Source organism: Longispora sp. NPDC051575 (genome assembly GCF_040681875.1).
Taxonomy (GTDB): Bacteria; Actinomycetota; Actinomycetes; order Mycobacteriales; family Micromonosporaceae; genus Longispora.
This window is the reverse complement of the sequence record NZ_JBFAZP010000016.1, coordinates 1-55,947: the sequence shown is the minus strand read 5'-3', so window position 1 is coordinate 55,947 and position 55,947 is coordinate 1. Positions and strand designations below refer to the sequence as shown.

General features: G+C 69.3%; 59 protein-coding genes (1 of these 59 only partly in view). 32 read left to right on the top strand and 27 right to left on the bottom strand.

The annotated features are described in order from the left end of the window. The 9 genes from fxlM to AB0M43_RS36415 form a co-directional block, all read right to left on the bottom strand. A protein-coding gene (gene fxlM, locus AB0M43_RS36455; protein WP_363731687.1) for a methyltransferase, FxLD system crosses the window boundary here: on the bottom strand, positions 1-126 show its 5' portion. The gene continues 1,968 nt to the left of window position 1, outside the view; only the first 126 of its 2,094 coding nucleotides appear in the window; its start codon is at positions 124-126; its stop codon lies beyond the left edge, outside the window. Positions 127-139: 13 nt separating this feature from the next. Further along, positions 140-1,405, bottom strand: coding sequence for a lanthionine synthetase C family protein (locus tag AB0M43_RS36450; protein WP_363731685.1), 1,266 nt, complete (start codon positions 1,403-1,405; stop codon positions 140-142). After that, entirely contained in the window at positions 1,402-4,437 is a 3,036-nt protein-coding gene (locus tag AB0M43_RS36445; protein ID WP_363731683.1) for a lantibiotic dehydratase, read from the bottom strand. Before AB0M43_RS36445 ends, AB0M43_RS36450 begins: the two co-directional genes overlap by 4 nt. A 69-nt stretch (positions 4,438-4,506) precedes the next feature. After that, complete coding sequence (locus AB0M43_RS36440) at positions 4,507-4,644, bottom strand: FxLD family lanthipeptide (RefSeq protein WP_363731681.1); 138 nt, start codon at positions 4,642-4,644, stop codon at positions 4,507-4,509. A 339-nt stretch (positions 4,645-4,983) separates the two neighbouring features. Then, positions 4,984-5,364: a hypothetical protein gene (locus tag AB0M43_RS36435; protein WP_363731677.1), complete on the bottom strand. Its 381-nt coding sequence runs from the start codon at positions 5,362-5,364 to the stop codon at positions 4,984-4,986. Then, complete coding sequence (locus AB0M43_RS36430; RefSeq protein WP_363731676.1) at positions 5,361-5,690, bottom strand: hypothetical protein; 330 nt, start codon at positions 5,688-5,690, stop codon at positions 5,361-5,363. Before AB0M43_RS36430 ends, AB0M43_RS36435 begins: the two co-directional genes overlap by 4 nt. A gap of 110 nt (positions 5,691-5,800) precedes the next feature. Further along, positions 5,801-5,995, bottom strand: a complete 195-nt coding sequence (locus AB0M43_RS36425; RefSeq protein ID WP_363731673.1) for a hypothetical protein — start codon at positions 5,993-5,995, stop codon at positions 5,801-5,803. 3 nt (positions 5,996-5,998) lie between these two features. Continuing rightward, on the bottom strand, positions 5,999-6,937 hold the full coding sequence (locus tag AB0M43_RS36420) for a threonine/serine dehydratase (RefSeq protein WP_363731671.1): 939 nt from the start codon (positions 6,935-6,937) through the stop codon (positions 5,999-6,001). 26 nt (positions 6,938-6,963) lie between these two features. Further along, positions 6,964-7,713: a 2OG-Fe(II) oxygenase gene (locus AB0M43_RS36415; RefSeq protein WP_363731670.1), complete on the bottom strand. Its 750-nt coding sequence runs from the start codon at positions 7,711-7,713 to the stop codon at positions 6,964-6,966. A 122-nt stretch (positions 7,714-7,835) separates the two neighbouring features. On the opposite strand from AB0M43_RS36415, the gene AB0M43_RS36410 reads away from it, so the two are divergent. From AB0M43_RS36410 to AB0M43_RS36390, 5 genes are all read left to right on the top strand, one after another. Then, positions 7,836-8,471: a TetR/AcrR family transcriptional regulator C-terminal domain-containing protein gene (locus tag AB0M43_RS36410; RefSeq protein ID WP_363731669.1), complete on the top strand. Its 636-nt coding sequence runs from the start codon at positions 7,836-7,838 to the stop codon at positions 8,469-8,471. Positions 8,472-9,166: 695 nt separating this feature from the next. Continuing rightward, positions 9,167-10,462 (top strand): helix-turn-helix transcriptional regulator, encoded by a 1,296-nt coding sequence (locus tag AB0M43_RS36405; RefSeq protein ID WP_363731667.1) that lies wholly within the window; start codon positions 9,167-9,169, stop codon positions 10,460-10,462. Positions 10,463-10,481: 19 nt separating this feature from the next. Then, the gene (locus AB0M43_RS36400) at positions 10,482-10,958 is read left to right on the top strand and encodes a hypothetical protein (protein WP_363731665.1); all 477 of its coding nucleotides are present in this window, start codon (positions 10,482-10,484) and stop codon (positions 10,956-10,958) included. Between the two features lie 195 nt (positions 10,959-11,153). After that, a complete protein-coding gene (locus AB0M43_RS36395) occupies positions 11,154-12,500 on the top strand; it encodes a hypothetical protein (RefSeq protein WP_363731664.1) in 1,347 nt (448 codons plus the stop codon). After that, a complete protein-coding gene (locus tag AB0M43_RS36390) occupies positions 12,497-13,039 on the top strand; it encodes an NUDIX hydrolase (protein ID WP_363731661.1) in 543 nt (180 codons plus the stop codon). Before AB0M43_RS36395 ends, AB0M43_RS36390 begins: the two co-directional genes overlap by 4 nt. 53 nt (positions 13,040-13,092) lie before the next feature. Here AB0M43_RS36390 and AB0M43_RS36385 read toward each other — a convergent pair whose 3' ends face one another. Beyond that, entirely contained in the window at positions 13,093-13,848 is a 756-nt protein-coding gene (locus AB0M43_RS36385; protein ID WP_363731657.1) for a hypothetical protein, read from the bottom strand. A gap of 301 nt (positions 13,849-14,149) precedes the next feature. On the opposite strand from AB0M43_RS36385, the gene AB0M43_RS36380 reads away from it, so the two are divergent. After that, on the top strand, positions 14,150-14,470 hold the full coding sequence (locus AB0M43_RS36380) for a hypothetical protein (RefSeq protein WP_363731766.1): 321 nt from the start codon (positions 14,150-14,152) through the stop codon (positions 14,468-14,470). 44 nt (positions 14,471-14,514) lie between these two features. On the opposite strand, the gene AB0M43_RS36375 is transcribed toward AB0M43_RS36380, so the two are convergent. Both AB0M43_RS36375 and AB0M43_RS36370 read right to left on the bottom strand, forming a co-directional pair. After that, a complete protein-coding gene (locus AB0M43_RS36375; protein WP_363731654.1) occupies positions 14,515-15,528 on the bottom strand; it encodes a hypothetical protein in 1,014 nt (337 codons plus the stop codon). A gap of 380 nt (positions 15,529-15,908) precedes the next feature. Continuing rightward, the gene (locus AB0M43_RS36370; RefSeq protein WP_363731764.1) at positions 15,909-16,229 is read right to left on the bottom strand and encodes a hypothetical protein; all 321 of its coding nucleotides are present in this window, start codon (positions 16,227-16,229) and stop codon (positions 15,909-15,911) included. A gap of 595 nt (positions 16,230-16,824) precedes the next feature. Between AB0M43_RS36370 and AB0M43_RS36365 the strand changes: the two genes are divergently transcribed. Further along, complete coding sequence (locus AB0M43_RS36365) at positions 16,825-18,576, top strand: hypothetical protein (RefSeq protein ID WP_363731651.1); 1,752 nt, start codon at positions 16,825-16,827, stop codon at positions 18,574-18,576. 625 nt (positions 18,577-19,201) lie between these two features. On the opposite strand, the gene AB0M43_RS36360 is transcribed toward AB0M43_RS36365, so the two are convergent. Beyond that, entirely contained in the window at positions 19,202-19,246 is a 45-nt protein-coding gene (locus tag AB0M43_RS36360; RefSeq protein ID WP_363731761.1) for a hypothetical protein, read from the bottom strand. A 245-nt stretch (positions 19,247-19,491) separates the two neighbouring features. Beyond that, positions 19,492-19,842 carry a peptidase inhibitor family I36 protein gene (locus tag AB0M43_RS36355; RefSeq protein ID WP_363731649.1) on the bottom strand — a complete coding sequence of 117 codons (351 nt, stop codon included), beginning with the start codon at positions 19,840-19,842 and terminating at the stop codon, positions 19,492-19,494. Between the two features lie 395 nt (positions 19,843-20,237). Here AB0M43_RS36355 and AB0M43_RS36350 point away from each other — a divergent pair, with 395 nt between their 5' ends. Further along, entirely contained in the window at positions 20,238-20,552 is a 315-nt protein-coding gene (locus tag AB0M43_RS36350) for a DUF1573 domain-containing protein (RefSeq protein WP_363731646.1), read from the top strand. Positions 20,553-20,708: 156 nt separating this feature from the next. Here the strand turns inward: AB0M43_RS36350 and AB0M43_RS36345 are convergent, their stop codons facing one another. Next, positions 20,709-20,990: a hypothetical protein gene (locus AB0M43_RS36345; RefSeq protein WP_363731644.1), complete on the bottom strand. Its 282-nt coding sequence runs from the start codon at positions 20,988-20,990 to the stop codon at positions 20,709-20,711. Positions 20,991-21,680: 690 nt separating this feature from the next. Here AB0M43_RS36345 and AB0M43_RS36340 point away from each other — a divergent pair. Continuing rightward, positions 21,681-21,914: a hypothetical protein gene (locus AB0M43_RS36340; protein WP_363731641.1), complete on the top strand. Its 234-nt coding sequence runs from the start codon at positions 21,681-21,683 to the stop codon at positions 21,912-21,914. Between the two features lie 48 nt (positions 21,915-21,962). Here the strand turns inward: AB0M43_RS36340 and AB0M43_RS36335 are convergent, their stop codons facing one another. The 3 genes from AB0M43_RS36335 to AB0M43_RS36325 all read right to left on the bottom strand — a co-directional run bounded on the left by AB0M43_RS36335 (position 21,963) and on the right by AB0M43_RS36325 (position 27,224). Next, the gene (locus AB0M43_RS36335; RefSeq protein WP_363731638.1) at positions 21,963-22,145 is read right to left on the bottom strand and encodes a hypothetical protein; all 183 of its coding nucleotides are present in this window, start codon (positions 22,143-22,145) and stop codon (positions 21,963-21,965) included. Positions 22,146-22,588: 443 nt separating this feature from the next. Continuing rightward, entirely contained in the window at positions 22,589-22,822 is a 234-nt protein-coding gene (locus AB0M43_RS36330) for a hypothetical protein (protein WP_363731637.1), read from the bottom strand. A gap of 10 nt (positions 22,823-22,832) precedes the next feature. Then, entirely contained in the window at positions 22,833-27,224 is a 4,392-nt protein-coding gene (locus tag AB0M43_RS36325) for an amino acid adenylation domain-containing protein (protein WP_363731634.1), read from the bottom strand. 139 nt (positions 27,225-27,363) lie between these two features. Here AB0M43_RS36325 and AB0M43_RS36320 point away from each other — a divergent pair, with 139 nt between their 5' ends. After that, positions 27,364-27,552 carry a hypothetical protein gene (locus tag AB0M43_RS36320; RefSeq protein ID WP_363731632.1) on the top strand — a complete coding sequence of 63 codons (189 nt, stop codon included), beginning with the start codon at positions 27,364-27,366 and terminating at the stop codon, positions 27,550-27,552. On the opposite strand, the gene AB0M43_RS36315 is transcribed toward AB0M43_RS36320, so the two are convergent. The 4 genes from AB0M43_RS36315 to AB0M43_RS36300 all read right to left on the bottom strand — a co-directional run bounded on the left by AB0M43_RS36315 (position 27,524) and on the right by AB0M43_RS36300 (position 32,259). Beyond that, the gene (locus tag AB0M43_RS36315; RefSeq protein ID WP_363731629.1) at positions 27,524-30,052 is read right to left on the bottom strand and encodes a hypothetical protein; all 2,529 of its coding nucleotides are present in this window, start codon (positions 30,050-30,052) and stop codon (positions 27,524-27,526) included. The genes AB0M43_RS36320 and AB0M43_RS36315 overlap by 29 nt on opposite strands. Beyond that, positions 30,049-30,381, bottom strand: coding sequence for a helix-turn-helix transcriptional regulator (locus AB0M43_RS36310; protein ID WP_363731626.1), 333 nt, complete (start codon positions 30,379-30,381; stop codon positions 30,049-30,051). The genes AB0M43_RS36315 and AB0M43_RS36310 overlap by 4 nt, the downstream gene beginning before the upstream one ends. Further along, positions 30,378-31,400 (bottom strand): tyrosine-type recombinase/integrase, encoded by a 1,023-nt coding sequence (locus tag AB0M43_RS36305; protein WP_363731759.1) that lies wholly within the window; start codon positions 31,398-31,400, stop codon positions 30,378-30,380. Before AB0M43_RS36305 ends, AB0M43_RS36310 begins: the two co-directional genes overlap by 4 nt. Before the next feature lie 130 nt (positions 31,401-31,530). After that, positions 31,531-32,259, bottom strand: a complete 729-nt coding sequence (locus tag AB0M43_RS36300; protein ID WP_363731623.1) for an RNA ligase family protein — start codon at positions 32,257-32,259, stop codon at positions 31,531-31,533. A gap of 463 nt (positions 32,260-32,722) precedes the next feature. On the opposite strand from AB0M43_RS36300, the gene AB0M43_RS36295 reads away from it, so the two are divergent. Next, positions 32,723-33,712 (top strand): hypothetical protein, encoded by a 990-nt coding sequence (locus AB0M43_RS36295; RefSeq protein WP_363731620.1) that lies wholly within the window; start codon positions 32,723-32,725, stop codon positions 33,710-33,712. Positions 33,713-33,732: 20 nt separating this feature from the next. On the opposite strand, the gene AB0M43_RS36290 is transcribed toward AB0M43_RS36295, so the two are convergent. The 3 genes from AB0M43_RS36290 to AB0M43_RS36280 form a co-directional block, all read right to left on the bottom strand. Continuing rightward, positions 33,733-34,551, bottom strand: a complete 819-nt coding sequence (locus AB0M43_RS36290) for a hypothetical protein (protein WP_363731617.1) — start codon at positions 34,549-34,551, stop codon at positions 33,733-33,735. 95 nt (positions 34,552-34,646) lie between these two features. Then, positions 34,647-35,645: a hypothetical protein gene (locus AB0M43_RS36285; RefSeq protein ID WP_363731616.1), complete on the bottom strand. Its 999-nt coding sequence runs from the start codon at positions 35,643-35,645 to the stop codon at positions 34,647-34,649. Between the two features lie 281 nt (positions 35,646-35,926). Next, complete coding sequence (locus AB0M43_RS36280; protein ID WP_363731614.1) at positions 35,927-36,868, bottom strand: hypothetical protein; 942 nt, start codon at positions 36,866-36,868, stop codon at positions 35,927-35,929. 538 nt (positions 36,869-37,406) lie between these two features. Between AB0M43_RS36280 and AB0M43_RS36275 the strand changes: the two genes are divergently transcribed. From AB0M43_RS36275 to AB0M43_RS36230, 10 genes are all read left to right on the top strand, one after another. Next, complete coding sequence (locus tag AB0M43_RS36275) at positions 37,407-38,501, top strand: DUF932 domain-containing protein (RefSeq protein WP_363731612.1); 1,095 nt, start codon at positions 37,407-37,409, stop codon at positions 38,499-38,501. Between the two features lie 86 nt (positions 38,502-38,587). Then, positions 38,588-39,031, top strand: coding sequence for a hypothetical protein (locus tag AB0M43_RS36270; protein ID WP_363731609.1), 444 nt, complete (start codon positions 38,588-38,590; stop codon positions 39,029-39,031). Further along, positions 39,004-39,729 (top strand): hypothetical protein, encoded by a 726-nt coding sequence (locus AB0M43_RS36265; RefSeq protein ID WP_363731607.1) that lies wholly within the window; start codon positions 39,004-39,006, stop codon positions 39,727-39,729. The genes AB0M43_RS36270 and AB0M43_RS36265 overlap by 28 nt, the downstream gene beginning before the upstream one ends. A gap of 140 nt (positions 39,730-39,869) precedes the next feature. Beyond that, positions 39,870-40,274 (top strand): single-stranded DNA-binding protein, encoded by a 405-nt coding sequence (locus AB0M43_RS36260; RefSeq protein WP_363731605.1) that lies wholly within the window; start codon positions 39,870-39,872, stop codon positions 40,272-40,274. Positions 40,275-40,377: 103 nt separating this feature from the next. Further along, on the top strand, positions 40,378-42,309 hold the full coding sequence (locus AB0M43_RS36255) for a ParB/RepB/Spo0J family partition protein (protein ID WP_363731603.1): 1,932 nt from the start codon (positions 40,378-40,380) through the stop codon (positions 42,307-42,309). A gap of 137 nt (positions 42,310-42,446) precedes the next feature. Further along, positions 42,447-42,980, top strand: a complete 534-nt coding sequence (locus tag AB0M43_RS36250; RefSeq protein ID WP_363731600.1) for a hypothetical protein — start codon at positions 42,447-42,449, stop codon at positions 42,978-42,980. A gap of 2 nt (positions 42,981-42,982) precedes the next feature. Beyond that, positions 42,983-44,251 carry a hypothetical protein gene (locus AB0M43_RS36245; RefSeq protein ID WP_363731597.1) on the top strand — a complete coding sequence of 423 codons (1,269 nt, stop codon included), beginning with the start codon at positions 42,983-42,985 and terminating at the stop codon, positions 44,249-44,251. A 70-nt stretch (positions 44,252-44,321) separates the two neighbouring features. Beyond that, positions 44,322-44,885 (top strand): hypothetical protein, encoded by a 564-nt coding sequence (locus AB0M43_RS36240; RefSeq protein WP_363731594.1) that lies wholly within the window; start codon positions 44,322-44,324, stop codon positions 44,883-44,885. A 47-nt stretch (positions 44,886-44,932) separates the two neighbouring features. Continuing rightward, positions 44,933-46,042 carry a hypothetical protein gene (locus tag AB0M43_RS36235; RefSeq protein ID WP_363731591.1) on the top strand — a complete coding sequence of 370 codons (1,110 nt, stop codon included), beginning with the start codon at positions 44,933-44,935 and terminating at the stop codon, positions 46,040-46,042. A 232-nt stretch (positions 46,043-46,274) separates the two neighbouring features. After that, positions 46,275-46,937: a hypothetical protein gene (locus tag AB0M43_RS36230; RefSeq protein WP_363731588.1), complete on the top strand. Its 663-nt coding sequence runs from the start codon at positions 46,275-46,277 to the stop codon at positions 46,935-46,937. Between the two features lie 40 nt (positions 46,938-46,977). Here AB0M43_RS36230 and AB0M43_RS36225 read toward each other — a convergent pair whose 3' ends face one another. Both AB0M43_RS36225 and AB0M43_RS36220 read right to left on the bottom strand, forming a co-directional pair. Then, positions 46,978-47,613 carry an RES family NAD+ phosphorylase gene (locus AB0M43_RS36225; RefSeq protein WP_363731586.1) on the bottom strand — a complete coding sequence of 212 codons (636 nt, stop codon included), beginning with the start codon at positions 47,611-47,613 and terminating at the stop codon, positions 46,978-46,980. Positions 47,614-47,763: 150 nt separating this feature from the next. Further along, a complete protein-coding gene (locus tag AB0M43_RS36220; RefSeq protein WP_363731584.1) occupies positions 47,764-48,333 on the bottom strand; it encodes a hypothetical protein in 570 nt (189 codons plus the stop codon). A 231-nt stretch (positions 48,334-48,564) separates the two neighbouring features. On the opposite strand from AB0M43_RS36220, the gene AB0M43_RS36215 reads away from it, so the two are divergent. The 11 genes from AB0M43_RS36215 (at position 48,565) to AB0M43_RS36165 (ending at position 55,791) form a co-directional block, all read left to right on the top strand. Next, on the top strand, positions 48,565-48,969 hold the full coding sequence (locus AB0M43_RS36215) for a hypothetical protein (protein ID WP_363731581.1): 405 nt from the start codon (positions 48,565-48,567) through the stop codon (positions 48,967-48,969). Next, positions 48,966-49,214 carry a hypothetical protein gene (locus tag AB0M43_RS36210; protein ID WP_363731579.1) on the top strand — a complete coding sequence of 83 codons (249 nt, stop codon included), beginning with the start codon at positions 48,966-48,968 and terminating at the stop codon, positions 49,212-49,214. Before AB0M43_RS36215 ends, AB0M43_RS36210 begins: the two co-directional genes overlap by 4 nt. Before the next feature lie 75 nt (positions 49,215-49,289). Then, positions 49,290-50,243 (top strand): hypothetical protein, encoded by a 954-nt coding sequence (locus tag AB0M43_RS36205; protein WP_363731576.1) that lies wholly within the window; start codon positions 49,290-49,292, stop codon positions 50,241-50,243. Beyond that, positions 50,240-50,674: a hypothetical protein gene (locus AB0M43_RS36200; protein ID WP_363731573.1), complete on the top strand. Its 435-nt coding sequence runs from the start codon at positions 50,240-50,242 to the stop codon at positions 50,672-50,674. Before AB0M43_RS36205 ends, AB0M43_RS36200 begins: the two co-directional genes overlap by 4 nt. A gap of 152 nt (positions 50,675-50,826) precedes the next feature. Further along, positions 50,827-51,699 (top strand): hypothetical protein, encoded by an 873-nt coding sequence (locus AB0M43_RS36195; protein WP_363731570.1) that lies wholly within the window; start codon positions 50,827-50,829, stop codon positions 51,697-51,699. Between the two features lie 62 nt (positions 51,700-51,761). Next, the gene (locus AB0M43_RS36190) at positions 51,762-52,319 is read left to right on the top strand and encodes a hypothetical protein (RefSeq protein ID WP_363731567.1); all 558 of its coding nucleotides are present in this window, start codon (positions 51,762-51,764) and stop codon (positions 52,317-52,319) included. 178 nt (positions 52,320-52,497) lie between these two features. Then, entirely contained in the window at positions 52,498-53,004 is a 507-nt protein-coding gene (locus AB0M43_RS36185; RefSeq protein WP_363731564.1) for a hypothetical protein, read from the top strand. 142 nt (positions 53,005-53,146) lie between these two features. Further along, positions 53,147-53,557, top strand: a complete 411-nt coding sequence (locus tag AB0M43_RS36180) for a hypothetical protein (RefSeq protein WP_363731561.1) — start codon at positions 53,147-53,149, stop codon at positions 53,555-53,557. 58 nt (positions 53,558-53,615) lie between these two features. Beyond that, positions 53,616-54,146: a hypothetical protein gene (locus tag AB0M43_RS36175; RefSeq protein WP_363731559.1), complete on the top strand. Its 531-nt coding sequence runs from the start codon at positions 53,616-53,618 to the stop codon at positions 54,144-54,146. A gap of 78 nt (positions 54,147-54,224) precedes the next feature. Next, positions 54,225-55,085, top strand: a complete 861-nt coding sequence (locus AB0M43_RS36170) for a protein phosphatase 2C domain-containing protein (RefSeq protein WP_363731556.1) — start codon at positions 54,225-54,227, stop codon at positions 55,083-55,085. A 133-nt stretch (positions 55,086-55,218) separates the two neighbouring features. Continuing rightward, positions 55,219-55,791, top strand: a complete 573-nt coding sequence (locus AB0M43_RS36165) for a hypothetical protein (protein WP_363731553.1) — start codon at positions 55,219-55,221, stop codon at positions 55,789-55,791. Positions 55,792-55,947 lie beyond the last annotated feature (156 nt).

Here is a 55,947-nt window from a genome sequence, read left to right as displayed (position 1 = left end):
TTCGAGCAGGGCGGGGCCGAGGTGCTTGGCGGCGTAGTGCTCGGCGGTCCGCCAGTCGGCGAACGTCAGATAGGTCTGCCGCCACGGGCTGGCAGGTCCAATTTCGGGCGGGAAGTCGAGGTCCATGATGGTCTCCGGGTCAGTCGATGAGGAGGCTGGTTGCCCAGCGAACAGCGGTGCCGGTGGCGAACATGTGCAGGACCAAGGCCACGCCGGCACTGCCCTCGATCAGCCCGGTCCCCGGCATGGGGTCGGCGGCATGGCGAAGGAGCAGGTTCAGGACCCGAGGAAGGTGCGCGGCCAAGGCGCTGGAACGTGCGTCGTTGGCCGCGTACCAGACGGTCGCGGCGAGTCCAGCCCAGCCATGACACACCGCGGGGTCGGTGATCCGGTCGAGTTGTGCCGGATCGGCCAGGCACCGGGTCAGGGCGTCCTCGGCGGCCTGCTGACGGGCGGGGTCCCGCAGCGCGATGCCGGCGAGTTGTTGAGCGCGGGCCAGCCCCGGTGTGCCGTAGCACCACGACGGTCGCGCCGGGCCCTCGGCGGCGGGCGCACCTGCGAGCAGGTCGGGCAGGGGGATGCGTTCCGGCCACCAGGGTCCGGCTGGGCCGATCTGCCGCCAGCCGTCGAGGGTCGCGCAGATCCGGCCGATCGCCTCGGTGTGACCCGCCACCGTGACGCCGTCGCGGTGCGCCAACGCGAGCAATGCGAGGGGGCCGCCGATGCCGTGGGCCATGCCCAAATTCGCGTGCCCGCCCGCCATCAACGCCGGCCGGTCGGGTGGTTCGGCGGTCCACCAGCCGGGGGCGAGCCGGCCGGCGGCGTCGTCGGCGTCGACAGGTTCGGTGAGGCGCACGAGGTACGCCAGAACCCGCCGGACCAGAGCGCCGTCGGGATCGCGGCGCAGGAGGTGCGCGCCCAGTCCGGTCAGGCCCCGCACCAGATCGAACTCCGCCAGCGGCGGCCGGGCGCGTGCGGCCAGGCGTGCTTCGGCGGCGGCCAGGCGACGTCCGGTCAGGTCCGCGACGGCACGATCGAGGATGGCGAGAGCGTTGGGGCGCGCGCCTGGTGCGGCGGTCGCTAAGGCGTGCGCGACGGCCGGCGCCCCGTACCAGAGGCCGGCACCTCCGGAGTTGGCGAGGTCATCGGCGGTGGCACGCCCTAGCCAGGCCCGCACCGGTTCCCAGTCGCCATGCCCGGTTTGTGCCCGCACGCCGTGTAGGACCGCCACGCCGGCCGCGCCCTTGGACAGGGACTGCGCGTGCCAGCGGATACTGGCCGGGCCGTAGTCGTCTGCCGGGTAGTCCGGTTCCGGTGGGGCGGCCAGCGCAGTAGTGATGCGGTCGGCCGTTGACGCGGCGGCGCGTAGCCTCGGGTGGTCGGACAGCAACGGCAGCGCGGTCATCGGGCGGTTCCTCTCGGTGTGCGGCGACGCGCGACGGCTAGGGCGAGGTTTCGGGCCAGTCGGTACGCGTACGCTTCGGCTGCCGGATCAGGTCCTTCGGCCCGCACGTAGTGCAGGTGCAGCAGCGACCCGAGGACCCCGGATGCGCTCAGCCGGCTACCGGCGGCGGCCAGCGCGGCGGCGTACCGGCCGGCGGCATCGCGTCGCCGTTCCCAGGCATCCAGCAGCGCCCGCCCTGCCCCCGACCTGTCCAACGCCGCATGGTCCAGCGCGAGAGCCTGGCGGAGTACGGCCCGGTCGACGGGCTCGGAACCGGTGAGTTCCGGGCGGGCGATTAGCCACTCGTGTCCGGCAGCCGGGCCGGTGAGCATCGCGCCCGCCAGGTCGACAAGGCTCGCAGCTGTCACGGCGTGGAGGTGCGGCCCGGAGCCTGCCGCCAGGGCGAGCTGCGCCAGGACGGCGGTGCTGTCGGCGGCGAACAGCGCTTCGGCGGCGGCCAGGCACGGCCCTTCGCCGTACCTGCCGGTCTCCGGCAGGTAGGTGTCGAGCAGAAAGTCCCCGACCAGGCCCTGCTCATGGAGGTTCGTGGCCCATTGGCCAATCCGCGCCGCCGTGGAGCCGTAGTCGGTCGTGTGGACCCTGATCCGCAGGTGCGGCACCGGATGGAGCATCCGCAGAAACCACAGCGCCGGAGGTTCGTTCCACTCGGCGAGCAGGGCCGGCACGCCCCGGGACACGATCAGGTCGAGCAACTGCGGATCGGTGAACAGCTTCGCCGACACCAGCCGGCCGCCAGGCAGAACAGGCTGAGCCTGGCCCGGCGCGGGCCACGGGCCGGAGAGCACAGCAGGGGCCGGCTCCGGCGGGGCGTTCGACGCCAGCGGCACCACGATCTCGTGAGCCCGGCCGCCGATCCAGCCGAAGTCGGCGGGGCTGGCAGCCTCCACCACCGTGACGGGGCCCTCGACAGAGTCCAGGTGAGCGCGCAACAACGCCAGGTCCATCGCCCGGTTCAGGTTCAGCCGCAGCCGCCGGTCGCCGTTGCCCACCTGAACCAACACCGGTAGCCGCAACCGTGACCGCAACACCGTCCACGCCGCAGCCCATGCCGCCTCTGGAGCGTCGGCGCCGGGCAGTCGGGCCGGATCGATGCGCCAGCGGGCCGCGCACAGCAGTACCCGGCCGTAGCTCACCGCTGGCCGGAACGGCAGTTCTCTGGCCGCGCCCCAGTCGAACGGCTTCATGCCGGTCGCGGTCGCCCGAGGTAGCTCGAGCAGGAACCGGGCCAGCAGCGGCATGGTGTGCGGGGCGGCAGCGTGCGCCAAGGCCAGCTCAACTACCTGTCGCCGCGACACTGACACCAGAACCAGGCGGCCGTCGTCGGCGGTCACCGCCAAGTCATCGAGGTCGATTTTGCCCGGAGACGGCTCGCGGTGTTCAGCCAGCCCGAGCACGGCCGGTAGGACCTGCACGGCGCGTAGGACGTTCTCGGGCCGGGTGCGGTGGGGCGGGAAGGAGAGCTGTACCGCGAGGGCGCCATCGACGGCCACCGGCAACCGCGAGAACTCCGCCGTCATCCGGCTCCTGTCCGCCTCGGCCAGTAGGTCGAGGAACCGGCCGGACGTGGCAGGGGCCGAGCGGCCCATCCCGGTCACCGCGAGCGTGAACCGGCCGGCGTTCAGCGCCTCCATTGATGGCGAACGGACCTCCGCACACAGGTCCAGGTGCGCGGCGGCCCGGCTCCGGCCGGGCGCGTCACCGGCCAAGGCGTCCACGCTGGCATCGTTCAGAACAACGTGCCTGACCCCGTCCAGTAGAGCCTGCTGCGCCAGGGTCAGCAGGCGCTCGTCCCGGGCAGACAGGACGGCGCGCGGGGCGTCGGGCGCGGCGTGCAGGTGTGCCGGGTACCCGAGCCCGGCTACCGGATCGACAAGCTCGGCGAGCGGGACCAAGGTTCCGGTGCCGTAGCGGGCGACGAAAGTGCTCAGGTACGCCTGCCAATCCGGCCGGCCGCCCGGGTACGGCGACAACCGCCGCAGCACCTCGGCGGCCATCGCAGCCTCAGCCGCCACCTGTTCCGGAAGCACCACGTGGTCACCGAGGCGCAGGTCGACGACCAACGGCTGTTCCACCGCTGCCATTGCCCGCATGCGTCCGGCCGCAGCCCGCCCGGCAGGGCCTCCGGGCCTGCTGTCAGACCCACCCAGCGCGCAGAGGTCGGCGTGAACTGCGTGAAGTTCTGCGACCAGTTCGACCAGGTCCGCGTCAGTTCCGGCGGCGTCGAGGTGACGCAGGAGGTAGCCGAGCGGGTCGGTGCTGGTTGACGGCGGACGGAGGGCGGTAATCAGCACGCCTTGTCGGACTAGCTCGCCGATCAGCTTGGCGGCGGAGTCTGGCGGGGAGTCAGGGTAGGCGGTGGCGACGGTTGCGGCCAAGTCGCCCGCCGGCACAGGAACGGCGGCGGCCCGGACCGCGAGTTGCACGGCGGTGGTGTTCTCCACCGATGACTCCCGCACGGGGCCGGCCTGGGGCTTGCTTGCGTGCGGCAGGCGCGCGACGACCAGTCGGTTGCCGCGCACTGCGGCCAAGTTGTTGCTCTGGACAGGGAGGCGGTGCAGCAGATCCGGCTCCGCCTCCAGCCTGGTGATCACCGCCGCCAGCCATTCCGCGTCCGCCCGAACCCGCGCCAACGGCAGTCCGGTCGAGTGCACGGATGCCGTCTGCGCGAACCGGAGCGGCGCGACGCCGGCGAATTCGGCGAACGGGGTCGCCCGCCGCCCTGCCCGCAGGAGGTACCTGGCCAGGGGAAGGACGAGTCGCCGGCCCTGTCCGGCGGGCATCGCCCCGATGCGGTCGGCGAGCGCAGGGCTGGCCAACCACACTGCTTCGGCAACCGGCGCGGTCCACGCCTGCGCGAGCCACTCCAGTGCCTGGTCGGGGTCGCGGACGTCAGGCCACGGTTCCGGGATCACCAGTGGAGGCCACGCGGTGGCGCGCAACAGCGCCGCGTCGATTGGCTGGAACGCCTGCACTGGTCCTCCTTGCTTGTGGTGAGGTGGCCCCGGCGGCGGTCACCGCCGGGGCCGGTCAGGGGATGTGGACTAGCAGTCCCCGGGCTTCTTGGTGTCGCAGGTGTCGTCGGTCGAGCTCAGCAGCGCCGCGGCCGGCGGGCCGTCGACCACGATCTGCGCGTCCAGGTCGAACGGGTCGCCGTTGAACGTGTTGAGCAGGTCGTTCATCGTTCCTCCTTGAGTCGATTCGGTGGGGGTGGTCGGGCAGGTAGCCCCCGCAGCTACCTGCTCAGGGCTTGCTCACGCGCTTCGGGTGGTGTCGGCGGGTCCGCGCTCTCACGTGCTGAACGCGGACCCGCCCGCTCCCGCCGCCGTGCGGGGGCGCACGGCGGCGGGTCCAGCCTCAGCGGGCCCCGGGCTGGGAACTTCATCGAACGAGGTCGTAGAACCCTGCCGCCTGGAACGCGACCGCCAGTGCAGTGGCGGTGATCGTGATCGCAGCCAGTGCCCACCAGCGCGATCCGTTTGCTCCGACCGGTCCTCGGTACAGCGTTCGCCGGTTGGTGGTCATCGGGTCCGGACCCATAGTCGCCACCCCACCGCAGTGGGCAGCGGAGAGAGCCGGTGATCGAGGTAGGTGTGCAGCAGCGTTTGGCTGCCGTGGACCGGCAGGCTCGACAAGGCCAGCCCTTCCCGGTGCAGGGTGAACCGGAGGTCGGGTAGCCCTCCGCCGCTGACGACCCACGCGTGGTCTGAGAAGTGCAGCAGGTAGGAGCATTCGGGGCGGAGCCAGTCAGTGAACTCCGTCCGGCCGTCTCGGGCCTCGCCGACGAGGCTGCACCCGACGATCTGGTGGTAGCCGTACGGGGAGGTGACGTATCGGGTGTCCACGATCCCCAGATAGTGGTCGTCCGCCTTCGGCTCAGCGAGCATGGGCGCGGCGGTCACCTTCGCCCACCTGCCGGCCGCGCTGAGAGCGAAGGATTCGACCCGGCGGCGGGCAACGCGGCCACGAGCACCCGGCCGGCGAACACCAGCCGGTAGTACCGATGCGACAGGTCGGAGGCCGCCGTTCCAGTGGTGATCATCAGCCGGTGAACCTGCTGGCGGGTCGACACCAGCGTGCTGCCGGGTGGGGCTTCGGAGCTGGCGGCGATGCGGTAGTCACCGGTGGCGTCGTCGCGAACGATGCTCGCAGTGGCGTCCGGTGCGTTGTGGACGACGAGATCGCAGATCACGTCGGCCAGGTTGGGGCGGTCATCAGCACTGCCCATGATCGCGCTCCTTTCTCGTCGTCACTTTTTGGTGGTCCCCGGCTCGTGCTGACCGCCATTCCCGCTCACATCCGGCCCGATGGCGAACGGCGAACGCGGGCCGGGGACGTTCAAGCGGGGCTTTGCGAGCCCGTCGACTCCATCGACACTCGGTCGTCAGGTCTGGCCTGGCCGTCCCACATGTTCTTGATCAGCCGGGCTGACAGCGCCGTGTCGTAGCTGACCTGCCGCAGAACCACCCAGCCGCCGGGGGTTGCCCCGGGCCGGGCCCAGGTGACCTGCCACCGCAGCGCGAGCGCCTGCACGACTCAGCCCAAGTCCGTGAGGCTGGTGTTGGCCCCGCACAGCAGCACTGCAATGCGCTCGCCAGCGCCGGGGACGTACGCGCCGGTGGTGAGGGCGGCCAGGGCGGCGGCCGTGCCGTGCTCGACCACTACGCGGTGGTGATCCCACAGTGTCCGGCGCGCGTCGATGATCGCCTGATCGGTCACCAGCAGGCTCTGCACGCCGGCGCGCCGGACGACCTCGAAGGCGATGTCTCCGACCCGGCGCGCCCCGAGGGAGTCGGCCGCGATCCCGGACACGTCGACGTCGACGGGCTCTCCGGCGGCCAGGGCGCTGTGTAGCGTGGGGATGGTCTCTGGCTCGACAGCGACGACCTGTACTCGGTTCTCCAGCGCGGCGGCGACTCCGGCGAGGAGTCCGCCGCCGCCGACCGCGACGAACACGGTGTCCAATGCGCCGTCGAGCTGGTCGAACAGTTCCAGTCCGAGCGTGCCGGCTCCCGCGCAGATCTCAGGCTGGTCGTAGGCGTGGCAGAACAGGGCGCCGGTGTCGGCAGCCTTCTTCGTCGCGGCCTCGTAGGCGTCGGCGTACTCATTGCCGACCTGCACGACGGTCGCACCGAGCTTGTGAAGCTTGTCGACCTTCACCTTCGGGGCGGTCGTGGGCACGTACACCACAGCCTGCTGGCCGAGGGTGCGGGCGGCGTACGCCACGGCGAGTCCGGCGTTGCCGCCGCTGGCCGCGATCACGCCCTCCGGCGACAACATGCCGGTCTCGGCGGCGGCCAGGACGCGGTTGAACGCGCCCCGGGCCTTGAAGCTGCCGGTGTACTGCAGGTACTCCAGCTTCAGGTGCACAGTGCCGGCCCCGAACGTGCCCGGGTCGGCGAGGGTGACGGGCGTGGTGCGGATGTGGCCGGCGATGCGGTTCTCGGCGGCCTCGACGTCGCGGTGGGTGATCATGGTGTTGCCTTTCGGGTGCCGGTGGATCAGGACCAGGCGATCAGGTCGCCCGCGGAGGTGATGCCGAGGAAGAACGCGACCGCGATCCTTCGGGTGCCAGACGACGGAGCGACCGCGTGGTAGTTGCGCGGGTCGAAGAGGATCGCGTCGCCGGCCTGCGGGGTCAACTGCACCCGCTGCACGCCGTCGACCACCTCTGGCGTGTAGCCGTAGCTCTCGCGGTGCTGCTCGTCCTCCGGGTCCCAGCGGTGCCGCCAGATGCTCGTCTCGCCGCCGGACTCAGGAACCGACAGGAACAGGTTGAACGCGAGCTGGCTGAGGATCTGCTGGTCGAACAGGCCGTCCGGATACTCGCGTACCGCCTCGTCGTAGTGCACGACCGCGCCCTGGTCGATGGTGCGCAACGTGCCGGCAAAGACCTGCCGGCCGCCGATGGTCGCTGCCTCGACCGGGCTGGCCCAGGCGTCCGCGAGCCGCAGCAGGCTCACCGCGAGCGGGTCCGGCCGCAGACGCGCCTTCCGCCACACCTCACGGGCCTCCTGTGCGATCGGCCAATAGCTCGCCGACAACGTCCCGTCCGTCTGCCGGTGGTCATTGAGCACCGGGCCGAACTTCTGGATGACCGGACTGACTCTGCCCTCGTCGTAGGGCACGAGGGGCACCGCGTCGAGGCGGTCGAGCACCCGAGCGCAGTCGGCGGCCGTCATCAGGTCCGGAATCCGCACGGCGGCGGTGGTGCCGTTGGCGATCGAGGTCAGCAGCGTGTCGGTGAACATAGTGGCGTCGACGACCCGAAACAGTGGGTCTTGTGTGACCGAAACAACTGATTCCTGCCGTTTCACAGCTCAACTCCTTGTGAGGTGCTTCACACGGTACGTAGTACGGTACGCTGTACCATATGGCAGCGCAACGCGGGTTAAACCCTTCACGTGACTCAATCGCCGAGGCGGCCGTCGCTCTGGTGGATCGCGAAGGCCCCGACGCGCTCACCATGCGGCGGCTCGCCGATCACATCGGCATTCCCGTGATGACCATGCAGCGCACGGTCGGCTCCAGGGACGAACTCCTCGACGCGATGGTCGACCGAGTCACCCTCACCATCGCCGACGTGCCGGACTCGGGCGAGTGGCACGAACAGTTCGCGTCCCTCTTCGTCTGGCTGCACGACGTGATGACCACGCATCCCGGACTCGTCCGACTCCGGCTGTCCCGGCCGTTCCTGTCGCCCGGGGTCGTGCGCCTGGCCGAGCGCGGCCTCGCCCTGCTCGCCGGTGCCGGCTTCACACCGGAAGAAGCGATCATCGCGTACCGCTCGACCTACCTGCACACACTCGGGTGCGCGGCCTACGTGGACCACCTCGACCCGGCCGCCGCGCAACAGCGCACCCGAACCGCGCTCGCCGCACTTCCGCCCGCACAGTTCCCGTATCTGACCGACCACCTGGACACGGTCGTTCCCGGCGTCAGCGGCAACGCCGCGTTCGAATTCGGGCTGGCCAACCTGATCGACGGATTGCGCCGCTCGCGGGCCTGACCGCTGCTCGTCGGTCTGCACATTCACGAGGTACTCCTGAGTCAAGGGGTGTGTGCCCAGCCAAGCGCCGGGCACCGAGCCGTGGTCAGTAGCCGATGGCGCGCATGAAGTCCTTCACGGTGACCACCTCCCGTCGGCAGTAGGCAGAAACGAGCGGCAGCTGACCGGGCCCTGTTGAGGAGGTCCGATCGGCGATCGGCCGGCCGCAGATGGGGAAGCTAAGAGTGAGTGGGGTGGTCGCCGGTCGCGCCGGTTCGCGGCGACCACCCCAGGACGTGCAGGCCCCGTCGTGCCGCGTCGGGGCGCTACTGCCGGACGGGTAAGCCCTCCAGCCCGGTTCGGGCCGCGTCCTCGGCCCCTCACCCCCATCGTCGCCCGGGTAGCCCGCTGCCGACGGGACTGGCGGCCGAGGCGGCGGCGGGGGGAAGATCCCGCCGAACCGCCAGACGGGGGTGTACGCGTTCGGCGTCACCTGGACCGGAACGAGCCGGCGGCTGCACGGGAGATCCGGCGGGGCCGACTGTTCGGTGCACATCGCGAAGGCTCCTTCCCTGCTTGATGCCAGTTCGTCCAAGATCGACGTCGCTCGCTGAGTTCGTGTGGTGCGCATCTCACCCTCCGGGTACGGTGGGTGCCTGGACAAGCACTACGCGTCCCGGACATGTCCGGGACACCGGAACGTGCGGAGGTGACCGGTGGCGAGTCACGCTTTCGGGAGCGAGCTTCGTCGCTGGCGTAATCTGGCGGGCCTCACGGTTCGGGACTTGGCCGCACGGGTACACATGGGAAGTTCCACGGTCTCGAGTTACGAGAACGGCATAGCCCCGCACCCGAAGGTCGCAGCCCAACTGGATGCCGCCCTGAACGCCAAGGGCGTGCTGGTCGAGCTCGCCGAGCGCCTGAATGCCCCCGCTATCGGTGCGGGTTCGGCAGGCTCCAGACTGATCACCGGAACCGCAGGCGGGCCGGTTGTCACAGGTCCCCCGTCCAGTGAGGAGATCATGATGGCCGCCGAGGAGTCCGCCAAGTTCGCCCGCGACGCCGCCCGCTCCGCAACCCCTGATCTGGTCGAACAGCTCGACGCCGACGTGAGGCGCTTGGCGGTGGCGTACCTGCACCACCCTCCGTTCACCTTGTTTCGCCCGCTCGCAGCGATGCAGACCGAAGTGTTCGAGTTGATCGACAGCAGGCCCAACCCGGCGTACCTGGCCGACCTGTACCTGGCTGCCGGAAGGCTGACCGCGCTGCTCGCACACGCCAGCGCTGACCTCGGCCAGCCTGCGGCAGCCGCGGCGCACGCGCGCACGGCATGGCTGTGCGCCGACCGAGCCGGCCACAACTCGCTGCGGGTGTACACCCGATGGGTTCAGGCCAATGTCGCCTACTGGAACGGTGACTACCGCACCGCCGCAGAGCTGGCCGCTAGCGCCCGCCCCTACGCCTCCGGCGGCAGCGACATGCTCCGTCTGGCTAGCCAAGAGGCCCGCGCCCACGCAGCTCTCGGCGATGGCGCCGCCGTCGAACGAGCACTCGGAGATGGCCTTGCCGCCCAGGAACCGGCCTCGGGTGCAAGCGAACCTGGGGTCTTCCACTTCGCCCCGGGCAAGGCCGCCTACTACTCCGCCGAGGTACGTCTCGCCCTCGGTGGAACCGACAACAACCGCCGAGCGGTCGCCGACGCCGAGCGAGCCGTGGCCCTGCTCACCGAGGGGCCGGACGCTGTCCACAGCGCCGAGCTCGTCGCCGCAGCCCGGCAGGACCTGTCTGCGGCTCACCTCGCACTGCACGACCTGGATGCCGTCAGAGAAGTGCTGGCACCTGTGCTCGACTTGCCCGCCGAACTGCGCACCACTCCGATTGCGGGACGGATGACAAAGCTCGACCAGCAGTTGCACGGACCCGGCGCGGACGCCCGAGCCGACGAACTGCATGAGCAGATCGCGTTGTTCCTGGCCTATCCTGCGGGCAGAGCACTGCCCCCGGTTGCCTGAAGCCCCAAGGGAGGAACACGTGGCATTGCAGGTCTCCGTCTGCGGTCCCCGACACTGCACCGAGCAGGACACCGCCAACGCACACCAGATCGGCGCGCTCCTCGCCCAGGCAGGGGCCACCGTCATCTGCGGCGGCGGTATCGGCGTGATGGCGGCGGTCGCCGCCGGGGCTCGTGAGCACGACGGCCTCGTCATCGGCGTCCGCCCCGGCGACAGCGCCGAGGACGCATGCCCGGACCTGTCGGCGACGATCGTCACCAACATGGGTGAGGCGCGGAATGCGATCATCGCCTGGTCCGCCGACGTCGTCGTGGTCGTCGGCGGCTCTTGGGGCACGATGTCCGAGGCGGCCCTAGCGATGAGACGCGGCACCGTGCCGGTCATCAGCATCGGGGGCTGGAGCGTTCGGGACGCGAACGGCGATACAGTCCCGGGTATCCGCGAGGCCCGCTCACCGGAGGAAGTGATTGAACTGGTGCTCGCCGCCGGTCGCTGACGTTCCACTCTGGCAGAGAGTTTCATCCTACTCACTCCTTCCGTGTGATCCGCACTCCTTTGCCTCTTCCAGGGAAGACCATCTATTGCCCGGGCGGGAGGGTGTGACGTCAGTCGATAGTGGAGGAGGATTCACACGGGGTGTGAATCGCTTCGCCCTCTTCGCCCGGTACGCCAGGACACATAGGCTGGGTTGATGTCTGGGCCGAACCTGCTGTTGGACGCCGCGATCGAGCGCGCGGGTATGTCCCACGCTGGAATCGCGTCCCGCGTCAACACCGCACGGCCCGACCTCGGGCTACGACACGACCACGCATCGGTAGCCCGCTGGGTCCGCGACCACGCGATACCCCGCCCACCGGTCCCCGAGCTGATCTGCGAGATCCTGAGTGCCGCTCTCGGCGGGCCCGTAACCCTGTCCGACATCGGAATGGACCGCACCGGGCATAGCGCCCCCGAGACGCTGGACCGCGCCGTCGACCAGGCCGCGGCGCTATGGCGAGGAGACCTCAAGGGCCGAGGTCCCCGCACTTCGATGACCGGCGCGGCGGCCATCGAACCGGTCTGGACCTGGGAGAATCCCCCCGAAGACCGCGACCTCACCCGCCTCGGCCACAACCGCGTCACCGCCTTCGACGTCGAACGGCTCGTACGCGCCAGGGGGATCTACCAGGAGATGTACCGCCGGGTCGGCGGGGTGCCGACCCGGCCGCGGATCGTCGCCCTGCTCAACAACGAGGTGGCACCGCTGCTGCGGGCGGCCTACGACGACCCGCTAGGCCGGCGGCTGTTCCGGGCTGCCGCCGGATTAGCCGCATTTGCGGGAGTGTGCGCGTACGACGGGGACGAGCAACCCATCGCCCAGCGGCACTTCTTCCACGCGCTACGTCTGGCCAAAGCCTCAGGCGACCGAGGGCATGGCGGCTACGTGGTCGCGTTGCTCGCCAATCAGGCGCTGTTCCGTGGCGACTGCCGGTTGGTGGTGCAGTACGCGCAGACAGCTCTGCGAGCGGCGGGCACTGAGCTCGGCTCGTCGCTGATCACCGATCTGCACGCGCTCGCGGCCAAGGCGTACGCGAGGATGGGCGACGGAGTGGCGGCGCGCGCGCACCTACGTGAATCGGAGGCTGCGGTGGCCCGGGTCTCCTTCGGGAGCGGGCAGGTAGTCGAGCATTCCTACGTCGCCCCCGGGCTCGTGGAGACTCAGGCGGCCGAGGCACTGCGCCGCATCGGGGACCTGTCCGCAGCCCTGGACTACGCGGAAGAGTCCGTGCGAACCGCACCGCTGACACATCTACGCGGGCAGGTCCACCGCTACGGCGGACTCGCCCTCGTCTTGGCCGACAGGGGCGAAGCGGAGCACGCGGCGCACATCGGCGGACAGATGCTCGACCTGGCCGAAGGCATGGAAAGCGGGCGCATCCGAGACCGAATCGGCACGGTCGTGCAGGCACTCCGCCCGGCCCGTCCGGCTCCGGGGGTGGGAGAATTCCTGGAACGAGCGACCTGGTACACCACCGAGCAGCGAGGGAACGCCCGATGAAGTGGATCAACCACGGCGAGCGGGAGCTTTACCGCGACAAGTGGGTACACGTGACTTCCGCTGACGTTGAACTTCCAGATGGACGGCACCTCGACCACCGCATCGTGCGCACCGCCGCGCCAGGGGCCGGAGCCGTCGTGGTCAACGACGACAAGGTCCTGTTGATCTGGCGGCACCGGTTCATCACCGACACATGGGCGTGGGAGATCCCACTCGGCAGCATCAAGCCGGACGAGGACCCGGCCGCAGCCGCTGCCCGCGAATTCGAAGAAGAAACGGGTTGGCGTCCGGGTGCTCTCCGGCCGCTGCTCTACACCCAGCCGTCGCCGGGCCTGATGACCAGCGCACACCACATCTTCCGTGCCGACTCCGCCACGCACATCGGCCCGCCGAAGGACGGCTTCGAGTCCGACCGGCGGGAATGGCTGCCTCTGGACGACATCCTCGGCTTGGTCGACAAGAAGGACATCGTCGCCGGCACCACGCTAGCCGCGCTGCTCTACACGCTGGCCCAGCGCACGCGACGGCCAACTGAATAGGACGTTGATTCTCTCCAGTGCAGCCCGACCGTCGACCGATCGACCGACTCGGGCTAGGCGACGACCCGCAGCCCGGGCTTCGGCGGGGTGGCTGCTGCGTCTGAGATCGGAGCGTCTCCGATCTGGACGACGGTGCGACGCTCCTGGCCGCCGCGGTGGGCGGTGACAGCGAGATCGCGGAATCGGAGCCGGCCTCGCCCTCTCCGCAGCCCGCGCCAGGCGGAAGCTTCGTGATCGACGTCGAGCAGCACATCGGCCCCGGGCCACGTGGCGACGCCGAACGCGACAAGCACCGCTCCGCGCTGACGCACCCGCGCGTCCAGCCGGCCGGCGAGCGACCCCGTCACCCGGGCAGCGCCGGGGGCAACTACCACCAGGTCGAATCCGTCCACCATCGCCGCGACGGCCTCGGGCCACCTCGACCCGGGATCGGGGACGAGCGCCAGCCGGTTCAGGTCCACTCCGGCGGCAGCGGCGGCCAGAGCGCCAAAGGCGGGCATCCCTACGACGGCGCACCAACCTCCCGCTCGCGACGTCCCCGCCATGAGCTCGATGAGCAGGCTGGCGGACGAGGCGACCGCCACGGTGGTGCCCCTCCGCAGCCCGCCATCGGGCAGCACGGCGGCAAGCTCCGCCCTGACCGGCAGAACCCGGACCGCGTCGCCCCCCGCCGCGTCGGGTGCGGTGGTGGCGGTGTTGATCTTTCCGGCCAGTCCCGGGGCGCGCATCAGCCCGGCCAGGATCTCCTCGCGGGTGCGCGAATCGCCCCGGTCACCGCCGACGAGGCGCGCCGCGCTGATCACTGCCATGTACCCACCTCCTGCGGACACGCTTCGCAAACCCCCTGGTGAGAGGGACTTCTGGGGCCGCACTTGTCTCGACTATCGCACATGCGTTCGACTCATGGACTGGCGCTGGCGTCGAACAAGTGCGAGATCCCGCAGCAGGTACGGGTGATTCGCGGCAGGCAGGCACGAAGCTTCTGCCCGCGCCACGCGAGCGCACTTGCTCCTCGGCTGCGGGTTGCGTTGAAGGCCCGCTCGCGGGTGACCGGGCAGGGATGATCAGGTGGTGGTCGGACAGTCCAGGCTCCCGCCCCCGGTCGCGCCGATGCCCGCCACCCTTGGCGAACTGCCGCCCAGAGGCTCGCGGTCGCACGAAATCAAATGGGATGGAATGCGAATCATCCTCGCGATCTCTGACGCCACCCAGATGCGCGCCACGTCGCACCTGGCCGACGTCAGCCGTAGCTTCCCCGAACTGCTCGCGGCGCCGGCGCAGTTCGGCGGCCGTCGTCTACTACTCGACGGCGAGCTGGTCGCGCTTGACGAACACGGCATGCCGTCGCTCGCGCGCCTCCAACGCCGGATGCTTCTCTGCACTTTGTTGACCTGGTGGCCGAGTTGCAGCTGCCGAGGTGCTTGCGCCTGATCAGGTGCCGTGCGGGGGCGTCGGATCGGGTTGCTATTGGTGACCTAAGACTTCGTCATCAGGGCAACAAAAAGCGCACCGACAGCGCCGCCGACCAGTATTCCGATTCCAAACATCTTGGCCTTGTCCAACCAGGTCAACAACGATACGACCCGACCAACATCCCCTACCCACTGCGGCTCAGCATCGAGGTACCGTCGAACGGCTACGATCCGAGCCACCGTCGGCTCCGCGTCTCGGGCAAAGTCGAGCTCGGTTGCGCTGTCGACCGCCCTCTCCAGCGACTCGCTGACTGCCTCAAGTCGGGGCAACCAGTTCGACACGGTCTCGAGGCGCTCCGCGGCACCATCTAACGTCCGAGTGTTTTGCTCGAAGTCCCCAAGGTTGTCAGCCGCCCGATAGAGGACATTGACGTTGTCCTCAAAGCTTCCGAGGTTGTCTGTAGCTCGATGAAGCGTGTTCGCGTTGTCCTCTAGGTAACGAAGTGTTCCTGCCGCTTCGTACAGCATGTACGCGGTGTCGGGGTCAACGAACATCCGGTCGGCCACGCCGCGCAGGAGGTCTGCGGCTTCGGTGCTGATCATGGCGAGTTGGTCAAGAGCGTCGCTGACTCGATCGGTCACCTGGTGCATGGAGCTGATGAGTAAAGCTTCGAGCTTGTCCTCCGTGAGCTGCGACAGTCCGATCATTGACGAGTCAAGATCGCCCTCCCGAGCCGTCTTCCATGAGTGAAGAGTGACGACCGTGAAGTCGTCCGGGGTGCCGTCGACTAGCTTGTGATGTGGCTTACACAACAGGATCAGGTTGGTGAATGCCCTCCGCTGGTCGTTCGTCATGTCCTCGCGGTAGCGGGGGCCGCCTTTCTCGGCCGCATAGATGTGAGCAATGTCGACATCTACGTATTCGCCCTGGTCGTCGGGGAGGCGGACTACCACAGGCCGGCGACACTCGGGGAAGTAGCAGAAGCCTCCGCTGAGTGTGAACAAGAGCTTCTCGACGCCGCTCGTAAAGCGGTGGGGATCTACTGGGTCATGAGGGTCTCTTGGCTTGCGGGACATCGTGCCACAGTATCCAGATACATCAATCGGTGCGACTCGCCCAGCCTGGGGGTGGCACGCGAAGGTCCCGCTCCTCCACGCAGTGGGAGGAACAGGGCCTTCTGCTGGTCCCCGCTGAGGGTGGCGGGCCGGGTGAGGATCATGATGGTCAGGCGGCGGGGTGAGACGGCGAGACGGTCTGCTGCGCACGACCCAAGGTGATGCAGCGGTAGATCAAGTTGTGGCTGCCGGTGTAGTAACAGGCTGTCCAGCCAGTCGGCTGGGGCGCACCCCACGCGCACCCTTGCCGCAACAGTCGTCGTCAACGAGTTCGGGGACTGCGGCTAGGACGCGACTCCGACCACCGCCGCCGACGCCGCCGCCGAACAAACCATCGCCTCCTACAGCTTGTCCACATTGACTTCTTGCGGGTCTTTGTCCGGGCGCAGGCCGCGCCAGGAGGGGTGTCTGAGGCTCCCGTCGGGAGTCCAGGTGCGGTAGACGACCTCGCCGACGGTCACGGGCCGCACCCAGTGCGCGTCGCGGGCGTCCGCTCGGGGGACGGCTCGGCCGGTCGTCGGCGGCGTGGGCTGTTCCAGCGGTGCGAGCACCGTGGCCAGATTGGCCAGCAGGGCGGTGTTCCAGCCGGTGCCTGTGCCGACGTGCCCGATGTAGTCGAGGTCACCTCGCGGGTTGTACGCCGCCAAGAGCAAGGATCCGATGGTGCCGGCGCGGCGGCCTTCGCCCCGTGCCGGTACGCCGAAGTATTAGAACCTGCCGAAAGGTCCCTGCGGCGTAAGCGCCGGGTCCTGGCTCGATTGTCAAGTCCGAACTACTCTCACGACTGCAAGTCGCGGGTCGAGCGGGCTATCGGAGTCCGCCCCGAGCCGGCGCGGCGCGGACGGGTAAGCCTGCGGGTAGTGCAGGAACCGCCCGGTGGGTTGCGGTCCGTTACGCCGCGCCAGCGAGGTCCCACCCTCTGCCGGCAGGTTACTTCGGTGTCGCGCGCGCCAGCGCCTGTGATGCCGGTCCGGTTCGTGTCGGGCCAGGGTCGAACCCGGTGTGCCGTCAGGCGTCGATGTGGCGTCATCTCATTCGACTTGGTCAACGAGCAGGTGCGGGACGTGCCCCTTTGGGTAGCATCGGTGGCGGTTCGTTGCCGTTTTCGCAATAGGGGGCTGGTCGATGACTGCTGATGTCCAATCTGTGCTTACGACAACGCGTGTGGATCGGGTGGCGGGGCTGCGTGAGCGGCTGGAAGGGCGGGGGCTCAGTCCGAGGCTGGAGCGTCGGTTGCGCCTGAACCCGGATGCGAACGTGTTGGTCGGGGTGGCGCTCAACGCGTGCGCGAAGGCCGGCGACGGGAAGCCGCTGTCCGATCTTGAGGAGAGGCTGGTCGGCCTGTTTCGGGTCTTCGTCGACAGTGACGAGGTCGCCGAGTACGGTCGGGTGTTCCGCCAGCGGACGGATGCTTCCATGGCCGGCATATTGCCGCCGGTCGCGGCGCGGTTGGGGTCCTCGGAGTCGTTCACGCGGGCGGACTTCGCCTCCTACTGCGTGGGGATCGCCGATTCCGTGATGGCCCAGCCGAACGTGAGCACCGTCGACGTGAGCAAGCTGGGCGAGGACGGTGTGGTCGACACGCCGGCGTTCACGCGGGCGTGTCAGGTCTACGGCAGCGGTGCCACCCTGCTCACCGGGCCGCCGGTGCCGGCGGACGTCCGCGCGGTCCCGCAGTACGTGTGGATCGGCGCGAACAGGTTCCAGATGGAAGACGACTCCGGTGAGGCCGGCAAGGACGAGATCTACTGGGTGGGTGCCGGGGGCACCGACAACAACGAGAAGCAGGCTTTCCGCACCGAGGAGTTCGGAGGGGTCGAGCCCGATTACCACACTTACGGCCTCGGTCACCGCGCGGTGGCCTCCGGGTTCGTGCACGAGCACCTCGGGTTGGAGATCGAGGCGTGGGAACGTGACAACGGCGGGATCTTCGGCAAACTCCAATCAGCCGCACAGAGGGTCGCCGAGTACTGCCTGGACGCCGCGGCCATCGCTTCGGAGACCGACAACCCCAGCGCGGGCGGGGCGGCGTTGTTCGCCGCGGCTGCGGCGTTCGTCGGCTGGCTGTTTGGCATGTTCACCAACGACGACGACATCATCCAGCAGCGGGAGTTCATCTGGGACCGTGCCGCCGCCGTCGACATCGCTAAGAACAAACGGACCCGCGACTACCTGTTCTGGGGCCACAGTGACGGGAAGGTGCGCCTGTGGCTGACCCTGCACACCCGCTGCCTCGGCGTCATCAGGAAGCACAACAACACGTTCGCCGTGCACATCCCGGGCGCCACCGCCGGCTTCCAGAACATCGCACCGGACGCGGCCCAGATCGCGTTGTCGGCGTTCAGTAGTGCGCACATCACCGCCGACGGCACAGCCCATGTCGGTGACGACTTCGTGTTGAACGGCACCCGAGCGACGCTCCGCACGAAGGTCAAGCAGATAGCCCTCCACCATGGCACCGCCGCCGCGGTCATGGCCGACGGCAGCCTGCACTTCGCTCCTAAGTATTTCGGGATGCTTCCGACAGGAGTCACCAACGCCGCGCGCGCGATCATCACCAACCAGGCCACCGGCGTCCTGCTCACCGACGGAAAGCTCATAGCGGCGATATCACCTATGGTTCCAGGCTGGACGACCGTCGCCACCGATGTGGTGGACTTCGCGATGAACGGCGACCGCATCGCCGTCATCCACGCCGGCGGCAAGGGCCAGTACAAAGCCGGTGGCATCCACGCCGACTGGCGGCACCTGACCCTCGACGGGCGGCGCATCGCCATCGACGATAACCGCATCGCGCTGATCAACTCCGTCGGCGAGGTCTGGGTCACCGACGCCTACGGGGAGCCCATGGAACGCATCGACGTGCCCGGCGACGCCGAACAGATCGCCCTGAGCGGAGGCTGGCTCGGCGTACTGACCACCGACGGCACCGCCCTGTTCAAGGACGGCGACCGACACAGCCCCTGGGACCACACCGTCCCCGACTGCACCACCATCGCCGTCTACTGACACCCGCACGCCACGCGGCAGGCCCGCACGTGCGGGCCTGCCGCGCGTGTCGGACATCCGGCCGCAGCGGGGACACGGTTGCCCGTGTCCACGTCTAGTGAGGTGCTGAGCGAGCTCGCGCCGCACGACGCTTTCATCGTCGGCGGGCGCTGGTTTCCAGACCGTACTCCTCGCCCTGTTGGACGTGTCCGATTGTGAGGGCGAAGAGGTCGTTGGGCCGTTTTGCTCTGGGTGGAGCATTCGATGCGATGATGAGGATGGCCGACTTGCCTGCTCGGTTCGTCTGCGTCGTGGCAGGTGTCGGGCACAGGCGCAATCGGCTTTGCCCCGCGCGTTCCGAGCGAACAGAGGTCCTCATGTCCGATCCAGGATTGCTTCACCCGAGTCATGACGAGCTCAGGGCGATGGGCCGTTCCGGCTGGGAGAAGGTGTTGCTCTCCCAGCCGGCGAACGACTACATGGACCCGTTCGGTGACGGCACGTCGTTCTACCGCAGAACGTCCAGCGGCCTGGAGTTGTGCTCGACCCCGACCTGCCACGTCGACGCGCTCACCTGCCCGAGCGGCCACCTGGTCTTCGACCCCGGCAAGCAGGTGGCCGATTGGGCCGACCAGGCCGATGCCAGCTACCTTCTCGACGCCGACGCGCCCAGACCCAGCAGGTTCGGCAAGGTCTAAAGCGCCCAGCAGCCTCGCGCACGGCCAGCGATCTGGCCTCGGACGGGGCCTGGCGGGAACACGCACCTGCCAGGCGCCGCCGCGCAGCCAGGAGCCGCAGTGGCGGCTTCGGCCACAACTGGATGAACGCGACCAGGAACGCGCCGCCGCCCGAGCAGCCAACCGGGACTCATGGCCCAACTCGACAGGTCACAACGCTAGCGCCGCGCCCACCGGTAGCCGACCACGGGCAGGAAGATCAACGACCTGTGTTGTAGACCTTTTCGAGGAAGATCACGCCGCCGTCGTTGCTAGCTCCACCAACACGAACGATGACCGGCGTGTCGCGTACCTCCACCGAGGAGACTCGATCGTTGAGCTCGTCGCCCACATACTCGGCCGACGCGTGAAACGTCGTGCTCGTCCCCGCGAAACCCGGGTCAGAGAACACGGTCACCGACCAGCCTTGCGGCACACGCAACGAACTCAACGCGTTGTCGCCCAACGTCAACGCGCCGACATCGTAGCGACCAGGCACAAGGTCCTGGCGTGTCCCGGTGAAGCCTCGGTCCGTGAACAGCGAGACCGAATCCAGGGGCAAACCTGACATGGCATGGAGTCCTGTCCTAGGAGTGGGCAAACGGCAGCTCATCTTAGCCGTTGACCGCCCCGCCGCCACCCACCTCGCCACACCCGTGCCGCCATCGAGCGGGCCACCTCCCCGTCCGGCTGGTGCTCCGCGAACGCGCCCGCCGCGCACCGTGGCCGACCGTTGGTCACCGGCGAGTCTCCTACGGGACCTGGCCTGCTGACCGGACTCACTCACGTCACGCCGCACTGACGACGTGCGAGTTGGGTCCCGGGGCCGGCAGGTCAGACGGTGTGGCGGGGCGTGCTTTGCTCAGGTGGGCGTCGACGACGTCCGTGGTCGCGGTGTCTGAGGTGGGCGGGGATCCCGCGTGGTTTATAGGATGAGTTGTCACAGTCAACGCGGGAGGGAAAACAGTGCCGGCACAGATAGAGTTCGTCACCGTGACGCACGACTTCGGCAGGATCCCACAGGGCCGCCCGGTGCGGGCGGAGTTCCACTTCACGAACACCGGTAACGGGCCGTTGATCATTTCCAAGGTCGCAAGTGGTTCCGGTTCCGTGGTCCCCAGCTACTCGCCGTCTCCCGTGCTCCCCGGGGGGAGCGGCAGTATCGCGGTTACCTGCGACGCCGACATGGCAGTGCCTTTCAACAAATCAGTCACGATCTATTCGAATGCATCCACGCCACTGAAAGCGCTCTACGTCAAGGGTGACGTTGTTCAAGGCTGACAGCAGACCCCAGCAGTGCGGCCAAGATCGGTCACAGCGCTGCCGGCTGTTCCTGGACTTCTTAACCTCGGAGGAGGTCCGCTCGGGGTGCGGGCGGCCGGCGGTCGCGCCTGGCGACGCAGGGCCCTGACAGTTCTATCTACATGTCAGCCGCAACTACTCCTCGGGACGCTTGCGGTCCCAGCCCATACACGACGGGTGTCGCAGCCGGCGGTCGCCGGTTGCTCGGTTGAGGGTCCAGTTGCGGTATGAGACCTCGCGGGTGATGGTGGGCTGCGGCCAATGGGCTAGGCGGGCGCGTTCGCGCGGTACTGGCCGGCCTGTGGTCGGCGAGGTGGGCTGTTTGATCGCGGTGAGGGCCTGTTCTGCCGATAGTGCAAGTCCTCCACCACTCACGGCACCAGCCTCGCCGTCCGCCCCGAAGGTCCCGGACCGCATGGGCCGGGACCTTCACTGCGGTGCCGTGAGTGGTCCGGCCGACGCCGTTTCACGAGCCGGTGCAGACCTCGGAGAGGGGCGCCTACTGGCCCGACGTCGCCGGGATGGCGGGGGCGTCAGGCGCCGCCGGGGCGGCAGCATCCGGAGGCAGGGCTGGGGCGTCAGCCTCCGTAGGGGCGGCTGGGGGTTGAGCGTCTGTCGCCGGTGCTGGATCTCCCATGTCGTACTCTCCTCAGATAGTCGGCTCAGGAACAGGTGGTCTGACCTGCTCTCCATCACCCGGCCGTCCGGCACGTAGACGGACTGCTGCGGGCGTGCCGCTGGTGTCGGTCAAACCGGTGCTGCATCCGCCTCCTGGAAACTGTTGGGAAGCAGGTACAGGTACGAGCTTTCCATAGCTGAGCACCAAGTGGAACCACACCGCGCCCCGTCAGCTTGAAGCGGCGACGGCTGAACAGCTCAGATATGCCAGCTCCGAAGGCGCGGCCCGGTCACGTCCGTGGAGGCGGCACGTCTTTCTGCCGCAGGACGTCCAGGGGCCTGGAGTTGTGCTCGACCCTAACCTGCCGCGTGGACGGCTCACCTGCCGACCGGCTACGGTCCGTCAGCCCCGCGTCTGCGAAAATTGGCGCTATGCGGGTGTGGGCTGGTTGCAGGTAGTCGTAGAGGGTCGCGGCGGGGACTGTGAACATGTCGGCGATCTGGCGACTGTGCGTTGGCCAGCTCGGCGTCGCCCTGATCGGCCGCCTCTTGACCGCGCCGCTGAGTTGGTTTCCGTCTGACCCGTCCGCCGAGCCGTTCACCCCGCTCGAGGAAAGGGTCCTCGCCCGGGTGACCGACCACTGCACCGAGCTGATCGGCCGCCGCCGGCAGCCCAGGGATGCCGCACATGTCCTGTATGAACAGCCCGGCCCGGCCCGGTGAGGAGAACCCGATCCGGCGCCTCCGTTGACCATCAGCTGGGTGCTGCGGTCACGCCAGATCGGTCTCGTCGAGGTTCAGGGCATCGTTGGCGGAAATCTGGATGGTGTTGGTTCCGGCACCGTCGAGATCCAACTTGTCGATCGATGTCATCTTGGCTGTGCCCGTGGAGCCGGAGCCGGGGGCGACAGAGTCCGCGGACTGACCGTCGTCGGCAACAGGGAGATTCGTCATCACATGATCTTTCTGCCGGCGGGTGTGCCTCGATATCATGTCACCGCCGACCTTGCGGCAACAGATCGCCCTGGTCGCCTTCACGGACCGTGCGCAGGAGCGATCTCACCCCGCCGACATCACGCGGGTCGTAGGCAGCCCGTGCCCTGCCGTCCGGCTTCGGTCCCCTCGGCATCCCGCGTTCCCCGGGTGCGCACCGTCCACAAGGTCGCAGCGTCTGCCGGAGGCTCCTATGAACTGAGTCGGCCGTCGTACTCGGACCAGTTGGTGATGTACCCGTAGAGCGGGGGCTCGCTGAATCTGAGTGCCTGCGGAGTCGTCTCGATGGTGGGAAGCTGGCCTGCGGGCGTGGCCTCGTCGACGAAATGCGGAAGGGAGGTTGCCAGGTGCTCGGCGAGGGCTTCGGGGTCATGTGGGCGTCGGCGGCGATGGTGGCGAGTTGGTCAGCGTCGACGGCGGCGGTCAGTTGTTCCCCGGTGATCGGCGTGTTGGGGCCGGTACCGGCCCAGGAGGCGGCCTGAGGCAGGCGCGATGCCGTCGACCCCGGGGGCGGCGGGAGTGTCCGGCTGGGAGCGCGCGAGCATGGCGTAGTTGTGGATCACCTGGGCGGCGGCGAGGTTGTCGGTGGATCCCTCCGTCGTTTCCGGGGGATTCACTGGGTTGGTGTTGTCGGACATCGTCACTCCATTAGTGGGCGGGGTTCGGTACGGACATGACCGTCCCGTTTCCGGTGGCGCAGGGGAACGAAGGTTCGTCGACCGAGTTCAGTGAACCCGGCCCTGCTGTGACTGGGGGTGCTGGGAGGTATCCGGTGTCGGTGAAGTAGTGGATGTGGCGGGTGAGGTGTTCGGGGGTGATGGGTGGGCTGGGTGGTCCTGATGGGGTGAGGGTGAGGGTGGACCAGTCGCCGGCGATGTGGTGGGCGAACACGTCGCAGACGGCGGCGGCGGCGTTGGTGGGGTCGGCGTGGATGGTGGCGGTCCAGTCCGTGAGCGGCAGTTCGGTGAGCTGGTAGCCGAGGTCGCGCAGGTGGTTGATGATGGCGGTGAAACTGAGGCGTTGCGGGTTGGTGAGGTGGAAAGCCCGGCCGTCAGGGACGGTGGTCAAGGAAAGGTCGACGATCGCCGCGACGGCATGGTCAACGGGCACGGCGTCGAAACCGGCGTCGACGGCGGGCGCGGTGCGGGCCTGGATGGAGCCTTTGATCACGCGCCAGAGTAGGTCGTCGCTTTGGCAGGCGCCGTGTTCGCGGTCGCCGAGGATCCGGGGTAGCCGGTAGACGAGGGTGGGTAGGCCGCGGTCGTGTGCGAGTCGGACGAGCGCTTCGGCGGCCCATTTGGTCTGCGCGTAGCCGCCGTGTAGCAGGGCGGGCGGGCCGGTGGGGTCGGTGGGATTCCGAGGGGCGGGGTTGGTCGGGTCGTGGGCGAATACCTCGTTGGTGGAGACGTGGTGTACGGGCTTGGGGTGGTGTCGGGTGGCCATGCGCAGGATGTGTGTGGTGCCGTCGACGTTGGCGGCACGTAGGGCCGGGTAGGTGTGTACGGCGTTGACCTGTGCGCCGGCGTGGTAGATGGCGTCGACGGTGGCGGCGAGTTCGTCGAAGGCCGGCTCGGTGAGGCCGAGCAGTGGTCGGCGCAGGTCACCGGTGACGATGCGGATCCGGTCGTCGAAGGCGGGGTGGGCCAGGCGGTAGCGTTCCCAGACGGCGCGGAGCCGTTTGTGTCCGGCGTGTTCGTCGGTGGCGCGGACGAGGCAGTGCACGACCGCGTCGGTGCGCTCGAGCAGGGCGTGCAGCAGGAACGCGCCGACGAAGCCGGTCGCGCCGGTCAGGAACACCGCCCGCGGCCCTGCGGGGGTGATGTCGGTGGGGAGTTGGACTTCGGCGGTCAGGTCGATGGGGCCGGTGTCGGTGCCCTCGATGTGGGCGGCGAGGTCGGCGGGGGTGGGGTGGGCCAGAGCGACGGTGGGTGCCAGGTCCAGGCCCAGGCTTGCCGAGATTCGGCGGCCGAGTTCCAGGGCTGCGAGGGAGTCCAGGCCCGCGTCGGCGAGTCGGGTGTCCGGCCGGATGGGTTGGCCGAGCAGGTCGGTGGCGTGTCGCAGAATCGTGGCGAGCACACCGTCAACCGTGGGCTCGCTGCTGCAGGATGGCTCGGGGAGCGCTTTGCGGTCGATTTTGCCGTTGAGGGTCAAGGGTAGGGCGTCGAGCCAGATCAGGGCGCTGGGCAGCATGTACTCCGGCAGCCGGGCTTTCAGTGCCCGCCGTATGTCGGCCTCGGCGGGCCGCTCGCCTGTGGGCTGCAGGTAGCCGAGGAGGCGTTGCCCGCGTAACACCACGGCCGCGTCCCGCACGCCCGGGTGGGCTCGCAGGGCGGCTTCGATCTCGCCGGGTTCGATGCGGTAGCCGTGCAGTTTGATCTGCTGGTCGAGGCGCTCGAGGTAGCGCAGTCGGCCGTCGTGGTCGAGGCGGACCCGGTCGCCGGTGCGGTAGAGCCGGCCGTACGGGGTGTCACGGAACCGGTCGGCGGTGAGTTCCGGCCGGCGGTGGTAGCCGTCGGCGACCCCGGCCCCGCCGAGGCACAGCTCACCGGGCACGCCGACCGGCACGGGCCGGAGTTGCTCGTCGAGGATGTGGCAGCTGGTGTTGGCGATCGGGCGGCCGATGGCGACCGGCACCTCGGCGGTGACTTGGTCGACGGTGGACCAGATCGTGGTCTCGGTCGGGCCGTAGAGGTTCCAGAGTTCGCCGTGGCGGCCGAGCAGCTCCACGGCCAGGTCACCGGGCAGGGCCTCGCCGCCGGACCACGCCCGCAGATCATCGGCCCGGCAGTCGGCGGCGACCAGCATCCTCCACGTCGCCGGGGTCGCCTGCAGCACGGTGGGGCGGGCCTGTTCGATCAGGTCGCGCAGAGCCGGGCCGTCGGCGGCGACCTGGGCGGGGGCGATCTCAAGGCAGCCGCCGGTGATCAGCGGCAGGAACAGCTCCAAGGCCGCGATGTCGAAGCAGACCGTGGTGACGGCCAACAGTGTGTCGGCTGAGGTGAAGCCCGGGACCCGCGCCATGGCGCACAGCAGGTTCGTCAGACCCCGGTGGGTGACCCGCACGCCTTTGGGCCGCCCGGTCGAGCCGGACGTGTAGATCACGTAGGCGAGGTCACCGGCCCGCCCGGTCGGTGGGTGGCCGGGCGGCAACGGTTCATCCAGACACAGGACCGGGGTGTCGCCGACCCGCAGCGCGCGGTGGGTAACCAGTAGCGCGGCTCCGGAGTCGGCGAGCGCGTCGGTGATCCGGTCGGCCGGGTAGAGCGGGTCCAGCGGCACGTACGTGGCGCCGGAGCGCATCACCGCCAGGAGCGCGGCGACCAGGTCCGACCCGCGTGGCAGCAGCACACCGACCACGCTGCCCGGGCCGACGCCGCACCCGGCGAGGCAACCGGCGAGCTGGTTAACCCGGTGATCGAGGTCGGCGTACGTCATGATCTCGCCGGCGGACCGGACCGCGACGGCGGCCGGCCGGCTCGCGGCGCGGTCGGCGAACAGCTCATCGGCCCGGCGGTGCAGCGGCACGTCGGTGTCGGTGGCGTTGAGGTCATCCAGGAGCCGCCGGTCGTGCGGTGACAGCAGGTCCGCCGCGTCAGGGGACACACCCGCGGCGAGGTCGGCGGCGAACGCGTCGAAACTGTCGGCCAGCCAGCGCTGCGGCCACCAACAACCCTCCGCCGTGATCCGCACAGCCGGACCCGACTTCGTAGCGGTGCTGGCGGCGCCTGGGGTCAGGTCCACGACGATGGGCAGCTCGCGCTGTATGAGCTGTGGGTAGCGGTCGAAGATGTCGGGTAGGAAACCGCCCCGCTCCTCGAGTTCACGCAACCCGCCGCGGACGCGGGCGCTGAACGTCGCGAAACTGCCGGCCAGCTCCGGGACCCGGATCGGCACCGTGGCCGCGAGCACCTCCCCGGCCTGCACGTATCCGCGCAACCCCACATCGAGGGCCGTCTGGCCGGTCACGCGGGCGCAGAACGCCAGCACCGCGGCCAGGAGTGCTTCCCTGTCGCCCGGCACCATCCACCTCGGCGCGGGCGAGAAGCCGCCCGCCTCGTCGCGGGCCGGGAGTGCTGCCGGGTGCAGGTCGGCCAGGCGGGAGACCCAGGCGGACTCGCCGCGAAGCGCACGCACGTACCCGGTCATCAGGGTCGCGGCCCGCTCGGACGAAACCTCATCGGCACGGTCATCGAGTGCCAGCCCGACGGTGGTCATCGTCAGGCGGACGTCCATTGTCGTGGTGGCCAGGGTCAGGCCGTCGTCGTCGAGTTCCACGACGCTGCCAGCCGGCCGGGTCGACCAAATGCCGGTGATCGCGGCGTCGCGGACCGGCCGTATCCGGCCCGCGAACTGCATCTGGACCAGCCCGAACGTGTTCGGATGCGCGCCGAACCGCGTCGCCCGCACCGCCCGCACCAGTTGCTTGGCCGACCAGGACCGGTCATAGACCAGGACCGGCCGTTCCCACCGGCCATGGTAGGTCCGGCCGGTGAAATCCTGCGGAACCGCTCGACTGGTACCGGCGATCAAGCCGTCGAGCATCGGTCCGAACAATTCGAGGCCCGCGTCGAAGCAGCGCAGGTTCAGATCCAGGCTCGTCTCATCCGGCCCGAGACCGAACTCGCGCCGCGCCACAATGTCACCCCGGTCCGCGCCGGCGGTCATCAGATGCCAGGTCACGCCATGGCGCCCCGCGCCACGCCACAACGCCCACACCGGCGCGTGAACACCCGCGTCGGCAGGCAGCGGCCCGTCATGGAAATTGACCGCGCACCGCTGCGGCAGGGCCAGCACCTCGGGCGGCAACATCCACAGACTCACCACACTGAACAAGAAGTCGACGTGCTCCCCGGCCAACAACGCCGGCAGCTCAGCAGGGTGGGCGGCCACCGGGATCCCATGCCCCGCAGCCCAGTCCCGAGCGATCGGGCTCGACGTCGCCACCGCGACAATGCGCAGCCCGCGCGCCAACGCGCCCTTCGCGCACTCCACCAGCAGCGCACCATCACCAATCAACAGCGCGTTCTTGTCTAAATCCACCAAAACATAATAAACAGGTGCTTCGTACAGCTCCGTGGACGCGTGACCGGCAACCGGCCCCATAAATCATGCCTGTCGGACCGGAACCCGGGCTCGTCCGTCATCTCCAGGTGGTCGAGCGCTGTACATCGACCGCAACGTGGGGCGCATCCTCGCCACGTACGGCGCGATCTCCGTCGCGGGCTCCCTGGCCTGGGGCATAGGCGTGGACAAGGTCAAACCCGACCGCAACGGCGTCATCGGAGCAAAGATCTGCCTTGTCTGCGTTGGCTGTGATCATGGAGGATCAAGCTCCCGCGTCACCGGGCGGTGGGGTCGCGTCGCGTGACCTCGGCTGCGTATTCATCTGCGCTCGCACCGGCGATCTTGGTCCATCGCACGGCGCCGGAGACTGACAGGCCGAGGAGGTCGCTGATGACCTTGGCGGGCAGTGTGGCGGCGTTTTCCATCAAGGCGGTGTTGCGTGCGATCCGGGCGGGGATGCCGAGGGCTCTGAGCCTGTTGCCCATCGCCAGGGGATGTATTGGTTGGCCGGGGAGACCTCCGGGGAACAGCCACGGGTGGTTGTCGGTGTGCCCGAGGGCTGCCTTCCCACGGCGGGTGGCGGCCAGTCGCAGGAGCATATGGTCGAGGGGGCCTGGGATGGTCATGGGTGTGGGCCCCAGTCGCAGTCGGACCTGTCCGTCGGCCTGGGTGACGTGGTCGGTGGTGAGCCCGACGATGCGGCTGACGGTCTGACCGTAGAGCAGGACCAGCAGACCGGCGGTCCGGTCGGGGGTCGTGATCGCATCGTCGTGCAGCAGACGCCGTGCCAACTGCCAACGAGTGTCCTCGTCATCGAACGCCGTGGGGCTGGCCGACGGACGTGGAGGGGCGATGGCGAGTTGACGGGTGTGTCCGTTCTTGCCGCACCAGGCTATGAACTGCCGGGCCCGGCGCGGCATGCGGCCGGCCTGCATGCACCAATCATCGAGATCGGCCTGCGTGCAGCCGCGCAGGTCCTGGCCTCGGCCACGCAGCCAACCCAGCAGTTTGAGGACGCTTTTGACCTCGTCGCGGATGCTGGCCGCCATGAAGGGCGTCGTGGGGCCGGTGGCATTGCGCAGCCGCCGCAGGTGCGTCCATGCCAGGTAGCTGCGCAGGAGTCGCTGCTCATCGGCGTCGTCAACCTGGGCAAGTGTGTCCGCGAGCCAGCGCTCGAGGAGGTTCAGTTGCCGATCACGGGCCGGTAGGACGCCTTGTGCGATCAGGACCTGACGAAGGTGGCGGGCGGGCCCCGCCGGGCTGAGCTGGTCGATGGTCTGGTGAGTGACCGGTCCGTCGGCGCGGGCCAACTGGTCCAGCAACGCTCTGGTGGAGGGGCGGTGAAGCCAGTTCAGCAACGTGGCGGGGTGAGATGTCGCCAGGGCGTCCCTGATCGGTTCGAGTTCGCGACGCACGGTGCCGCCGGAACCGGTGAGCGCGGCGTCGAGGACGGTCGGGGCGGCGCAGCGTTCGCAGCGTCCGTCGCGGTGCAGGCGGGCGATGTCTCCGCACACACCGCAGGCCCGGTAGAAGGCCGGCTCGGTCTTGATGCACGTCCAGCACAGCGCTCCGTCGCCGATGCGGCCATTGACCGGTCGTGTCCGCCCGCACCGGCAGCAGGGTTCCCGCCGGGCGGCGCACCAACCGCACAGCGGCTGTCCCTCGCTGTCACGCCCTCCGATCGGGCGGAGGTTGCCGCATCGTCCGCACTGGGCGACCCGGGCCTGGCGGGAGCAGTTCCCGCATTGTGGTGCTGGCGTCGAGGCGCTGTGGCACGGTTTGAGTTCGCCGCAGGTCGAACAGATCGCCACGGGTGGGCGCTCGCATCTGCGGCAGAGCATGGCGCCGTCGCGGTGACTGACGATCGCGCTGAAAACTCCACAGCCTGAACATTCCGCCTTGTTGAACGCCTCTTCACGCCAGCACCCCGCACACACCGCGCCACCATCGGCGTTCCGCGCTGTGACCTGCTTCAACTGCCCGCACCGCACGCACAACGCGGCGCGGGCGCGCTGAGAGCACGTACCGCAGCACGGCTTGCCCTCCAGATATGACACGAGCTGCCGCGCTTTTCCGCACGACGGGCAGCAGACGGGCACCACGCCTTCGACACCTTGGTCAGTCAGGGACTTCACCAGCCGCCGGACGGCCGGGGAACCCTCCCACGCGGCGCCGGTCAACAGGTCGGGCCTGTCTTGCAGGCTCCACGCCACCTGGCGGCGCTGGGCAGCCTGACGAATCGTCGAAGCTATCAACTCCCGCAACAATGTTCGATCCGCTCGCGCGTTGACGGCCGCGACGTGGTCGCAGATCACCTCCAGGTGGTCCACGCCAGGATCCGGCGGACACAACTCGCACCGCGCAAGCCCCTGGCGGTCATAGGCCCTGGGAACCAAGACCCGGCCGCAGACGGCGCACGGTCGCGGCGCGAACAGGCCCTTCGCACGGCTGTCGCAGCTGCCACAGATGCGCAGACCCCACTCGTCGCGCGTCGTCATCCGTCGAGCGGGCCGGCCGCAGGAGCCACAGCAGGGCTGTGCGACGTTCACCGCGCCATGCTCCCGGAGCAGGCGGATCAACCGGTCGACCAGGGGCGGACCGTCAGTCCTGCCGGAGACGAGCAGCCCAGGAGAACCCTCCAAGGCTTGCGCCAACCCCCGCCGCCCCGTGCGGGTCGAGGCAACCTCGCCCACCGCCTCACCGATGATGGACGGATCCAAACCAGGCTCTACCCGGGCGACGATCTCGATGATGACCGCTACCGGGTCGCTCAGGTGACGTGGTCCGCCATCATGGCCGGTCACCGCGGATCAGAGACGATTCTCGCGCGCTTGGGCCGAAACGCGCCGACACCCGCGTCATCGGCCGTTTGACCGGCAGCCTTGCGCCGTGTCCCGCCGACAGCCACCGGTTCGATGAGTTCGTCCATCCCACAGCCGAGGATGTCCAGAAGCGCCATCAAGATCTTCAAGCTCAACCGCTCAGGCTTGTCGACCACCAGCCTGTATACCTGGCTGTCCGACAGGTCGATTCCGCGCTCGGCGAGTTTCGGTCGCAGATGGGTGGTCTGGAACATGCCGTTGCGCGCCATCAGGTCCCGCAGGTTCCACCGGTAGTCAAGTTTGGCGCTCACGGGGCCTCCCCATCGTCGGTCACGAACGCCTTTCCCAGGGCTCTGACCATCATCGTGTTCATGAAGTCTCCGCTCACGCCCGTGTACATCGCCGTCGTCGACGCGAATCGGTGACCGACCTGAAGCTGAACGAACGTCGCGTCCACCCCGTCCTCGATCTGGTGGGTGACATGACTATGGCGCAGGCAATGCGGGACGAGAGTGTCGGGTAGCTCCAGGGCCGTGCGGTACTCGGCGAACCGCGCCTCGATGTGCCGGGGCGACACCCGCCCGCCGCGCTCGGTCACCCACATCGCGGGCTGACCGCGAAACCCGTAGCGGGGACGGATGTTCGTCAGGTAGTCATCAACCACGTCGACGATCCACGGCATGACCGTATGCGTCGTCCGCCGCCTCGGAGGACTCCCCCTGGATGCCTTGCCCCACCGAACCTCCAGCTTGCCGTAACGCCCCAACTGCGGGGCCTTCGCATTGCGGTACCAGTCGGTCACATCCAACTTCGACGCCTCCGTCGCACGCAACCCGTAGGCGTAGATGACCTTGAACATCGTCGCGTCGCGATAGGCGGTGAGGGCTCCCTTGCGGCCTTGCCGCAGCGCGGCCTCCACCTGGTCGTCGGCGTAGTCGAAGAACCGCTGCAACTCCGCGCGTGTCAACGGGCGCCGGTCCGGGTGGCCCTCATAGTCGCTGAGGTGTGCGAGGGTGTTCCACTCGAAGCAGATCTGCACCGGATGGGTCCCGAACCGCTTCTCGCACTCCGCAGCCCAGTGGTACTCCGGCCGAATCAGGTAGTCGCAAAACGATCTCACCGCGTCCTGGTAGGTGCGGATCGTGGACTTCGCGCGACCGCGCGCGGACACCAGATCGACCATCCACTCGTCGAGATGGGCCGGCATCCAGTTCCACGGGTACTCATTCGTGTACGACAGAAACCGGCGAATCACGCCCACCCGGTCGTTCACCGTCGCCCGTCGCAGACCACGGCCGCCGATCTGCTGAGCCTCCCAGCCCCGCAACATCGCCGCCACCACAGCATCCTCAGCACGAAGCAGAGCCACACCGGCGACCAGCTCCAGCCGAGCTGACCCCACTGGTTCGTCGCTTCGACCCGGCACACAGCCTCCCGTCATCAGACGGGAGAATCATGCATCAGATGCGTGTTCCGTGGCAACCGTGCAGGTCAAGGCGTCCCCGATGGACACCTCCTTCATGTACGGTGGAGGCACGCGCGCGAGCGGTGCAGTGATACTGATCATGCATCTGATGCAATTCTTCGCAGAAGCGCCACCCGATCACGATCACTTCCTGGGTGGCGTTGAGCGGCACCTTGATCCAATCGCGTGATCGGCGTCCCGCCTGGTAGGTCGAGGTGGCCTTCTTCGCGACCACCCCTTCCATGCCGCGGTCAGCTGCCACGTCCAGCAGGGCACGGCCGGGGCCGGAGAACCAGGGCGGCACCGACATCGGCCCGCCACCCAATTCAAGGTCTTGCAGCGCTTCGCGTCTGCGGGCATAGGGCCAGGTGACGGTCGAGGCTTCGTCGAGGTAGATGATGTCGAAGGCGAAGAAGTGCACCGGCACGTCCGCAAGGAGGCTCGCGGTCGGGGAGCGGACGTGGACCCTGCGTTGCAGCATGGAGAACGAGGTGACCCCGTGCTCGTCGAGCGCGACGAGCTCGCCGTCGAGAACCACACGGCGGCCGGCCAGCTGGACCGGGAGTTTGCGCAGTTCCGGGAAGCTGGCGGTCAGGTCGTTGCCGTTGCGCGACACCGCGCGCACCGCGTCGCCCGCGCAGGACACGACCGCGCGGACGCCGTCCCACTTGAACTCGAACGCCCACTCGTCGCCGGTGGGCATCGGGCCGAGGGTCGCCAGCATCGGCGAGACCGTGGGCGGCAGCCGTGGACTCATCTGGCGATCATGACCCGGTTCATGGTCCGGTGTCCGGGGAACAGGCCAGGTCCTCGGTACCAGGCGTCAGACTGGGGCGGCCCGGGTGGGCATGCCCAGGTTGACGGTGGTGGGGGTGCGCAGGCGCTGGGCCTGGGGCGCGTTTGTCGGTGAGGAACCGCAGCGTCACGGCCAGGCCCTCGAGTTCGCCGAGCCATCCTCAGGCTTCGGCCTCTGCCTGGCGACGCACGAGGTCGGATTCGAGTTCGTGGCACAGTTATCGCAATGGACCTTGTGTGGGCCCACGACGACGGGGAGCACCTAGCCGTTGACGAGCACGGCGACGGCGACCGGGCCGAGAGCTCGGCTAGCACGCCGCTGGACCGTTGCTCGGCGAAGGCGCCCGCAGCCCACGCGGGAAGCGTTGAACTGGCAACGGACAGGAGCAGTTGTGACGATCGTGATCGGCTCCATCCACGACAACCTGATCACTATGGTCGCCGACACGCAGCTCAGCTACGACAACCCCGTCGACGACAAGCGGACAAGGCACGAGCTGCTGCGCCGTCCGACGCTGAAGTTGTCGATCGTCTCTCCGACTCTCGCCGTGGGTTTCGCCGGTCGCATGGCGGCTGACCTGACCCCTCTGTACGAGGCTGTCTACAGCAGCCCCGAGGACATCGCCCAAACCGTGGAGACACTCCGGGGCCGGAGTGATCGCTTCGGCGAGACCTTCATCGCCGCCACCCTGGTGCCATGTCCGACTCTCTGGCGCATCCGGGAGGGCATCGCGGTCCCGGTGACCTTGCCCGGGCGCCTAGAGATCGGAGACCTGCAGTCACATGAGCTGTACCTGCAGTGGCAGCAGCACCACCTGCATCCTGCCAGCGCCGCTGTCGATGAAGCTCAGGCACTGCGGATGGCCGTCCAGTGGTGGATCAACATCGACGACGGCTCCACCAAGCGCTCGGCGGAACAGCGCGAGGCCCTGCGACAGCTCACCGGCCAGGAGGAGGCCGAGTTTGACCGGACCATCGGCGGCTACCTGACCGAGATCATCACCACCCCGTCGGGATTTCGCTACGCCGAGCACACTCAGCAGACCCTCCCCGACTGGTTGCCCGCCCAGGCCCAGCTCCAACCAGACGGGCACCTGCACCTTGCCGCGCACAGCGCCGACCTGATGCAGCACCGCCGGTACACCCTCATCGGCGCTCCCGAGAACCGCCGTGCGATCGGATTCTGCCTTCCGCAGGCGAGAGCTGGCATCTTCTATCCAGACGGGCGCCCCTGGGAGCCTTCCGTCTACACCGACCTCGCCTCGGTCGAGGACATGGTCCAACGCGTGTGGTCCGAGCACCAGCAGATCCTGCGGGGACTGCGGGAACCTAACTACATCGTCGGGTACTTCGAGCCAGCCGACCCCTCCGCTGGTAAATGAGTCAGATCAGGAGTGGCAATTCATGAAGCGTTCACTCCGGCACGTTGGCGGAACAGAGTAATAGCTTGATTGACATACAGCACTGCAGCACTCAAGGCCAGCAGTAGCGTATCAAGGTCAAGCACACTGCGCCCGACGAGCGTCCCATCTGCCGCACGATAGTACGAGTCCCTGTTCACCGACTGGAGCCTCGCAGATGGGGCACTGTGAGCGATTTGGCTTTGGGTATGCCAAAGAAGCAGTGCTGCGGCCGACATCTTGATCGCACTTTCCTTCGGCAAGTAGCCGGCAGCAGCTTCGATGATGTCTGTTGTCTGCAATTGCCACCTGTCGGCTTTGGCCGCGTTTTCCATGCCTGCTCGTTCTGCCGCCTCTATTGCCTCAGCAAGGCGTTTGTCTATGAGTTCCATCTGGCGGTCGATGGTCGCGTCTTCAGCGAATTCACGGGCAGGTTTCCCCGACTTCCGCTGGTGCCTCAGGTCGTCGACGGCGATCGTCAGTGCTCGCCGCTGGCGTAGCAGCGGATCGTCTGGCCCGATAACCCACAACGCTGACGCTCCGCCAATCAACGCGGAACGCAACAAGGAGTAATAGGCCGTCGGGTACGCGATTTGTGATGTCGTGAAGAACTTGACGAACGCGTCGAGATGTTCGACCGCGTGTAAGACGCCAGCCCAAGTCACCACCGATGTGGGCATCGGCAGGAACATTTTGTCATCCGTGGCTAGTTCACTTCCAGCGATGGCCGTTGGGGGATCGACTTTCATCATGTCCGACCACTTCTGAATGGCCTCGAACATTCGGTCAGCTCGCGCCCGCCATTCAGGTGAAATGTTCACCCCTTGATGGTAGTTCCGTGTCGGATGGCAGGAGCGTCAAACGCCTAGCCGTGATGGCTTCGCGGCACGCCAAACCAATCTCCGCCTCATCCGAGTCATGACCAAAACTGCACTTCGACTGTGCCGATCGGTCGCCGGTCAACCTCTTGGAACGCCAGACTCGGCGCGCCGGACCCGTCCACGGGCAGGACGTACCAGCCAGTACTTGTGTGCAGCATGACCTGCCGTCCATCGGGAGCGACCACGGCGCCGGACACCCTGGCGTCGGTGACTGGCGCGACCTGACGCAGCGTGATGGTGTTGGCTTGACGGTCGGCGGTCAGCACGGCCACGGAGCCGGCTTGGGCGTTCTTCTCGCCGCTCAGGCACAGCAGGGTGGTAGGGCTGAGGCTCTGGTCGCAGGTGTAGTGGTAGCCGTGGAATCCGAGCACGGTTCCCGAGATCAGGGCATCGTCACTGACTCGCAGGGTGACGGTGTCGTCGGGCGCGCCCGAGACCGTCCAGCTGTTGGTCGCTCGGACTTGCCGGCCGTGGTTGTCCAAGCCGCGGGCTTTGATCCCGAGGTCTCGCGGGGCCTGTTCGGCGTGAGCCGGGTCGAAGGCGAACAGGCTGCTGTCGCTGTCGGGCCCTGGCGCTCCTCCGATGGCCTTGATCTGGCCGTCTGCGGGGTCGAAGCGCGGGGTGTAGAAGCAGGGCGCGCCGCTGGTGAACGACACCGCCGGCTTCCAAGACGCGACCTCAACGTAGGCGGTGCCGTTCAGGCGCGCCAAGTGCAGCTGGCAGTCGACCCACACCAGCGACCGGAAGTCGGCGGAGAATTGCTCTCTGCTCAGCTTCGACATCACGCCGGGCAGAGTGTAGGTCGCGAGCGTGATTCCGGTCGCCGGATGGTGCACCCGCAGCTCGGTGACCATCGTTGCCGATGAGGGGCTGCCCTGTGGGTCTCCGAGCACCACCAGCCCCGAGGGGAAGCCGGACCTGCCTCCCGGCTGGGGTGTGGAGGCCGTACCGCCAGCGGGTGGGTTGCTGTCCTCGTGGGTTCCGCAGGCAGTCAGTAGCAAGCAGGCCACCACCAACACCTTCGTCAGCTTCATCGATACTCCCCGTGTCGTGTGGATCCGAAGCTACCTACAGAGTCAAGCTGGCTCTGCCGTCGGCCCGGCGGATCCGGACCCACCGCCAGGACGTCCTAATTCCGGCGAAGATCAGCGGCATCGCTTGCTGCGGCGGGCAACGACGACGTTCCCGGGCGAGGCCGGGGTCGGCCCGCCGGCAAGGAGCGCAACGTCTGCCTGAGCCCGTCGCCCGAGCTGCTTGTGTGCGTAACTCCGCCCGCGAGGCCGAGCCAATCTCACGCTACAGCCACCATGCGGACTCAACACTCCACATTGTTCCCCAGCCTGCCGTTGTGCCCTTCGGACAGCTGGACCGGGTGAGACGCAGGCCGAACCTCAAGCCGAGCATCCGCTGTCGTCTCCGACACCGGCCGGGTCGTGGGCTCAGCCAGGAACTGCTCGACGGCGCTCGTCCCGGCGAGCCAGTCGCCGAGTGGCGCGTGACTGGGCCGAGAGGCGCGCAGGGCAGAGAGGCGGGCGGCCAGCTCCGCGCGCCGAGCGTCAGCCAGGACCTGGCGGTCCAGGGCGTACAGTCGGCCACTGATCCGGGCGGCGACCACACCCAGACTCCGCAGCCGCAGCAGCGCGGCGGCAACCTCAGCGTCGACGGCCTCCAGGTGCTCGGCGGGGACAGCGACCGCGTCGCGCAGGAGTTCGTCGCCGGAAGCGGCTCGCACCGCCGCGCGCGCGGGCACGCTGTCGAGGAGCGCTGACACCAGGTCCCACTCGAGATCGTCGAGACCGGCGACGTCCAGCGGCAACCACCCCTCCCGGAGACTGCGCTGGCGGCGCAGGCCGGCGCACTGCCGCTGGACGCGGCACACGATGTCCAGCAGTGTCGCCTCCGGGGCCAGCTGGCGCTGCAGGTCAGCGCCGGTCAGGATCTGCCTGCGGTACCGCCAGGGCCTTCGTGCCCGTGACCACCACCAGCACTCGGCGATCCGGTCCTGGTAGACGTAGACCCCGCCGGCGTAGAAGGCCAGCAGCGGCATGCCCGCTAGCGCGATCTTGCACAGCACCAGGGCGACCGGCGAGACCCGCGAGGCTCCCACCATGTAGAAGCAGGCCAGGATCAAGGCCAGGGAGGCTGGAAGCTCCCGGTAGGCCCAGGTGGGCATCAGAGCCGGGCCGACGTGCTCGAGCCTGTGGATGCGGGCGCGGATCCGCTCGGGCACCCGCGAGGACATGACCGTGGTCAGCATGGTTTCCCCCGTACGTGATCGATCAGGCCACCTCGCCAGGCGTGCTGGCGCGTCGCCTGGGGCAGGCCGATCAACGGGGGAGACCGGCCAGCCCAGACGTCTTCCATGATCACCACGTCGGGGCCAATCGACAACCCGAATTTTCGCCGCCGTCCAACTAGGCGAGCAGGTCAACCCCTTGTCCTCGCCGGACGGGCAGGCTCCAGGATGGCCGGGGACACACGTCACGTCCCGCTGGGCGGGTGGTCCGGTTCGCGCCCCGGGTCATCCCGTCCACCTGCCCCAAGGGGATACCAGGCCGGGGTCTGGGTGTCAACCGCCAAGGGCGCGCGGTTGACACCCAGACCCCGGCCCGACATGGACGAGCCCAGGCAGACGGGATGACCCTCAGGGCGCGAACCTCGCTGGGGAAGGTCCACCCCGATCGGCTCGATCCAGGCTAGACAGCCAAGGCAATATCAGGTAATATTATAAGCATGAACGGGGTTGGCACCCAGTTCATGACGAACCGCCACACCAACGACACGCAGGAGTCGACATGATCCAGACCCAGCTGTTCACGCCCGCCGAGGCGACGCACTACGGCGACGGGACCTCCGTCACCCAGGTCGCGGGCCGCGTCGGCCCGGGACGGTTCCCGGCGTTTCACGCGCTGGCCCGCGCCACCGGTGGCTGGTACGCCGAGAACACCGAGGGCATGTCCGTCGAGCGAGCCATGCAGGCGGCCAACCTGCCGGCCCGGGTGGACTTCCAGCCCTTCGACCAGGTCCCGCTGATCACCGAGGCGGGCGTGGAGAGCCTGTCCTACCCGGGCAGCCAGGGCACCTACGCGATCTACCCGGACGGCACCCGCCGGGGCCTGGGCACGGTCCGCAAGCGGTACACGATCGTCCAGCCCGAGGAGCTGGCCGCCCTCGGCGAGGCGATCACCTACCAGAGCGACGGCGCGATCGTGGCCGCCGGCAGTTACGGCGACCCCGTCGGCAGCCGGATGTTTCTGGCGTTCAAGCTCCCCGAGGGCTTCACCGTCGGCGGCGAAGACCTCCACGACCGCTATTTCACCCTGATCAACAGCTTCGACGGATCCACCAGCCTCCGCGCGTTGTTCGCCCCCCTCCGCCTGACCTGCACCAACCAGGTGGAAGCCACCTTCGGCAAGCTCGCCAACCGGGTCGACATCCGCCACACAGGCAAGATCACCGACAAGATCGACCGGGTGCTGGAGGCGCTGCGGATCGCCTACGACTGGACCGCCGCGTGGAAGGTGGAGTCGGAGAAGCTGCTGGCTACCCCGATGAACGCCACCGAGGTAACGGCGTTCGTGGACAAGCTGATGCCGACGCCCGCGACCACCATCACGGCCAAGGGCGAGAAGCTGTGGACCGAGCGTCGGTCCGCGATCATCGACCTCGCGCTGCGCGGGGAGAACAACGACTTCGGCCGTGGGAGCGCCTACGCGGTCAACAACGCCGTCTCCGAGTTCGCCGACCACCACGCGCAGGTCCGGGCCGGGCAGGGCACCAACGCCGACCGGCAGCGCCGCACCACCATCCGCCGCGCCGTGCGGCTCCTGGACGCCGACGCCGCCGCGCTCAAGGTCCGCGCCACCAACCTGCTGCTGGCTTCCGCCTGACCGCCCGCCGGGGCCGGCCGGTGGCCGGCCCCGGCCCTTACTCGCCCCGTGCGCCGAGCCCGCGCCCCGAGGCGGCAAGGACCCCGATGACCAGCACCGTAGCCCCGCGCGCCCTCCGCACGGCCGACCAACTCACCGACCAGGCCGCACGATGGTTCCACGGCCCGGCCGCCATCCTGGCCGAAGTCCGGGTCCATGCAGGCGGCCAGATGGCCACCAGCCCCTTGTGCGCCGACCCGGCCACCGCCACCGCCCACGCGCTAACCGCGCTGGCCACCAGTACCCCCGCCGGCCCGGATGGCCAGCCCAGTACGGCCGCCTGGTCGGTGGAGCTGAGCACCCACACCGCCCACGCCTGCCCGTCCGGGTCCGGGCACGGCGGTGTCGTCGCCACCGTCGACCTGCACGCCCAGCACCCGGCCCCGGCGGCGCTCCTGGAAGCCGTCGAGCGCGCCTGGCAGGCACTGCCACCACCCACCACCAGCACCGATCTGGAGTCCCCGTGCACACCGAAGCTCCCCGCACCCTGACCCTGCCCGCCCCGTACCCGCCCGTGAAGGCGACGCCCACGGTCGAGCCCGAAACCGGCCGCGTGTTCTACCACGTCGTCGGCCGCAGGATCAGCGGACACTTCACCGTCCGCCCACAGACCGACACTGACTCCGCCCTCCCCACCAAGCTAACCATCCACAGTGGAAGGCTCGACCGGCTCGCGGTCTACAGCGGGCGGAAGGTGGAATTGCCTCTAGTCAACGGCGTGGCGGTGTCCGCGATCATCAGCCGTAGCCTGGACCAGCTCGACCGTCTCGACCACCGCCGGCTCAACGCCAGCCGCACGGTGCCCGAGGGCCGCCGCCCGGCCAGGACCGAGGCCCTGCCCGACCCCACCGCCCGGTACCTCGCCGCGCTCCTAGTCGCGCTACTGGTCGACTTCGCCGCCAGGCCGGACGCACCCGCGCTGCTGCGGCGCGCCGCCCAGCTCGACGCCCGCAAGCGCCTGGACACCATCACCGACGACAGGGCGGTCCTGGAGCAGCAGATCACCGCCCTGCGCCGCCAAGCCGCCGCCGCAGGCAGTGTGGCCAACGACCTGGCCGCCCTTCTGACCACACCGCCAACGGTGGCGCGCGGACTCGTGGTCACGGCCGGGACCCCGCGCCGGTCGCGCAGCATCGGCCGCCGGTCCGGCAGGCGCGCGGGCAGCAGAGCCCGACAGGCCCACCGCTGACCAGCACCAACGAAGATCGACAGCGCGCGGAGTCCACGTTTGGCAGTAGACAAGGGAGGCATTTATCAGGTAGAATTATAAGCGTGACCGGGGTTGGCACTCCGATCACACCACCGCCACACCGAGTTCAAGGAGTGCACGTGTCCAACCTGATCCTGAATGGCAAGGTCACCCTGCCGCCGACCGTGGCCTACGTGCCCGGCACGGACGAGCCGGTCGCCACCTTCGCGATGGCCCTGCCCCCGCGCGCCCCGCAGGACCCCCGGTGCGTGTCGACCCGGATGGAGATCAAGGTGCGCGGCGAGGACGCGCTGTCCGCCCAACGTCTGCTGGCCGTGGGCACCCAGATCCTCGTCGTCGGTGAGATCGACAGCAAGATCCAGCCGGGGGCGAGCCGGGGCGACATGACCACGCTCACCTGGATCCTCGCCTCGCACGTCGGCATCGACGTGCGCGACAAGCGCGCGAGCCAGCAGATGGCGCTGTCCCCCGAGGAGCACCTGGCCGTCGCCGCCGGCAGCCACAGCGACCCGGCCACCACCTGACACACCCTCCGGCGACCGCCGGGAACATGCACGAACCGCCGCGCGCCGGGTTGGCACCTGGCGCGCGGCGACCACCGCCACACCATCCACAGAGGAGATCCTGATGAGCACCGCCGTACTCGGCACCCCTGCCGAACTCGACCAGCCCGACACCGCGTCCCCCGCGGCCCTCGCCGTCGACCTGTCCGTGATCCCGACCGACGTCGCCGTGGAGGACATCCCCGAGTGGTCCGTTGGTTGGGTCGAGGTCTCCGTCCTGGTCGAACACACGGGGAACGTGCGCCGGGACCTGCGGCTCGGCCGCAAATTCCTGTCCTCGATCAAGAACCGGGGCGTGCGGTTCCCGCTGCTGGTCACCCGTCACCCGGACGGGCGGCTGGAGGTCCGCGACGGTCACCGGAGGCTCGGCGGGGCGGTGAAGGTCGGCAGGGAGAAGGTGCCTTGCCTGATGATCCCGCCCGGCCAGCCCGGCGAGGACTTCATGGACATGTACACCGCCGGCAGCGACGTGATCCCGCTCGACCAGTTCGAGCAGGCCGACGCTCTTTTCAGCGCCTCCCAGGCCGGCATGTCGGTCACGAAGATCCGCAAGTCCAGCGGGCTGGGCACCGAGAAGGTGAAGGCGGCACTCGCCGTCGCCCAGATGCCCGACGAGGTGCGGGAGAAGGTCTACGACGCCGGCTACGAGTTCAACCTGCTGCAACTGGCCGAACTGCACGGCTTGGGCAGTGACCTCGAAGCGGTCGAGCGGGTGAGCGCGGAGGCGCACGCCGGCCGGTTTGACTACGCGCTGGCTCTGGAGCACCAGCGGCGGGCCGAGGACGCCCGGCTCGACCAGGCCCGCAAGGAGGTGCACGGCCGGCTCACCGAGCAGGGCGTGATCTTCTGCGACTCGCTGCCTCTGGTGGCCGAGTGGCTGGAGGATCTGACCGCCGAGGAGGGCGGGCACGTGCCGATCGCCGCCGACGATCACGCCACCTGCCCCGGCCACCTGGCAACCTGGCAGAGTTGGGAGGAGGCCACGGTCACCTACCTGTGCGCGGACCCCGAGACCCACGGGCACTACCCGATCCAGGCCGCCCCGACCTCAACCTCGGTCCCCCGGGCGATGACCGGAACCGCGACGGCGACCACGTCCGATCGCGCCACCTTCACGCCGCCCGGCCGGCACCCGCAGAAACTCGTGATCCAGGCGAACAAGGACTGGACGGCGGCACGGGCGGCACGGATAGCGTTCTGGACCCGGTTCGCGGGCCAGCACTCCGCGCCATCGCCCGCCGCCGCGTTCATCACCTCCACCCTGGCCGAACTGCCGCAGGCCATGGTCAACTGGGCCTCCCAGCCCAAGTGGGAGCTGCTCGGCAGCATGCTCGGCATGGGCAGGGACGCCTGGCGCGACAAGGTCCAGGCCAAGATCGCCGCCAGAGCCCCCAAGGCCCAGCAGGTGATGCAGCTTCTGGTGGTCGCCGCCGCCTACGAGGCCAGTATCGACAATCGCACCTGGCGCACCGACGACCTCGGCCGGGAGACCAAGTGCCCCCGAGCGCAGGCCGCCGCCTACCTGCGGCTCATGACCGAGCTGGACATGGGCCCCGACGCCCCGCCGTACGCGCCGGCCCCCATCGAGCAGGCGGTGCTCGACGGCGTCGCCTACACCGGCACCGACCCGGCCCGCCCTGCGCTCGACACGGTCCAGCCCGCCGAGGCCACCGACCTGGCCCCGGCGACCGAGTCCGGAAGCGGGGACGCCGGCACCGCGCCGGAGAATGGCGGCCAACCGACGCCGGCCACCGAGCCCGAGCACGGTGACGCGCCCGGCGACCAGCCGGCGCCGGACGAGGACACCGCCGAGCGGGTCATCACCGCGATCGTGTCCGACCCCGCCGGCCAGCGGTCCGGCGAGGACGAGCTTGGCGAGGTGCTCGCCACCGTCGCCCTGCTGCCCGCCGCCGATTCCGGCTGTGGCTGCACGCCCGGCTGCGTCGACTTCGCCGTCTGCCCGAGCCTGAACGGGGAGCTGGCCAGGGCCGCCTGACCGTCCGGGGGCGGGGCACACGCCCCGCCCCCGGAAACAGGTTGCATCCAATCTATATTCAGGTAATATTATAAGCATCTGGTTGGAGCTGGCACTCCTCCGGACATCCGCCACACCGACACCTCCAGGAGTTCACCGTGCTGTGCACCGATCCATTGGACGCCTTCGTCCGTCTCGCCCGCCGCCCCCGCCGCCTGGCCGTCCCGGCCGCCTGGGCCACCTCCCGCCGCCAGCCGCACACCGGCCCGCAGGCGCTCGGCGTCACCACGGCCACGCACGCCCTCAGTGACCACCTGACCGCGCTCGACTTCGCCTTCTGGGCCGAAGCACTCGACCAGCCGGACTGTCTGCCCGTGCGGGTCGAGCGGCACAAGGTCGCGGTCCTGGACTATCGGGCCTGCCGCGCCTGCGCACTCGGCGCGGCCGTGGCGCTGGCGCACCACCCGGACGCCGGCCCACGCGACATTGTCGTGTTCGGCGCTCACCACTCCGCCGCGCTGCTGCTGGCCTGCCTCGGGCATCCGCTGTCGTTTCCCGCGCCAGCCTGGCCGGCGGACTGGGAGCCCAGGCAGACCGCGCTCGACGTCATCGCCACCGTCAGACGCGCGGTTGACGGCCTGCGCGCCGTGCTGCCGGCCGCCGCCCCCGCCGCCTTCCTCCAGGCGGCCTGACCGTGGGAGCGAACGCGCCGACCATGGCCTGCCGGACCTGCCTCGACATCCTCAACACCGTCACCGCCGCAGGCTCCACCCGCTACGCGCATGCCGCCGCAGCCGACCACCCAGCCGACCCGGTCCCCGCCAGCACCATCGACCGGCCGCGCCGACTGTGCGACTTCTGCGGAACCACCCACCTGTTGACGTTCGCGTACACCACCGCCGGACCGGTCTCCACACTTAAGGTCGGCGGGGCGGTCAACGAGCTGGACCACTACGGCACCATCTTCCGAGCCTGCGCGGCCTGCGCGCCCCGGATCGACGCCCGCGACGTGGACGGTCTGGCCCGCGTGGCCAGGGCGGGCCGCAGGGCGCACCCGGCGGCCGAGGCCCTGCACCGGGCCATCCTGGACGACCTCCGGCCGGCCCGCGCGTTGATCTGCTCGACGGACTGGACGCCCACGCCGCTGCCGGCCCGCACCCTGCCCAAGGTCCGCGACCGGCTCGCCGCACTCCTGCGGGGTGCGGACCTAATCGCCGGGCTGCCCGACCGCAGTAGCCGGTCCGCGCTCGCCGACGGACTGGACCGCTCGACGCTGACCTGGGCGAACGCGCAGGCCAGCGTCTGGGCGCGCGAACTCGCCCAGGCCACCCCGGCCGAGCTGACCGTGCGCTGGGAGGACGCCCCCTCCGACGCCGGGTTGCTCGCGTGGGCCGAGCCGAACGGGCACGACACCGCGCTGTCCTGGACGGTGCACGACGGCGGCTGGCAGGTGGCCAGCTACCACACCGTCGGCTCCGGCCTGGCCGGGCCGGACTTGCAGCATCTGCGCGAACAGGTCGGGTGGCTCGCACCGAGCGCGGTCACCCACATCCGCCCCGGGCAGCCGGTGACCGACGACCCGCTGCGCTGCCTGCTGGCAGCCGTCTGGATCGCCGTCGCCTGCCAGGCCGCAGAGTCCGTGCCCCTGAAACCCGATCCCGCCCTCGAACGCACCTACCGCCGTCGCGGCCAGGCCGTGCCGCAGGTCCGGCTCCTGCGGGTGCGCCCGCGACCGGCGCGGCAGCCCACCAAGTCGTCGGGCACAGGCACCGGCCTGGACTGGAAGTTCAAGACCTGGGTGTCCGGGCGCTACCGCTGGGTGGCCCACGGTGAGAAGCACAGCGAGCGGCGCTGGCAGGCGGTCGCCGGCTACTGGCTCGGGCCCGAAGACGCCCCGATCAACCCCCACAGCGCCGTGCGCGTCCTCGACAGGGTGCGCCCGGTCGACGCCCCCGAGCGCTGAGAACCACCGTGGCGCGCCCGGTTGGGCGCGCCGCCTTCACCGGCCCGCAGGCCCCTTCCCGAGGAACACCATGACCACTCCACCCGTCCTTCCCGTCCCCGGCCGGCTGCTGCTCGACCAGATCGCCTGGGAGTACCCGTCGCCGTGCGCCGCCGGCAGCGGCCTGGCGCGGTTACGGATCTGGCAGACCACCACGCCGTCGCCCGGCCACCTGGCGCTGGTAACCGACTCCGGCATCGGCGCCAGCATCACCAACTCGATCGCCGAGATCTGGCACACGCTGCGCAACGCGCTCGGCGCGCCCCTGTGGCTCCTGGAGCACTGGCCCGCAGACGCCTCCGAGCCCGAGCACCTCGAGCAGGTCGCCGTCACCGGGCTGCGCCCCTCGTGGTGGCGCGCCTGGCCCACCTCGACGGACAACCCACGGCACGAGCTCCTTCAGGTGTGGATGATCGTCCACGGCCGGGACCTACTGGCCGCCTCCGGGCATCCCACCGCGGACTTCCCCTGGGGCCCGCACTGCGCACACCCCGAATGCGGACCCACCTGCCAGCGCGCGACGCCGGCACCCGGATCGTGCCGCGCACGTACCCTGGGCTGCCCGCTGTGCCCGATGCCGGACGGTCACCAATGAGCACAAGGGTGGTCGCCAGTTGGGGCTGCGGGGTCGAGTCGACGGCCATGCTGGTCAGGTGGCTGCTCGAGCCGGATTCGCGGGACTTCCCGCTGTCGGCGCTTCGGGTGTGCACGGCCCTCACTGGCAGCGAGTACCGCTCGACCCACGCGGCAGTGCGCCGCTTCGCCGCGCCTCTGCTGGCCCGCCATGGGGTGCGCTGGACGCAGGTCGCGCGCGCCTCGCAGGCCGGTGGGCACGTCGTGATGGCAGACTCGCGCCGGCCGACGGAGCTGGTCCGGCGCGGTCCGTGGGCGCTGATCGACGAGCTGTCGGCATCCGGCACGGTGCCGTCAGTGGTCGGCGCCAGGTTGTGCTCCTTGCACGCCAAGGCCGAGGCCCTCCAGCCGTACATCGACGGCTTCACCGCCGGCGCGCCGTACGAGCACGCGATGGGTTACGCGATCGGGGAGGAGCGCCGCTCCGACCGCGATCGCGGACTGGGCGGGCCCCTCCGGACCGGGCTGTACCCGTTGCAGGTCTGGAACTGGCGGCGCTCGGACGCCCTGACCTACTTGCGCGACACCTTCGACATTGATTGGCCTCGATCTTGCTGTACCTTTTGTCCTTATCAGCTAGGGTCTCGAGCCGGGCGGGCCGACCTGGTCGATCGCTGGTCGGCCGAGCCGACCGCCGGGGCCGAAGCGGTGCTGGTTGAGTACGCGGCTCTGGCTCTCAACCCCAGGGCGTTGCTCGGCAAGACGGTCGGGGCGGCGCAGCTGGCCCGTGAGCACGATCTGGAGCACGTGCTGGCGATGGCCGGGGAGGTCGTCGCGCACACCGAGCACGTGCTGGTCGATGTGCGGCGGATCTTCCCGGCCCGCCACGTCAAGGAACTCGGGCGGGCCGACCCGGCCCGCAAGGGTCCTCCACGCCGGTCGGTTCGCCGACTGCGGACCGGCGGCCGGACGGAACTCGAGGCGCTACTGCGCCGCAGCTGCCGCCGGCACAACCTGGACGTCGGGGTTGACGAGCACGGAATCACCCGCGCCTGGGTGCGCCGGCACGAGGCGCCGTACCCGTCGGTCGAACGATTCTTGGTGGTGGCCCCAGCCACGGTGAACACGAAGGTGCCCGCGGGGTTCGAGGAGGCGTGGCAGCGCCATCACGCGCGCTGAGCGTGGCAGCGGCCGGAGCCGTCACCCTTGCGGGTGACGCAACTCCGAAGAGCAGTGGCATGCCCCGGCCGCCTCGCCACACCAAACGGAGTCCGTCTGATGTACCACCACGATAACCGGCGGCGGCCCGCCGCCTCAACTCAAGGAGCAGGACATGCGCCACCCGATGACCCGCGGTCCGCGCGGACACGCCCGCGGCCCCACCCGCCCGCGGGTCAGGCAGAATCAGAAGATGGCCTCCACCTCCCCAATCGGCCCGGTCGACCGCGCCGGCGCCGCCCGCGTCGCCGGCAAGTCCCTGCCGACCATCGACAAGTGGTACGCCAACCGCGCCACCACCGGCTTCCCCGAGCGGATCCCGGGCACCGGCACCTGGGACGGCGACGAGGTCGACGCTTGGGTGAAGGACTACGAGGCGCAGCGCGCCACCCAGCTGACCGCCGTCGACGCGACCGGCGACCCGGATGAACTGCTCACCACCACCGGTGTCGCGAAGGTCTTTGGGTACAAGACGGGCAATTCTCTGCGGCAGTCCACCGACCGTGGCGTCTGGGCGGACCTGCTGGCCAACGTCGACGAGGTCACCGAGCTGGCGGGCGGCAAGGTCCGCCGGAAGTGGAAGCGGTCCACGGCCCTGCGGATCGCCGGGGCCCGCCAGCTGATCGCCGCCGGCGGCGGGCGGCCCGTCGGCACGCCCGAGTCCGGCCCGGTGCTCTACGACGGCGCTCCCGAGGACCTGCTGTCGGGCGCCAAGGCCGCCGCCGTGCTGGGCTACTCGGCCGCCCGGTACCTACCCGATGCGGTCCGCGCGCTGGCCCGCTCCGTTGACGGCCAAATGCTATACCGGCGCGGTGACCTGCTCGACTTCGCCGCCGACATGGGCCCCCGCGACTGACCATTTTAGGATTAGTTGGTTACCCATGCGCGCGCCCTAATTAGCACACAAAGCTCGGCGGCTGCCAGATTGGAAGGTTATAGACGTTCTCCATACGATTGATGAGATCATCGGAGAGCTCTTCCTCTTCAGCTGCCTCAAGAACATCAGTCGTGGTGGTGTCGGCCGGATCTCCGAAGACCGCCAGCGCATAGTTCACGCCTGACCCTTGATGACACCGGTATTGCACGCCCTCAAAATCTGCCTGCCAGAGGGCCTTTCCCCACGCCCTGGTTTGCCTGTAGTCATAGCCGGCGAAGAAGTCATTGTTGATGTAGTAAGGGGGCCCAGTCGCTTTCGGGGCCGCGCAGCCGGCGACCTTGAGGCGGCGAGTCGGCTTCACTTTGCTAATTCTATGGTTTGCGATTGCAGTTGTTGTGATGAGAGGTATTCCATCGAGGCCATCAGGGCTATCCACCCTGCAGAACTTCTCAAGGAATGCGGCTTCATCGGTGTACCCGAGGTGGCACGTTCCGAAGTTGTCGTCATGGTCAGGCGGGGAGAAGCGACTGTTCCATTTTGGACCTCCGAAGAAGAGTGCCGTGTACCCGTCCGGATGGATTCTGAATAGTTCAGTATCCTCACTCGGATCGCCAGGGTCCCAGGCGGCTCCCGCCGGCTGAGGAAAATTCCTCATGGATGCATTGTCTGGGGGCTGACGCACTGGTCTCATGGGGCGACCTCCTAAACCCTGGGAGTGGTCGGTGGCCACGCGTATAAGCACAGCTCACCACATCACCGACCAGCTCGGAGGATCTTTCAAGGAGCTCAGGCTTGAAGTTGGCCGTCAACGCGCCCCGACTGTAGTCCTGTCCGGAACCTCCGCGACCGGGGTGGTTTTTTCGGCCCTGTCGCGGGCGGCCTGGATTACTTGCCTCACGTCTCCGCCGTCGACGATCCATTTCGCAGGTGTTTTTCCGCCGAGCCCATTAACCTGAGGAGTCGTGGCCCATGCCGCAATCGTGAACGGGTCGGCCGTCCCGCCATGAGTGAAGATCTTTACGATGTCGCGTACTACAGGCCGGACTCGCTGATGAGCCTCATCGAACTGCCACCGAGGGTAGTACGTCGTACCTCGCCCCGGAATGCCGAGCAATGCTCCCTGGGCAACCTTCTTATTGAGCGATTGGCGAGAGACATTCAAAATCGTGACAGCCTCGGCGGTGGTGAACCGCTCACCAACGGCCTTGCCCCAGATGATGGGAGCCACGGCGGCTTTGGCCGCCTCACGCGCGCACGCGCGAAGAACGTCATCGTCGAGCGCCTCGACGGTGTCACATGCCTCCAGCACGGCCCGGGGGAGGTCCTGCATCGCTCGGGCGAAGTGCTCAACGATCTGGTCTGCGAACTTGGTCATACCCCGACTATCCGTCAACCCGTCAACTTCGTCAACCCGTCAACCCGCCTGAGTCGCCAACAGTCCTGGTCATGTGATGTGGCGGAGCTTGCACTGAGGCTCATGATCGAGATGTGTCGCACGCGCAGGAGGGATTGCCACACGAGCATGTATCAGGTAATATTATAAGCAGGTCGAGAGGTTGGCACTCCTCGCCCTGCTCATTTCGCCACACCCGACCTGGAGGAATCCGTGAGGGATCCCAATCCGCACCTGCTTGCCGCCGACCCGAACGGCGCGGCCATCATCTTGCTGTTCGGGGCCTATCGCGCCCTGGCAGATGATGACGGCTCGATCAACGGCGGCGACGCCGTCGACCTGCTCAACCAGTTTTTCACCGACCACGGCCTGGACCTGGACGAGCCGCACACGTGCGAAGGGTGTGAAGACCCCGCGTGCTTGATCGTGGAGCCGAAGGACGGCTACGAATGGCCTGACGAGTACGAGCGCACCGGCTACTGCTACCCACACCTCAAGACTTCCGACGTCGTCGAGAAGCTCACCGCCGCCGGCCTGCCGTTCCAGGTCACGGTGCCCGCCCTGCGCGGGCTGATCGCCAGCGCGCACAAGACCATCGAGCGCGCCCAGTCCTCGTGAACGACTCTGATATCCAACAGGCCGACCTCGACGTGGCCGGCGATCGGATCCACAGGCTGCGCCGGTCCGGGTGGTGCGCGCACCCTCGCGCTGTCAGCTACCTCGACGTTCCGGTGTACGTGGAACAGCAGGGCCTGCGGCCGGGCCAGGTGCGGTGCACCACGGGCTGCCGGACCGTGTTCGCCGACGACGCCGCCTGGATCCGGGCCCAGAACGACGACCCGGTCCGCCTGCCTTCCTCCTGACCGACCCCCGGGGGGGCGCGCACAGCGCCCCCCCGGGTCTTCGCCAGCACATCCGGCCCACCCATGGGAGCCACCATGCCCGACGCCCTGTTCTCCGAGATCAAGCTGATCAACCCCGACACCCAGCCCGGCGACCGGGTGACCATCTTCACCGGCGCACGCCACGCCGACACCCTCGCCCGCCTGACCGAGCCAGTTCAGCTCGACGTCACCGACGTGGAAGCCGCGCCCAAGCCCGCCATCGTGCGGTTGACCGGCCAGCCCTGTGACCGCCACACCGGACACTGGACCGGCGAGCCTACCGCGACCTTCCTGGCCGCCACCAAGGACCTGAGCGTGCCGGTCCGGGTCGGCGACACCGTGACCCCGCCCGAGGGTCCGGACGTTGCGGCCCTGGTGCTGGCCCTGCCCCAGCGGCACCTCGGCAACGTCGAAGCCGTGCTCCTGTACCCGACGGGCGCAGTGTCGACCCTACGCCTGCACTGGGTGGCTCACCGCGACCGAGCGCGGGCCCCATTGCCGGTGCAGTTGTGCGGCTATCGCCATCGCGCCGGAGTGCCCTGCGACTGGTGCGCGGTCGCCGCCTGGCCGGTCACCACTCCGTGCCAGGACAAGGGGTGCCTGCTGTCCGCCGCGACCCTGGTGCACTGGACCGACGTGCAGAACACCGAGCGCGCCAAGGCGCTGTGCCCCGAGCACGCCAGCATCGCTCTACAACGCGAGGGCCGGCAGGGCCTCCCGTTGGCGCGCGGCACACACGAGGTGTCCGCCACCGGGACGCAGACCGCCACCTGTGCGCACTGCGGACACCCCATCCACCGGGCCCTGCACCGCAAGGGCGGTCCGGCGTGGATGGCCAGTCCCGACCCGACCTCGGCCCAGTGCCCGGCCACCGACGGCGGAGGGCGGCATAAGCCGACCGTCACCGTGGGCCCGCGGAATCGGGCCGTGACCGGCGCCCGGTGCGGCCGGGCCGACACCGGGCACCTGCTCGCCGACTGCCCCGCCCGCACCGAGGAAAGGTCATGAACGCCGAACGCGCCAAGCACGCCGCCGGCGATCTCGCCGACCCTTCCGGCTGGAGGTGGCTGGTCCAGGCGAGCCGGGACGAAGAGGTGTTCCAGGACGTGGCGAGGTTCCCCGACTGGGGCAACGCCGTGAGCATGTGTTCCCTCCTGGCCGACACCAACAGCTACCCGGAGGTCCGGCTGATCGACCGCACCAGCGGGCGCGTGGACTGGCGCAAGGTCTCCAATGGGCACTCCCGCGTCCAGTACGACGGCGAACTGGTTCGGTTGCGTCTGAGCCGCCAACGCTCGGACCCGCAGACCTACGGGGAGACCGTCGACCTGGACGGCAGCCGGTGGCTGACCATGAGCACCGACACCGCCGAGGACCTCGGGCGCAGGCTGCTCGCGCTCACCACATCCGCCGAGCACGCCCCCCGACTGCCCGGATAGGCCGACCGCCCGCGCGCCGGTCCACCCGACGCGCCACCCGTGTCCATCCCGCGCCCCGACCGGCACGGGATGGACACCACCCCCTTGAGCATGTAGAATTAAACAAGCGGGAGGTTGGCACCTCCCACCCCTTCGCCACACCTGGAGCGACCATGACCGCGCACGCCTTCCGGGCCCAATGGGCCGAACACCTCGACCACGACGGCTACATCACCCTGCCGGACCAGCTGGCCGCCTCACTGGCCGCCGCCGGCGTGGATCCGCACAACCCGGCCGATGTAGCCGCCGCGCTGGGCACCGAGCGGGTCGCCCGGCTCGTGCACAACCAGGGCACATGCACGCACGCCAGCCGTCTGGGCCCGGCCCGGATGAGCCCGTCGCCGGTGATGGCGGTCCCGCCGGGCAGCGGAGTGCCCGGAGTGACCCTCCCAGTGGACCTCACCGACGCCGAGGGCCGCCAGATCGTCGACCACCTGGCCGAGCGCTTCGGCTGGGCGCACGCGATCTGGCACCGCGACCACCCGCAGGCGCGGCGCGCGGCCGGCGGGCAACTCCTGCCCCGCCAACAGTGGGACGAGGTCACCGCGACGCCCGAGTGGCGGAAGCTGCCGGAGCTAGCCACCCGGGCGGTGGCCGACCAGATCACCATGGCGGTGCGGGAGGCCGGCGTGCTGTGCGCGCAGTGCTCGACGCCGCTGTACGGCGGACCCCACGTCACCGGCCGCTTGTGCCCTGCCCACCGGGTCGGCCCCCAGGGCCAGCCTGTCGCCCTTGACCCGGCTTCGGGGTTCGCGTTCTGGTTCGACGGGGACACCCTCCTGCGCGCCGAACCAGACGAGCGGGTCGGATTCGCACACCTTGCGGGCGCGCCGGTTCCGCCCGACGCCGACGAGCGCGACCGCGCGGCGGCGCTGCGGGCCGAACGGCGGCTTCGGGTGCTCGCACCCGAGTGCGCGTGTAGCGAGCCCATCGGACGGGAAGGGGGCGCGCCGTGGTTCGAGCCACCGGCCCGGTCCGCGCCGTGACGGCCCGGTCGGGGTTGGCGCGCCGTCGACCCCGGCGGGTCGGGCGGTACGCTGCCTGGGCAGTGTTCCCCGACCACCAGGGCCAGGCGATGGAAATCCACGAGCTACCCGACGGCCGCCGGTTCACCAACCGCGCCGGGGCAGGCGAGCACCTGGGCAAGTCGGCACAGACGATCAAGCTGCGGGCAAGCCCCAAGGGCAGGGCTAGCGCCCGGGTGCCGTTCCCGCTCGCCGCTCAGGACGAGGCGCTGCCGCCCGGGGAGTGGTTCGCACTGGACGACCTCGACGACTACGCCGCAGCCTGCGCGACGGTGGCCGAGTCCGCGCCGAAGGCCGCGAAGGTGCAGCAGGTGCGACTGGACGGCGACCCGGACGAGCTGATCACCGCCGCCCAGTTCCGGGACCTGCTCGCAGTGTCCAAGGGCGCGTGGGACCGCTACGTGTGGATCAGCAAGGACGACTGGGAAGCGGGCACGGACGGCTACCTCCCCCGCCCCGACGATGTCGAGGAGACCTCACGCGGCACGGTGCGAAAGTGGAAGCTCGGCCGCGCGCAAGCCTGGATCAACGCACGCGCCGGGGCGAGCACCGGCGGAGGCCGCCCGCCCGCCACCGCCTAGACCCGGAACAACGCGCGCCCCGCCCTCATCCAGCCATCCGGCCGGAGGGCGGGGCGCGTCGCGTCTCCCGCCCCGGGATCACCGCCCGAACAGGGTGGACACTGCCCCAGCTTTCAGGTAATATTATAAGCGTTATCGGGGATGGCACCCCACCACTCGCCACACCACCAGGAGAGACATGTCTGCTTGGATCGTTCCCGACGAGCACATCCGCGCGCTGGTCACCGCGGGGCTGTCCCTGCCCACGCACGGCGCGCTCCAGTGGTACTGGCCGGCCCTGACCGCCACGACCGAGCCGGGACAGTGGACATCGGCCGAGCTGCACGAGCAGGCCGTCATGCGCCGCAAGGAGCTCACGACCGCCACCGCCGACCGGGTCGGGGCGATGCTCGCCGCCGCCAACCGCGACTCGGTGAACCACCGCTACGGCGAGGTCGAGATTGAGGAGCTGTACCGCCACCGCCAGCCGCTCGGGCGAGTCGACCCGTTGGTCATCCTCCTGGCCATCTCCTGCTACGAGTACCAGTCCTGCGAGCACGACACATGGAAGACCAGCGAGGCTTTCCAGTTCTGCGAGGCGTTGCGCGGCGCGGCGATCCGCGCCCTGCCCGGCTACGACACGGCGCGTGGGTGGCCGATCGACAGCGAGAGCGACTACTTGAACACCCTCGCCCGCCGATCGTGACGACCGGCCCGCCCCGCGCGACACCCGGCCGGGGCGGGCCGCAGTTGACCAGGAACCATTAGGCATGTAGAATTAAACCAGCAAGGCGGAGGGGTTGGCACTCCTCCGCCAGGCATCCGCCACACCGACCATGGAGGAACCCATGTCCCGCAAGCCCCTGACCACCAACCGCTCCAGCGTCATCCTGGAGGGCGCGCTGTTCCTGTCCGTCGCTGTCGACGGCTCCCTGACCGAGTGCCTCGGCGCCCCGGCGACCGAGGGCGGGATGGAGGCGATGATCGCGGGCATGATCGGCGCGCCCGTCACGATGTACATGGTCAGTCACACCGTCCAGGTCTGGGCGGCGATCGAGTCCGGCGAGGAGGCGCGCAACGTCGTCGGCTCGCTGCTGCTCGGCGCGATGTTGCCCGGCATCCGCGTGTGGTTGCCGGGGGCGGTCATGATCACCGGCGTCGACCTCTCCTTGCCTCGGGCGGATGTCTACTGGGCCCGCACCCTGCACCACCTGATCATGGCGCACCCGGCCGTGGCCGGGGCGCTCGCCGGACGCTAGAACCGTGGTGGGGGCGGGTGCCCGCCCCCACCCTTCCGCATCCACGAAGGGCCTCGACATGCTCAACCTGACCACGATCGGGCGCGCCGGCCTGCGGGTTCTGGCGATCCTGACCACCACCGCCAAGGCCGAGGCGACCGCCTGGGCCGCGACGATGCCCGGCGCGCGACGTCTGCGCGCCCGCGACCAGCATGGTCGGTTCTGGGTCGCCGGCATCACCGCCGAGCCCGGCCACGTGTGTCTGGTCGCCCAGGCCGCCACCAGCGTCACCATTCCGCGCCGACCGTTCGCCAGTTGGAGGCGGGAGCACGGCCCTGGGTGCGGGGTGTGCGACTGGTGGCGCAACGGCGAGCCGCGCGCCCTGCTCGGCCCGGAGTTCGACCGGCGGGCGCGGTCGCTGTCCGCGCTGGCCGAGCCCGGCGAGGGTCAGCGCTGGCAGGTGGCCGACCCCTTGACCGAGGCCGAACGTCTGCGCCGCGCCGGCCTGCACGGCGCGGCGCACCAGGCGCTCGCGCACGCCGAGTATCTGGCCCAGCTGTACCGGCCCATTTACGTCACCCCCCTGGAGGACTTCCCAACAATCACTTAAGCATGTAGAATTAAACCAGCGGTGGAGGGGTTGGCACTCCTCCACCGCTGACCCGCCACACCGACCCGAGGAGTACCAATGCCCGCTCTGGCCGCACCTACCGGCGACACCCGGCCGCTGGTGCACTGCATGACGTGCGTTGACAGCGCGCCCTTCGCGTTCGACCCGCAGACCCTGCACCCGTTCACCTGCCCGGAGTGCGTGGAACTCTTCTACGACCCCCGGAACTGGGGTCTCGCCGCCAGGGACGCCCGGACCGGCCAGGCCCTGGACCGGGGCGACCGGCTGTGGCAGGCCGACGCCGTGGCCACCCACGTCGACCCGATGACCCGGCGCGCGGCGTGGGCGCTGGCCGACGGGGTGGGCGACAGCCCCGCCGCGCAGTTCGCCGGCAGCTTCGCGGCCTGGGCGTGCGCCGTCAGCGCCGTGCACACCGGGCCGGCCGGGGCGCTGGCCAACGCGCGCGCGGCGTGGCATCTGCTGACCGAGGAGCGCGCCGAGGACGGCGAGCGGGGCAGTGCCGCCGTGGTGGTCGCCGCGCCGACGACCGGCGGCGGAGTGGTGGTGAGCTGGGCAGGTGACGCCCGCGCCTACGCCTTGACGTCCGACGAGAAGGTCTACGCCCTCACCGTGGACCACACTGTCGCCGAGGATGAGCGCCGAAGCGGTCGGACCGTGACACCCGGGACGCCGGGCGAGCATCTGCTGACCTCTTCGCTCCGGCATGGGCATATCGGGGCGACGACGTTTCACAGGCCCGTTCGCCGGCTGCTGCTGTGCAGCGACGGAGTACACCGCCGACTCGGCTTCGGCGTCGTGACCAGGGCTCTGCAAGCGCTCGCCAGCCCCGAGGCCACCGCCCGCGCCTTGACCCTGGCTTCCCGGCAGGGACGCGCGCACCTGGACAACGCCGCCGCCCTGGTGATCGACCTCCCATGAACGACCCCAGGGGCCGGAAACAGTTCGGCCCCGGGGTTGCCTCACCCTTCGCAAGCATGTAGAATTAAACCAGCAAGGCGGAGGGGTTGGCACTGCTCCGCCAGGCATCCGCCACACCAACCACGGAGGAACGATGAACTCGAGCCCGCTGAAAGAGATCTCGGCCGCGGAGCTGACCGCGCCCCGCTGCGCGACCTGCGGCCGGACGGACGTCCGCGTCCGCGCCGACCGCGCCACCCTCTTCACCCACAAGGCGAACGGCGCCGGCTGCCGGGGCTCCCGGCAGCCATTCACGACGCTCGGCGCGCAGCGGCGCGCGGTCGGCGAGGACCTGTCGTTCTCCCGCGCGGTCTGCGCGCGCCCCGGCTGCGGCGTCGTGCTCTACCACAACCGGGGCGAGATCATCGACGGCCCGGACCAGACGTTGGTCGCGGTGTGCCTGCACTGCCCGACCGGGGTGAACTTCGCCACCGCCTACCCGGTCGGCACCCGGGTGCGGGTGACCGACGGGTTCGCCTACGGCATCGAGGCGGACGTCTTGCGGGTCAGCGACGCTTACCCAGGCTTCCCCGCCCCGGAGTACGCCGGACGCTCCTACCGCCTGGACCTGGGCCCGGTCTACGGCGAGCGCCCGATGACCGAGAAGGTCATTGCGGCCGTGGACCCGGCCGACGAGGCGCGCTACCGGGTCGAGCGGTCAGGCTGAGCAGGCGTCGGCCGGCCGCGCGCCGATCGGCCGGCCGACGCCCCGGATCAAGGGTTGACCATCACCACTTAGGCATGTAGAATTAAACCATACTGAGGGGTTGGCCCCCCCCCCCCGACCGCCACACCAGTCCAGGAGGCCCCCATGTGCGCACCG

Bases quoted from the DNA above. Each gene is read 5' to 3' on its own strand.
- AB0M43_RS36450 (WP_363731685.1), bottom strand. From the start codon at position 1,405: ATGACCGCGCTGCCGTTGCTGTCCGACCACCCGAGGCTACGCGCCGCC.
- AB0M43_RS36440 (WP_363731681.1), bottom strand. From the start codon at position 4,644: ATGAACGACCTGCTCAACACGTTCAACGGCGACCCGTTCGACCTGGAC.
- AB0M43_RS36430 (WP_363731676.1), bottom strand. From the start codon at position 5,690: ATGGGCAGTGCTGATGACCGCCCCAACCTGGCCGACGTGATCTGCGAT.
- AB0M43_RS36420 (WP_363731671.1), bottom strand. From the start codon at position 6,937: ATGATCACCCACCGCGACGTCGAGGCCGCCGAGAACCGCATCGCCGGC.
- AB0M43_RS36415 (WP_363731670.1), bottom strand. From the start codon at position 7,713: ATGTTCACCGACACGCTGCTGACCTCGATCGCCAACGGCACCACCGCC.
- AB0M43_RS36410 (WP_363731669.1), top strand. From the start codon at position 7,836: ATGGCAGCGCAACGCGGGTTAAACCCTTCACGTGACTCAATCGCCGAG.
- AB0M43_RS36395 (WP_363731664.1), top strand. From the start codon at position 11,154: ATGTCTGGGCCGAACCTGCTGTTGGACGCCGCGATCGAGCGCGCGGGT.
- AB0M43_RS36390 (WP_363731661.1), top strand. From the start codon at position 12,497: ATGAAGTGGATCAACCACGGCGAGCGGGAGCTTTACCGCGACAAGTGG.
- AB0M43_RS36385 (WP_363731657.1), bottom strand. From the start codon at position 13,848: ATGGCAGTGATCAGCGCGGCGCGCCTCGTCGGCGGTGACCGGGGCGAT.
- AB0M43_RS36380 (WP_363731766.1), top strand. From the start codon at position 14,150: ATGCCCGCCACCCTTGGCGAACTGCCGCCCAGAGGCTCGCGGTCGCAC.
- AB0M43_RS36375 (WP_363731654.1), bottom strand. From the start codon at position 15,528: ATGTCCCGCAAGCCAAGAGACCCTCATGACCCAGTAGATCCCCACCGC.
- AB0M43_RS36355 (WP_363731649.1), bottom strand. From the start codon at position 19,842: ATGTCAGGTTTGCCCCTGGATTCGGTCTCGCTGTTCACGGACCGAGGC.
- AB0M43_RS36345 (WP_363731644.1), bottom strand. From the start codon at position 20,990: ATGCGGTCCGGGACCTTCGGGGCGGACGGCGAGGCTGGTGCCGTGAGT.
- AB0M43_RS36340 (WP_363731641.1), top strand. From the start codon at position 21,681: ATGTCGGCGATCTGGCGACTGTGCGTTGGCCAGCTCGGCGTCGCCCTG.
- AB0M43_RS36335 (WP_363731638.1), bottom strand. From the start codon at position 22,145: ATGACGAATCTCCCTGTTGCCGACGACGGTCAGTCCGCGGACTCTGTC.
- AB0M43_RS36330 (WP_363731637.1), bottom strand. From the start codon at position 22,822: ATGTCCGACAACACCAACCCAGTGAATCCCCCGGAAACGACGGAGGGA.
- AB0M43_RS36305 (WP_363731759.1), bottom strand. From the start codon at position 31,400: ATGTTGCGGGGCTGGGAGGCTCAGCAGATCGGCGGCCGTGGTCTGCGA.
- AB0M43_RS36300 (WP_363731623.1), bottom strand. From the start codon at position 32,259: ATGCTGGCGACCCTCGGCCCGATGCCCACCGGCGACGAGTGGGCGTTC.
- AB0M43_RS36285 (WP_363731616.1), bottom strand. From the start codon at position 35,645: ATGAAGCTGACGAAGGTGTTGGTGGTGGCCTGCTTGCTACTGACTGCC.
- AB0M43_RS36280 (WP_363731614.1), bottom strand. From the start codon at position 36,868: ATGCTGACCACGGTCATGTCCTCGCGGGTGCCCGAGCGGATCCGCGCC.
- AB0M43_RS36275 (WP_363731612.1), top strand. From the start codon at position 37,407: ATGATCCAGACCCAGCTGTTCACGCCCGCCGAGGCGACGCACTACGGC.
- AB0M43_RS36270 (WP_363731609.1), top strand. From the start codon at position 38,588: ATGACCAGCACCGTAGCCCCGCGCGCCCTCCGCACGGCCGACCAACTC.
- AB0M43_RS36255 (WP_363731603.1), top strand. From the start codon at position 40,378: ATGAGCACCGCCGTACTCGGCACCCCTGCCGAACTCGACCAGCCCGAC.
- AB0M43_RS36240 (WP_363731594.1), top strand. From the start codon at position 44,322: ATGACCACTCCACCCGTCCTTCCCGTCCCCGGCCGGCTGCTGCTCGAC.
- AB0M43_RS36235 (WP_363731591.1), top strand. From the start codon at position 44,933: ATGCTGGTCAGGTGGCTGCTCGAGCCGGATTCGCGGGACTTCCCGCTG.
- AB0M43_RS36230 (WP_363731588.1), top strand. From the start codon at position 46,275: ATGGCCTCCACCTCCCCAATCGGCCCGGTCGACCGCGCCGGCGCCGCC.
- AB0M43_RS36225 (WP_363731586.1), bottom strand. From the start codon at position 47,613: ATGAGGAATTTTCCTCAGCCGGCGGGAGCCGCCTGGGACCCTGGCGAT.
- AB0M43_RS36220 (WP_363731584.1), bottom strand. From the start codon at position 48,333: ATGACCAAGTTCGCAGACCAGATCGTTGAGCACTTCGCCCGAGCGATG.
- AB0M43_RS36205 (WP_363731576.1), top strand. From the start codon at position 49,290: ATGCCCGACGCCCTGTTCTCCGAGATCAAGCTGATCAACCCCGACACC.
- AB0M43_RS36200 (WP_363731573.1), top strand. From the start codon at position 50,240: ATGAACGCCGAACGCGCCAAGCACGCCGCCGGCGATCTCGCCGACCCT.
- AB0M43_RS36195 (WP_363731570.1), top strand. From the start codon at position 50,827: ATGACCGCGCACGCCTTCCGGGCCCAATGGGCCGAACACCTCGACCAC.
- AB0M43_RS36185 (WP_363731564.1), top strand. From the start codon at position 52,498: ATGTCTGCTTGGATCGTTCCCGACGAGCACATCCGCGCGCTGGTCACC.
- AB0M43_RS36180 (WP_363731561.1), top strand. From the start codon at position 53,147: ATGTCCCGCAAGCCCCTGACCACCAACCGCTCCAGCGTCATCCTGGAG.
- AB0M43_RS36175 (WP_363731559.1), top strand. From the start codon at position 53,616: ATGCTCAACCTGACCACGATCGGGCGCGCCGGCCTGCGGGTTCTGGCG.
- AB0M43_RS36170 (WP_363731556.1), top strand. From the start codon at position 54,225: ATGCCCGCTCTGGCCGCACCTACCGGCGACACCCGGCCGCTGGTGCAC.
- AB0M43_RS36165 (WP_363731553.1), top strand. From the start codon at position 55,219: ATGAACTCGAGCCCGCTGAAAGAGATCTCGGCCGCGGAGCTGACCGCG.